The 55,557-nt window shown below is 67.8% G+C and carries 52 protein-coding genes and 3 pseudogenes (1 of these 55 only partly in view); 35 read left to right on the top strand and 20 right to left on the bottom strand.

Features of this window, described 5'->3' with window-relative positions; genetic code table 11:
• Together kdpE and BV908_RS14055 are read left to right on the top strand one after the other, a co-directional pair.
• On the top strand, positions 1-325 hold the final stretch of the coding sequence (gene kdpE / locus BV908_RS14060) for a two-component system response regulator KdpE (protein WP_103738485.1). Its footprint begins 395 nt before the window's first position; only the last 325 of its 720 coding nucleotides appear in the window; its start codon lies off the left edge, out of view; its stop codon occupies positions 323-325.
• A 33-nt stretch (positions 326-358) separates the two neighbouring features.
• Positions 359-1,114, top strand: coding sequence for a nucleotidyltransferase family protein (locus tag BV908_RS14055; RefSeq protein ID WP_103738484.1), 756 nt, complete (start codon positions 359-361; stop codon positions 1,112-1,114).
• A gap of 23 nt (positions 1,115-1,137) precedes the next feature.
• Here BV908_RS14055 and BV908_RS14050 read toward each other — a convergent pair whose 3' ends face one another.
• On the bottom strand, positions 1,138-1,977 hold the full coding sequence (locus tag BV908_RS14050; protein ID WP_103738483.1) for a hypothetical protein: 840 nt from the start codon (positions 1,975-1,977) through the stop codon (positions 1,138-1,140).
• A gap of 66 nt (positions 1,978-2,043) precedes the next feature.
• Here BV908_RS14050 and BV908_RS14045 point away from each other — a divergent pair, with 66 nt between their 5' ends.
• The 9 genes from BV908_RS14045 (at position 2,044) to BV908_RS14005 (ending at position 12,805) form a co-directional block, all read left to right on the top strand.
• Positions 2,044-3,435: an aminopeptidase P N-terminal domain-containing protein gene (locus BV908_RS14045; protein ID WP_103738482.1), complete on the top strand. Its 1,392-nt coding sequence runs from the start codon at positions 2,044-2,046 to the stop codon at positions 3,433-3,435.
• A gap of 83 nt (positions 3,436-3,518) precedes the next feature.
• On the top strand, positions 3,519-4,955 hold the full coding sequence (pyk, locus tag BV908_RS14040; RefSeq protein WP_103738481.1) for a pyruvate kinase: 1,437 nt from the start codon (positions 3,519-3,521) through the stop codon (positions 4,953-4,955).
• 153 nt (positions 4,956-5,108) lie between these two features.
• Positions 5,109-6,173 (top strand): class II fructose-bisphosphate aldolase, encoded by a 1,065-nt coding sequence (fba, locus tag BV908_RS14035; RefSeq protein WP_103738480.1) that lies wholly within the window; start codon positions 5,109-5,111, stop codon positions 6,171-6,173.
• A 211-nt stretch (positions 6,174-6,384) separates the two neighbouring features.
• Positions 6,385-7,500, top strand: a complete 1,116-nt coding sequence (locus BV908_RS14030; protein ID WP_011807039.1) for a Re/Si-specific NAD(P)(+) transhydrogenase subunit alpha — start codon at positions 6,385-6,387, stop codon at positions 7,498-7,500.
• Positions 7,501-7,524: 24 nt separating this feature from the next.
• Positions 7,525-8,244: a hypothetical protein gene (locus tag BV908_RS14025; protein ID WP_246867517.1), complete on the top strand. Its 720-nt coding sequence runs from the start codon at positions 7,525-7,527 to the stop codon at positions 8,242-8,244.
• A 48-nt stretch (positions 8,245-8,292) separates the two neighbouring features.
• Complete coding sequence (locus BV908_RS14020) at positions 8,293-8,622, top strand: NAD(P) transhydrogenase subunit alpha (RefSeq protein ID WP_015914535.1); 330 nt, start codon at positions 8,293-8,295, stop codon at positions 8,620-8,622.
• Between the two features lie 11 nt (positions 8,623-8,633).
• Positions 8,634-10,058, top strand: a complete 1,425-nt coding sequence (locus tag BV908_RS14015) for an NAD(P)(+) transhydrogenase (Re/Si-specific) subunit beta (protein WP_103738478.1) — start codon at positions 8,634-8,636, stop codon at positions 10,056-10,058.
• Positions 10,059-10,283: 225 nt separating this feature from the next.
• Positions 10,284-11,960, top strand: a complete 1,677-nt coding sequence (locus BV908_RS14010; RefSeq protein ID WP_103738477.1) for a long-chain-fatty-acid--CoA ligase — start codon at positions 10,284-10,286, stop codon at positions 11,958-11,960.
• Between the two features lie 83 nt (positions 11,961-12,043).
• A complete protein-coding gene (locus tag BV908_RS14005; protein WP_103738476.1) occupies positions 12,044-12,805 on the top strand; it encodes a 5'-methylthioadenosine/adenosylhomocysteine nucleosidase in 762 nt (253 codons plus the stop codon).
• Between the two features lie 206 nt (positions 12,806-13,011).
• Here the strand turns inward: BV908_RS14005 and corA are convergent, their stop codons facing one another.
• The 9 genes from corA to tsaB all read right to left on the bottom strand — a co-directional run bounded on the left by corA (position 13,012) and on the right by tsaB (position 20,831).
• Positions 13,012-13,998 carry a magnesium/cobalt transporter CorA gene (gene corA / locus BV908_RS14000; RefSeq protein WP_103738475.1) on the bottom strand — a complete coding sequence of 329 codons (987 nt, stop codon included), beginning with the start codon at positions 13,996-13,998 and terminating at the stop codon, positions 13,012-13,014.
• 231 nt (positions 13,999-14,229) lie between these two features.
• Entirely contained in the window at positions 14,230-14,529 is a 300-nt protein-coding gene (locus tag BV908_RS13995; RefSeq protein WP_246867516.1) for a hypothetical protein, read from the bottom strand.
• 29 nt (positions 14,530-14,558) lie between these two features.
• Positions 14,559-14,813 (bottom strand): MoaD/ThiS family protein, encoded by a 255-nt coding sequence (locus BV908_RS13990; RefSeq protein WP_088888175.1) that lies wholly within the window; start codon positions 14,811-14,813, stop codon positions 14,559-14,561.
• 89 nt (positions 14,814-14,902) lie between these two features.
• Entirely contained in the window at positions 14,903-16,195 is a 1,293-nt protein-coding gene (locus BV908_RS13985; protein ID WP_103738473.1) for an FAD-dependent oxidoreductase, read from the bottom strand.
• Positions 16,196-16,318: 123 nt separating this feature from the next.
• A complete protein-coding gene (locus BV908_RS13980) occupies positions 16,319-18,166 on the bottom strand; it encodes an aldehyde ferredoxin oxidoreductase family protein (RefSeq protein WP_103738472.1) in 1,848 nt (615 codons plus the stop codon).
• 40 nt (positions 18,167-18,206) lie between these two features.
• Positions 18,207-18,701, bottom strand: a complete 495-nt coding sequence (locus BV908_RS13975; RefSeq protein WP_047351546.1) for a 4Fe-4S dicluster domain-containing protein — start codon at positions 18,699-18,701, stop codon at positions 18,207-18,209.
• A gap of 179 nt (positions 18,702-18,880) precedes the next feature.
• On the bottom strand, positions 18,881-19,651 hold the full coding sequence (locus BV908_RS13970; RefSeq protein WP_103738471.1) for a uracil-DNA glycosylase family protein: 771 nt from the start codon (positions 19,649-19,651) through the stop codon (positions 18,881-18,883).
• Positions 19,648-20,124 (bottom strand): ribosomal protein S18-alanine N-acetyltransferase, encoded by a 477-nt coding sequence (rimI, locus tag BV908_RS13965; RefSeq protein ID WP_011807026.1) that lies wholly within the window; start codon positions 20,122-20,124, stop codon positions 19,648-19,650. The genes BV908_RS13970 and rimI overlap by 4 nt, the downstream gene beginning before the upstream one ends.
• Positions 20,121-20,831: a tRNA (adenosine(37)-N6)-threonylcarbamoyltransferase complex dimerization subunit type 1 TsaB gene (tsaB, locus tag BV908_RS13960; RefSeq protein WP_103738470.1), complete on the bottom strand. Its 711-nt coding sequence runs from the start codon at positions 20,829-20,831 to the stop codon at positions 20,121-20,123. The genes rimI and tsaB overlap by 4 nt, the downstream gene beginning before the upstream one ends.
• A 74-nt stretch (positions 20,832-20,905) precedes the next feature.
• Between tsaB and dacB the strand changes: the two genes are divergently transcribed.
• The 3 genes and pseudogenes from dacB to BV908_RS22790 all read left to right on the top strand — a co-directional run.
• Positions 20,906-22,363, top strand: a complete 1,458-nt coding sequence (dacB, locus tag BV908_RS13955) for a D-alanyl-D-alanine carboxypeptidase/D-alanyl-D-alanine-endopeptidase (protein WP_246867515.1) — start codon at positions 20,906-20,908, stop codon at positions 22,361-22,363.
• Between the two features lie 185 nt (positions 22,364-22,548).
• A pseudogene (locus BV908_RS22795) lies at positions 22,549-22,920 on the top strand (phospholipase); the annotation flags it as partial.
• Positions 22,910-23,014: pseudogene (locus BV908_RS22790) on the top strand (OmpW family protein); the annotation flags it as partial. The pseudogenes BV908_RS22795 and BV908_RS22790, both read left to right, overlap by 11 nt.
• A 222-nt stretch (positions 23,015-23,236) precedes the next feature.
• On the opposite strand, the gene BV908_RS13945 reads toward BV908_RS22790, so the two are convergent.
• From BV908_RS13945 to BV908_RS13920, 6 genes are all read right to left on the bottom strand, one after another.
• A complete protein-coding gene (locus BV908_RS13945; protein ID WP_047351541.1) occupies positions 23,237-24,190 on the bottom strand; it encodes an SGNH/GDSL hydrolase family protein in 954 nt (317 codons plus the stop codon).
• Between the two features lie 72 nt (positions 24,191-24,262).
• Positions 24,263-25,261: an L-threonylcarbamoyladenylate synthase gene (locus BV908_RS13940; protein ID WP_103738468.1), complete on the bottom strand. Its 999-nt coding sequence runs from the start codon at positions 25,259-25,261 to the stop codon at positions 24,263-24,265.
• A gap of 11 nt (positions 25,262-25,272) precedes the next feature.
• A complete protein-coding gene (locus BV908_RS13935; RefSeq protein WP_103738467.1) occupies positions 25,273-26,448 on the bottom strand; it encodes a 5-(carboxyamino)imidazole ribonucleotide synthase in 1,176 nt (391 codons plus the stop codon).
• Positions 26,445-26,942 (bottom strand): 5-(carboxyamino)imidazole ribonucleotide mutase, encoded by a 498-nt coding sequence (gene purE, locus BV908_RS13930; RefSeq protein ID WP_047351539.1) that lies wholly within the window; start codon positions 26,940-26,942, stop codon positions 26,445-26,447. Before purE ends, BV908_RS13935 begins: the two co-directional genes overlap by 4 nt.
• A gap of 71 nt (positions 26,943-27,013) precedes the next feature.
• A complete protein-coding gene (locus tag BV908_RS13925; RefSeq protein WP_103738466.1) occupies positions 27,014-27,355 on the bottom strand; it encodes a ribbon-helix-helix domain-containing protein in 342 nt (113 codons plus the stop codon).
• A gap of 134 nt (positions 27,356-27,489) precedes the next feature.
• On the bottom strand, positions 27,490-28,071 hold the full coding sequence (locus tag BV908_RS13920; protein WP_047351538.1) for a DJ-1/PfpI family protein: 582 nt from the start codon (positions 28,069-28,071) through the stop codon (positions 27,490-27,492).
• Positions 28,072-28,254: 183 nt separating this feature from the next.
• Here BV908_RS13920 and trxA point away from each other — a divergent pair, with 183 nt between their 5' ends.
• The 4 genes and pseudogenes from trxA (at position 28,255) to BV908_RS13905 (ending at position 32,620) form a co-directional block, all read left to right on the top strand.
• Entirely contained in the window at positions 28,255-29,163 is a 909-nt protein-coding gene (trxA, locus tag BV908_RS13915; protein ID WP_103738465.1) for a thioredoxin, read from the top strand.
• Between the two features lie 23 nt (positions 29,164-29,186).
• Positions 29,187-30,029 carry an META domain-containing protein gene (locus BV908_RS13910; protein ID WP_103738464.1) on the top strand — a complete coding sequence of 281 codons (843 nt, stop codon included), beginning with the start codon at positions 29,187-29,189 and terminating at the stop codon, positions 30,027-30,029.
• A gap of 481 nt (positions 30,030-30,510) precedes the next feature.
• Positions 30,511-30,939 (top strand): annotated as a pseudogene (locus BV908_RS22970) (TonB-dependent receptor plug domain-containing protein); the annotation flags it as partial.
• A 73-nt stretch (positions 30,940-31,012) separates the two neighbouring features.
• On the top strand, positions 31,013-32,620 hold the full coding sequence (locus BV908_RS13905) for a TonB-dependent receptor (protein ID WP_246867514.1): 1,608 nt from the start codon (positions 31,013-31,015) through the stop codon (positions 32,618-32,620).
• A 53-nt stretch (positions 32,621-32,673) separates the two neighbouring features.
• Here BV908_RS13905 and BV908_RS13900 read toward each other — a convergent pair whose 3' ends face one another.
• Complete coding sequence (locus tag BV908_RS13900) at positions 32,674-33,594, bottom strand: phosphoribosylaminoimidazolesuccinocarboxamide synthase (RefSeq protein ID WP_103738463.1); 921 nt, start codon at positions 33,592-33,594, stop codon at positions 32,674-32,676.
• 376 nt (positions 33,595-33,970) lie between these two features.
• Here BV908_RS13900 and raiA point away from each other — a divergent pair, with 376 nt between their 5' ends.
• The 3 genes from raiA to hprK all read left to right on the top strand — a co-directional run bounded on the left by raiA (position 33,971) and on the right by hprK (position 35,903).
• Positions 33,971-34,324 (top strand): ribosome-associated translation inhibitor RaiA, encoded by a 354-nt coding sequence (gene raiA / locus BV908_RS13895; RefSeq protein ID WP_011807012.1) that lies wholly within the window; start codon positions 33,971-33,973, stop codon positions 34,322-34,324.
• A gap of 133 nt (positions 34,325-34,457) precedes the next feature.
• Positions 34,458-34,925: a PTS sugar transporter subunit IIA gene (locus BV908_RS13890; RefSeq protein ID WP_015914511.1), complete on the top strand. Its 468-nt coding sequence runs from the start codon at positions 34,458-34,460 to the stop codon at positions 34,923-34,925.
• 21 nt (positions 34,926-34,946) lie between these two features.
• Positions 34,947-35,903 (top strand): HPr(Ser) kinase/phosphatase, encoded by a 957-nt coding sequence (gene hprK, locus BV908_RS13885; RefSeq protein WP_103738462.1) that lies wholly within the window; start codon positions 34,947-34,949, stop codon positions 35,901-35,903.
• Between the two features lie 13 nt (positions 35,904-35,916).
• On the opposite strand, the gene fur is transcribed toward hprK, so the two are convergent.
• The gene (fur, locus tag BV908_RS13880) at positions 35,917-36,333 is read right to left on the bottom strand and encodes a ferric iron uptake transcriptional regulator (RefSeq protein WP_103738461.1); all 417 of its coding nucleotides are present in this window, start codon (positions 36,331-36,333) and stop codon (positions 35,917-35,919) included.
• Between the two features lie 106 nt (positions 36,334-36,439).
• Between fur and BV908_RS13875 the strand changes: the two genes are divergently transcribed.
• The 4 genes from BV908_RS13875 to BV908_RS13860 all read left to right on the top strand — a co-directional run bounded on the left by BV908_RS13875 (position 36,440) and on the right by BV908_RS13860 (position 39,011).
• Positions 36,440-36,991 carry an outer membrane protein assembly factor BamE gene (locus tag BV908_RS13875; protein ID WP_103738460.1) on the top strand — a complete coding sequence of 184 codons (552 nt, stop codon included), beginning with the start codon at positions 36,440-36,442 and terminating at the stop codon, positions 36,989-36,991.
• 76 nt (positions 36,992-37,067) lie between these two features.
• Positions 37,068-37,889, top strand: coding sequence for a 4-hydroxy-tetrahydrodipicolinate reductase (dapB, locus tag BV908_RS13870; protein WP_047351532.1), 822 nt, complete (start codon positions 37,068-37,070; stop codon positions 37,887-37,889).
• A gap of 7 nt (positions 37,890-37,896) precedes the next feature.
• On the top strand, positions 37,897-38,556 hold the full coding sequence (locus tag BV908_RS13865; RefSeq protein ID WP_103738459.1) for a MotA/TolQ/ExbB proton channel family protein: 660 nt from the start codon (positions 37,897-37,899) through the stop codon (positions 38,554-38,556).
• A 14-nt stretch (positions 38,557-38,570) separates the two neighbouring features.
• Positions 38,571-39,011, top strand: coding sequence for a biopolymer transporter ExbD (locus BV908_RS13860; protein ID WP_011807005.1), 441 nt, complete (start codon positions 38,571-38,573; stop codon positions 39,009-39,011).
• Between the two features lie 84 nt (positions 39,012-39,095).
• On the opposite strand, the gene BV908_RS13855 is transcribed toward BV908_RS13860, so the two are convergent.
• Complete coding sequence (locus tag BV908_RS13855) at positions 39,096-40,376, bottom strand: mechanosensitive ion channel domain-containing protein (RefSeq protein WP_103738458.1); 1,281 nt, start codon at positions 40,374-40,376, stop codon at positions 39,096-39,098.
• Between the two features lie 143 nt (positions 40,377-40,519).
• Here BV908_RS13855 and leuS point away from each other — a divergent pair, with 143 nt between their 5' ends.
• From leuS to holA, 3 genes are all read left to right on the top strand, one after another.
• The gene (gene leuS, locus BV908_RS13850; protein WP_103738457.1) at positions 40,520-43,252 is read left to right on the top strand and encodes a leucine--tRNA ligase; all 2,733 of its coding nucleotides are present in this window, start codon (positions 40,520-40,522) and stop codon (positions 43,250-43,252) included.
• Positions 43,253-43,265: 13 nt separating this feature from the next.
• Positions 43,266-43,775, top strand: a complete 510-nt coding sequence (gene lptE / locus BV908_RS13845; RefSeq protein WP_011807002.1) for an LPS assembly lipoprotein LptE — start codon at positions 43,266-43,268, stop codon at positions 43,773-43,775.
• Between the two features lie 73 nt (positions 43,776-43,848).
• On the top strand, positions 43,849-44,895 hold the full coding sequence (gene holA / locus BV908_RS13840) for a DNA polymerase III subunit delta (RefSeq protein WP_011807001.1): 1,047 nt from the start codon (positions 43,849-43,851) through the stop codon (positions 44,893-44,895).
• Positions 44,896-44,952: 57 nt separating this feature from the next.
• On the opposite strand, the gene BV908_RS13835 is transcribed toward holA, so the two are convergent.
• Entirely contained in the window at positions 44,953-45,246 is a 294-nt protein-coding gene (locus tag BV908_RS13835; RefSeq protein WP_015914502.1) for a hypothetical protein, read from the bottom strand.
• A 90-nt stretch (positions 45,247-45,336) separates the two neighbouring features.
• On the opposite strand from BV908_RS13835, the gene BV908_RS13830 reads away from it, so the two are divergent.
• The 7 genes from BV908_RS13830 to gshB all read left to right on the top strand — a co-directional run bounded on the left by BV908_RS13830 (position 45,337) and on the right by gshB (position 55,286).
• The gene (locus BV908_RS13830; RefSeq protein ID WP_103738456.1) at positions 45,337-46,617 is read left to right on the top strand and encodes a glutamate-5-semialdehyde dehydrogenase; all 1,281 of its coding nucleotides are present in this window, start codon (positions 45,337-45,339) and stop codon (positions 46,615-46,617) included.
• Between the two features lie 64 nt (positions 46,618-46,681).
• Positions 46,682-48,136 (top strand): Trk system potassium transporter TrkA, encoded by a 1,455-nt coding sequence (gene trkA, locus BV908_RS13825; RefSeq protein ID WP_088888197.1) that lies wholly within the window; start codon positions 46,682-46,684, stop codon positions 48,134-48,136.
• A 15-nt stretch (positions 48,137-48,151) separates the two neighbouring features.
• Positions 48,152-49,618 carry a potassium transporter TrkG gene (locus BV908_RS13820; RefSeq protein ID WP_103738455.1) on the top strand — a complete coding sequence of 489 codons (1,467 nt, stop codon included), beginning with the start codon at positions 48,152-48,154 and terminating at the stop codon, positions 49,616-49,618.
• A 64-nt stretch (positions 49,619-49,682) separates the two neighbouring features.
• Complete coding sequence (gshA, locus tag BV908_RS13815; RefSeq protein ID WP_011806996.1) at positions 49,683-50,978, top strand: glutamate--cysteine ligase; 1,296 nt, start codon at positions 49,683-49,685, stop codon at positions 50,976-50,978.
• 140 nt (positions 50,979-51,118) lie between these two features.
• Positions 51,119-52,987, top strand: coding sequence for a potassium transporter Kup (locus tag BV908_RS13810; RefSeq protein ID WP_103738454.1), 1,869 nt, complete (start codon positions 51,119-51,121; stop codon positions 52,985-52,987).
• 119 nt (positions 52,988-53,106) lie between these two features.
• Positions 53,107-54,300, top strand: a complete 1,194-nt coding sequence (locus BV908_RS13805) for a benzoate/H(+) symporter BenE family transporter (RefSeq protein WP_103738490.1) — start codon at positions 53,107-53,109, stop codon at positions 54,298-54,300.
• A 35-nt stretch (positions 54,301-54,335) separates the two neighbouring features.
• On the top strand, positions 54,336-55,286 hold the full coding sequence (gene gshB, locus BV908_RS13800) for a glutathione synthase (protein ID WP_103738453.1): 951 nt from the start codon (positions 54,336-54,338) through the stop codon (positions 55,284-55,286).
• The last annotated feature ends 271 nt before the right edge of the window (positions 55,287-55,557 follow it).

Genomic DNA, 55,557 nt, shown 5'->3' with positions numbered 1-55,557 from the left:
CGCGCCGGCCGATGCGGTGTTCCGCTTTGGCGAGGAGGCCGGGGCGGTGGAGGTGGACCGCGCCCGGCGCGTGGTGCGCCGCGCCGGCGACGAGGTGCACCTGACCCCCACCGAGTACCGTTTGCTCTCCGTGCTGGTGGCCAACGCCGGGCGCGTGCTCACCCAGCGCCAGTTGCTGCGCGAGGTCTGGGGGCCGGCGCACAGCGACCAGAGCCACTACCTGCGCGTCTACATGGGCCACCTGCGCGGCAAGCTTGAGGTCGACCCGGCGCAGCCACGCCACCTGCTCACCGAGACGGCGGTGGGCTACCGCCTGCTGCCCTGACCGGGGGCGCTGCGGCCCCTACACTGCGGGCCCATGACGATGCCCCAGTTCCCCGCCATGCTGCTGGCCGCCGGCCGCGGCGAGCGCATGCGCCCGCTGACCGATGCCTGTCCCAAACCATTGCTCGAAGTGCGCGGGCGGCCGCTGCTGGAGTGGCACCTGCGTGCGTTGGTCGAAGCGGGTGTCGAGCGCGCCGTGATCAACACCGCGTGGCTGGGCGAGCAGATTGGCCACCGGTTTTCAGATGTTTTTGCCGTCGAAGGCAAGCGGGACAAGCGCGAGCAGCTATCAATTTCATACTCCCATGAAGGCCGGGATTTCGGTCGCGCGCTGGAGACGGCCGGCGGTATCGCACGCGCGCTGCCGCAGCTGGGGCCGGTGTTCTGGCTGGCGGCGGGCGATGTGTTCGCGCCCGACTTCACCTTCGAGGCGCAGGCCGTGCAGCGGTTCGTGGCCGGCGATGCCCTGGCCCATCTGTGGCTCGTGCCCAACCCGCCGCACCACCCGCGCGGCGACTTCGGCCTGTCGCCCGAGGGGTTGGCGCTGAATCTGCCGGCGCAGGACCCGCGGCCGCGCTACACCTACAGCACCATCGCCCTGCTGCGCGCCGAGCTGTTCACCGCGCCCTGGTGCGACATCGCACCCGGCAACCCCGAGGGTGTGGCCGCGCCCCTGGCGCCGCTGCTGCGCCGCGCCATGGATGCGGGGCGGGTGACGGCGACGCTCCATACCGGGCGCTGGACCGATGTGGGTACGCCCGAGCGGCTCGCTGAGCTGAACGCCGGCTGAGGCAGCGTCCGTCGCCCAGCGGTTCAGGCGCCTGGCGCGGATGCGGGGGCCGAGGCGGCGCCCGACGCGGGATCGGAGGGGTCTGATGCCGGCTCGGCGGGCGGCGGCGGAGGCAGCAACTCGGGCGCGGGCGCCAGCGCGGCGGCCGATGCGGGATGGGCGGGCTGCACATCGATGGCCGGGCCGTTCTCGCAGTTGCGGAACTGCCACTGGCTGGGCAGGAAGCGGGCCTGCGGCCCGTCGGGTGCGGGCTTGCCCACCTCGGCCTGCACGTCGTAGGGGATGTGCGGCACCTGGAACAGGGCGATCTGGCCCTGGCGGCACAGCAGCGCGGGTACCACCTTGTTCAGCTCCCAGTCCTTGGTGTCGGTGTTGTAGCGGTACAGCGGGCCAATACGCTGGTCCTGGGCCAGTTCTACGCGCATCGGCAGCACCTGCATCGCCTGGGCCCATACGCCGGCCACGAGCACGGGCTGCGAAAAGCGCACCGCCTCCAGGCCGCGCAGGGACACCGGCTGCACCGGCGCGCCGTTGTCGAAGGGGTCCAGCCGGTTGATCAGGCTGCCCGCGGGAATCACCAGTTCGCCGTACTGCACGTCGTGCGGCAGCACGAAGCGTTCGCGGTGGGTGCGATGCACGGCGCTGTCCTGGCGCGTCTGCTGCGCGCGACCCGACAGGTACAGGCGCAGGCCCAGCCAGGCATCGCACACCACGGCCACGGCGCACAGGGCGACCAGCACGCGCCGGTCCAGCCGCGGCTTGTTGGGAACATCGATATACCGCGCATAGAACGCGTAGGAAAGCAGGGCCACGGTCAGCACCAGGCCCAGCAGGGGGATGAGGGTGGTCAGCAGGAAGGACATGCGGCGAGTCTGCCACGGCGCCTGGGCGCCGCCGCGCGCGCCCGCCGTTGGGCCCACAATGGCAGCATGACCACGCCCAGCTCCCTCTACGCGCAGCGTCGCGCCCGCCTTGCCGCCCAGTTGGGCGCGGGCGGCATCGCCATCGTGCCCACCGCCCCGCTGCAGCAGCGCAACCGCGACAGCGAGTTTCTCTACCGCCACGACAGCTACTTCTACTACCTCACGGGCTTTGCCGAGCCGGGCGCGTGGCTGGTGCTGACCGCGGAAGGCCACAGCACGCTGTTTTGCCAGCCCAAGGACCTGGAACGCGAGATCTGGGATGGCTACCGCCTGGGGCCCGAGGCGGCCCTGGCCACCCTGGGCGTGGACGCCGCGCACTCGGTGGCCGATATCGACGCGCGCTTGCCGCGCCTGCTGGAAAACCGCGACAGCGTCTGGTTCCCCTTCGCCACCCACCCAGGGCTGGCTGCGCGTGTGGAAGGCTGGCTGAACCAGGTGCGCGCACGCGTGCGGTACGGCGCGCTGTGCCCCGCGCAGCAAGGCGACCTGTGCACGCTGCTCGACGAGATGCGCCTGATCAAGGACGCGCATGAGCAGGACCTGATGCGCCGCGCCGCCGCCATCAGCGCCCGCGCCCATGTGCGCGCCATGCAAAGAAGCGCCCGCATGCTGGGCGCCGGCCAGGACGTGCGCGAATACCACCTGGATGCGGAGCTGCTGCACGCGTTCCGCGAAGAGGGCTCGCAGTGCCCGGCGTATGGCTCCATCGTGGCTGCGGGGGCCAACGCCTGCGTGCTGCACTACCGCGCCGATGCCGCGCCGGTGCGCGCGGGCGAGCTGGTGCTGATCGACGCGGGCTGCGAGCTGGACGGCTACGCCTCGGACATCACGCGCACCTTTCCGGCCGATGGCCGCTTCACCGGCCCGCAGCGCGCGCTGTACGACCTGGTGCTGGAGAGCCAGAAGGCGGCCATCGCCGCCACGCGTGCGGGCAACCGCTTCAACGACCCGCACGACGCCACGGTGGCCGTGCTGGCGCAGGGCTTGCTGGACTTGGGCCTGCTGGACGCCAACAAGGTCGGCAGCGTGCAGGACGTGATCGCGAGCCGTGCGTACTTCCAGTTCTACATGCACCGCACCGGCCACTGGCTGGGCATGGATGTGCACGATTGCGGCAGCTACGTCGAGCCCTCAGAAGTGGGCCAGGTGAGCGAGCGGCGCGACCCGCTGTCGGGCGAGCTGATCCAGAACCGCCCCAGCCGCATCCTGCGCCCAGGCATGGTGCTGACCATCGAGCCTGGCTTGTACGTGCGCCCGGCGCCGGGCGTGCCCGAGGCCTTCCACCACATCGGCATCCGCATCGAGGACGACGCCATCGTCACCGAGACCGGCTGCGAACTGATCACCCGCGGGGTGCCCGTGGAGGGTGACGAGATCGAGGCGCTGATGCGCGGCTGAGCGGGTGTTTTCAGGAACCGCGATGTAACTGATTTTGTGCAAAAATCGAAACTCGATTACATCCACGGAAAAGAGACACCCCCATGCAGATCCGCCGCGCCACCAAGATCGTTGCCACCCTGGGCCCCGCCTCCAGCGACCCGCAACTGCTGGAGCAGATGATCGCGGCGGGCGTGAACGTGGTGCGCCTGAACTTCAGCCACGGCAAGGCGCAGGACCATGTGGAGCGCGCTGCCATGGTGCGCGAGGCCGCCCAGCGCGCCGGGCGCGAGGTCGCCATCATGGCCGACCTGCAGGGGCCGAAGATTCGCGTGGGCAAGTTTGCCGAAGGACGGGTGATGCTGGAGCCGGGCCAGCCTTTCGTGCTGGACGCGTCGCGCAGCGAGCCCGGCGACCTGCAGGGCGTGGGCCTGGACTACAAGGAACTTCCCCGCGACGTGAAGCCCGGCGACGTGCTGCTGCTGAACGACGGCCTCATCGTGCTGCAGGTGGATGCCGTGCGCGGCGAGGCGGTGTACACCACCGTGAAGATCGGCGGCGAGCTGTCCAACAACAAGGGCATCAACAAGCAGGGGGGAGGCCTCACGGCGCCCGCCCTCACGGCCAAGGACATGGAGGACATCAAGACCGCCATGAGCTTCCAGGCCGACTATGTGGCCGTGAGCTTCCCCAAGAACGCCACCGACATGGAGATGGCGCGCCAGCTGTGCAACGTGGCCGCGGCCGAGTTCCGCCACAAACCCGGCCTGATCGCGAAGATCGAGCGTGCAGAGGCCGTGCCGCTGCTGGAGGAGATCCTGCGCGTGTCCGACGGCATCATGGTGGCGCGCGGCGACCTGGCCGTGGAGGTGGGCAACGCCGCGGTGCCCGCGCTGCAGAAAAAGATGATCCGCATGGCGCGCGACATGGACAAGGTGGTGATCACCGCGACCCAGATGATGGAGAGCATGATCGCCAACCCCGTGCCCACGCGCGCCGAAGTGAGCGACGTGGCCAACGCCGTGCTGGACGGCACCGACGCCGTGATGCTCAGCGCCGAGACGGCTGCCGGCAAGTACCCGCTGGACACGGTGCGGGAGATGGCCACCATCTGCGCCGCCGCGGAAGCGGCCGAAGACCTGGAGCGCGACTCCGACTTCATCGGCCAGACCCTGGGCCGCATCGACCAGTCCATCGCCATGGGCGCGCTGTTCACGGCGCACCACCTGGGTGCCAAGGCCATCGTGGCGATGACCGACAGCGGTTCCACGGCACTGTGGATGAGCCGCCACCGCATCCACATTCCCATCTATGCATTGACGCCGAAGGTGGCCACGCAGCGGCGCATGGCGATGTTCCGCAACGTGCGCCCGTTGCTCATGGACACCAGCGCCGACCGCGACACTGCACTGGACCAGGCCGAGAGCCACCTGAAGATGCGCAACATCGTGCAACAGGGCGACCTGTACGTGATCACATGCGGCGAGCCCATGGGTGCGCCCGGCGGCACGAACATGCTCAAGATCTGCCGCGCACGATGAACTCGCGGTAGCGCATCCTTTCACCCCGTGAACGCAGGCGGGGCGATGGGGGGTATTGGGGGCATGGGTCCAGGAAGCGGTAGGGCGGCTAAAATTACGGGTTACCAAGCGGTTACCGCCGCTCATCCATCAACCCTCGAACGGATCCACCCCATGCCTCTCGTCTCGATGCGCGAACTGCTCGACCATGCCGCCGACCACGGCTATGGCATTCCCGCCTTCAACGTCAACAACCTGGAGCAGGTGCAGGCCGTGATGGCCGCTGCCGACGAGGTGGGCGCGCCGGTGATCCTGCAAGCCAGCGCCGGCGCCCGCAAGTACGCCGGCGAGAGCTTTATCAAGCACCTGATCGCCGCCGCTGCCGAGGCGTATCCGCACATTCCTCTGGTCATGCACCAGGACCACGGCACCAGCCCCGCCATCTGCAAGGCCGCGCTGGAGCTGGGCTTCGGCTCGGTGATGATGGACGGCTCGCTGCGCGAAGACGGCAAGACCCCCGCAGACTTCGACTACAACGTGCGCGTCACCCAGGAAGTGGTGGCTATGGCGCACAAGATCGGCGCTACCGTCGAAGGCGAACTGGGCTGCCTGGGCAGCCTGGAGACCGGCGAGGCGGGTGAGGAAGACGGCGTCGGCGCGGCTGGCAAGCTCAGCCACGCCCAGCTGCTCACGGACCCCGAGGAGGCTGCGCAGTTCGTCAAGGCCACGCAACTGGACGCCCTGGCGATCGCCATCGGTACCAGCCATGGGGCCTACAAGTTCTCCCGCCCGCCCACGGGCGATGTGCTGTCGATCCAGCGCGTCAAGGAAATCCACGCGCGCATTCCCAACACCCACCTGGTGATGCATGGCTCGTCCAGCGTGCCGCAGGATCTGCTGGCCCTCATCAACCAGTTTGGCGGCAAGATGAAGGAAACCTACGGCGTGCCCGTGGCCGAGATCCAGGAAGCCATCAAGCACGGCGTGCGCAAGATCAACATCGACACCGATATCCGCTTGGCCATGACCGGGGCGGTGCGCAAGTTCCAGGCCGAGAACCCGGAAAAATTCGACATGCGCGAGTGGATGAAGCCCGCGCGCGAAGCCGCCAAGGCCATCTGCAAGCAACGCTACCTGGAGTTTGGCTGCGAGGGCCAGGGCGCGAAGGTGAAGGGCTATACCCTCAGCGAAATGGCTGCCAAATACGCCAGCGGCGCGCTGCAGCAGGTCGTGAACTGACGCAATGAGGCGCGCGGCGGAGCCGTCTGCCGCCCACGCTTTCCCAAGCCCGGCGCCCCATGGCCGCCGGGCTTTTTCTTTGGCCTCGCTCCGTGCCATGTCGCGCGTGCGTCGAAGGTGTTAAATTCTTCATGTAAGCTCACGGTAAGTAGAAATACGCAATGCTGCGTGGACCAACGCCGTAGGGCGCTCGCGTGCAGGAGGAGATGACATGCTGATAGGTGTGCCCGCCGAAACCCTGGCAGGCGAGACGCGGGTGGCCGCCACGCCAGAAACCGTCAAGAAACTCGTGGCCCAAGGCCACACGGTGCGGGTGCAGTCAGGCGCCGGCGTCTGCGCCAGCGTCACCGATGCCGGCTTTGCCGCCGTGGGAGCCGAGATCACCGACGCGGCCGGCGCCTGGGGCTGCGACCTGGTGCTCAAGGTGCGCGCGCCGCAAGAGGCCGAAGCCGGCCTGCTGCGCCCGGGCAGTACCTTGGTCGGCATGCTGAATCCGTTCGACGCCGCAGGTCTGCACCGCCTGGCCGCTGCCGGCGTCACCGCCTATGCACTGGAAGCCGCGCCGCGCACCACGCGCGCGCAGAGCATGGACGTACTCTCCTCGCAGGCCAACATCGCCGGCTACAAGGCCGTGGTGATGGCCGCTGATCGCTACCAGCGCTTCTTTCCCATGCTCATGACCGCGGCGGGCACCGTGAAGGCGGCCCGCGTGGTCATCCTCGGCGTGGGTGTGGCGGGCCTGCAGGCGATTGCCACGGCCAAGCGCCTGGGCGCGGTGATCGAGGCCAGCGATGTGCGCCCCAGCGTCAAGGAGCAGGTGGAGTCGCTGGGCGCGAAGTTCATCGACGTGCCCTACGAAACCGCCGAGGAGAAAGAAGCTGCCGAGGGCGTGGGCGGTTACGCCCGCCCCATGCCGCAAAGCTGGCTGGACCGCCAGAAGGCCGAGGTTGCCAAGCGTGTCGCGCAGGCCGACGTGGTCATCACCACGGCGCTGATCCCCGGCCGCGCCGCGCCGGTGCTGGTCACGCAGGAGATGGTGGAGTCCATGAAACCCGGCTCCGTCATCGTGGACCTGGCGGCCGCGCAGGGCGGCAACTGCCCGCTGACCCAGCCGGGTCAGACCGTCGTGCACCACGGCGTGACCCTGGTCGGCGAGACCAACCTGCCCGCGCTCGTGGCGGCTGATGCCTCCGCGCTGTACGCGCGCAACGTGCTCGACTTTCTCAAACTCATCATCAACCCCGAAGGCGCCCTGCACCTCAACCGCGATGACGACATCGTGGTGGCCTGCTTGGTGGCGCATGAGGGGGCCGTCACGCGTGCGTGACCCTGTTCTGCCCGCAACCTTGGAGTGACTTTCTTGCGTCTTCGTTGGAACCCCTTTGTCCCCGCCATCGCGGCCCTGCTGTCGCTCGTTGCATGCGCGCCAGCGCAGCCGGACCTCGTACGGGTGGGCCGTGCCGAACTGCAGTTGCCCGCGGGCACCTGGCAGCCTTTGGGCGGTGACGCCGAGCAGTTTGACGTCCGCCCCGATGACACCGCGCACGATCTGCCCATGCAGACCCGCGCAGTGGCCCTGCGCGGCCAGGCCAAGGAACCGCTGGCGGTTCTGGTAGTGCAGACCAATGCCAGCAACCACCCGCGCGACACCACGCTGTGGACCGCGGCCTGCCTGCCGCAAAAGGGCGTGCAGGTGGAAGACGCGGCGCGCGGCAGTCCGGTGCGCATCGACTGCCTGCGCTACAAGCGCAGCGCGGGCACCGACGGCTACCTGGCCAGCGCGCGTCCGGCGCTTGCCCAGTGGCTGACGCAGCAGCAGGCCGTGCCAGCCAACCCGTATTCCCACGTCTCGTACCGCTACTCCACCCCCGAAGGTGGCTATGTGTCCGTGGATGTGCTGGCCGATCGGCGGTTGCTGCGGCCTACCGTGCGCAACAACGAGGAGTTCCTGCGTGCAGGCCGTCCCGCGCAGGCGTGGATGGAGCAGCTCGCCCAAGCGGCCCGCCAGAGCATCACCATGCTGGATGGCCGTTTCGTGGTGCCCCCGTTCCCCCAGGCCTTGCCCGAATAGCTGTCAATTGGGGCCGTGTAGAGGTCCCCTTTCCGAAGGAGCGTCGAGATGGAGTCGGTTTCGCCCACGCTGATCAACCTGATCATCTTCGTGCTGGCCATCTACGTGGGCTACCACGTGGTCTGGAACGTCACGCCCGCGTTGCACACGCCCTTGATGGCGGTGACCAATGCCATCTCGGCCATTGTCATCGTCGGGGCCATGCTGGCCGCTGCGCTCACCGAAACGCCACTGGGCAAGACCATGGGCGTGCTGGCCGTGGCGCTGGCGGCGGTGAACGTGTTCGGCGGCTTCCTGGTCACCCGGCGCATGCTGGAGATGTTCAAGAAGAAAGAGCGCAAGGCGCCCGCCGAACAAGCGAAAGCAGCTACGAAATAAGGAGCGTTGGCATGAGCATGAACCTTGTCACGCTGCTGTACCTGGTCGCCAGCGTCTGTTTCATCCAGGCGCTCAAAGGCCTGTCGCACCCCACCACGTCGATCCGCGGCAACCTGTTCGGCATGGCGGGCATGGCGATCGCCGTGCTGACCACGGCGGCGCTCATCGTGGAGCTGGCCAGTGACAAGGGCGTGGGCATGACCTACGTGCTGGCCGGCCTGGTGGTGGGCGGCGGCGCGGGCGCGGTGATGGCCCAGCGCGTGGAGATGACCAAGATGCCCGAGCTGGTGGCCTTCATGCACAGCATGATCGGCCTGGCGGCGGTGTTCATCGCCGTGGCGGCCGTGGCCGAGCCCTGGGCCTTCCAGATCGTGGCGCATGGCCAGCCGATCCCCCTGGGCAACCGTCTGGAGCTGTTCCTGGGCGCGGCCATCGGCGCCATCACCTTCAGTGGCTCGGTGATCGCCTTCGGCAAGCTCTCGGGCAAGTACAAGTTCCGCCTGTTCCAGGGCGCGCCGGTGGTCTTCAAGGGGCAGCACCTGCTGAACCTGGTGCTGGGCCTGGCCACCGTCGGCCTGGGGCTGGTGTTCATGCTCACCGAGCGCTGGGATGCCTTCTTCGCCATGCTGGCGCTCGCCTTCGTGATGGGCGTGCTCATCATCATTCCCATCGGCGGCGCCGACATGCCCGTGGTGGTGTCCATGCTCAACAGCTACTCGGGCTGGGCAGCGGCGGGCATCGGCTTCTCGCTGAACAACAGCATGCTCATCATTGCGGGCTCGCTGGTAGGCAGCTCGGGCGCGATCCTGAGCTACATCATGTGCAAGGCCATGAACCGCTCGTTCTTCAACGTGATCCTGGGCGGCTTCGGCGGCGACGCGGCAGCTGCGGCCACGGGCGGCGGCGTGCAGCGCACGGCCAAGAGCGGCAGCGCCGACGATGCGGCCTTCATCCTGAGCCAGGCGGAGACCGTGGTCATCGTCCCCGGCTACGGCCTGGCCGTGGCGCGCGCGCAGCATGCGGTGAAGGAGCTGGCGCAAAAGCTCACCGACAAGGGCATCACCGTCAAGTACGCCATCCATCCGGTGGCGGGCCGCATGCCCGGCCATATGAACGTGCTGCTGGCCGAGGCCGAGGTGCCCTACGACCAGGTGTTCGAGATGGAGGACATCAACGGCGAGTTCGGCCAGGCCGACGTGGCCATCGTGCTGGGCGCCAACGATGTGGTGAACCCCGCCGCGCTGCACAAGGGCAGCCCCATCTACGGCATGCCGATCCTGGAGGCTTACAAGGCCAAGACCGTGATCGTCAACAAGCGCTCCATGGCCGCGGGCTACGCCGGCCTGGACAACGAACTGTTCTACATGGACAAGACCATGATGGTCTTCGGCGACGCCAAGAAGGTGGTCGAGGACATCGGCAAGGCGATTGAATAAGCCGCCACGTTGCGCGCACGGCGCACCGTGCGGGACGATTTACGCACGGTCGTGCGATAAGTATCGTCTGAAGATACTTTGAAGGGCGTTTGATCGCCCTCAAGGAAAACGCCAGTACCACGCGGCGTGTTGGCGTCACACAATGTGATGAACCGGCCCACCCGCGCCGGCCCCTGTCCCACCCGGCCGCGCGCGGCGCCGCCACCTTGCAAGGAGCACGCACCCATGACCGAGCGCATCTGGCTCAAGCACTACCCCGAAGGCGTTCCCGCCGACATCGACGCCTCGCAGTACCCGTCGCTGGTGGCGCTGATGGACGAGAGCTTCAAGAAGTTTGCCGATCGCACCGCCTACAGCTTCATGGGCAAGGACGTCAGCTACGCCGAGACCGACGCCCAGAGCCGCGCCATGGCCGGCTACCTGCAAAGCCTGGGCCTGGCGCGCGGCGACCGCGTGGCCATCATGATGCCCAACGTGCCGCAGTACCCGGCCACGGTGGCCGGCATCCTGCGCGCCGGCTACGTGGTGGTCAACGTCAACCCGCTGTACACCGCGCGCGAACTGGAGCATCAGCTGAAAGACAGCGGCGCCAAGGCCATCGTCATCATCGAGAACTTTGGCGCCACGCTGCAAAAGTGCATCGCCAACACGGCGGTCAAGCACGTGGTGCTGGCCAGCATGGGCGACCGCCTGGGCCTGATCAAGGGCGCCATCGTCAATTACGTGGTGCGCAAGGTCAAGAAGCTGGTGCCCGACTTCAGCCTGCCCGGCGCCGTGCGCTACAACGACGCCATCGCCAAGGGCCAGCGCGCGCCGTTCACCGCGCCGCCCATCGGCCCCGACGACGTCGCCGTGCTGCAGTACACCGGCGGCACCACCGGCGTCGCCAAGGGCGCCGTGCTGCTGCACCGCAACCTGATCGCCAACGTGCTGCAGTCCGAAGCCTGGAACGACCCGGTGATGAAGCAGATTCCGGCCGGCGAGCAATCCACCGGCGTGTGCGCGCTGCCGCTCTATCACATCTTCGCCTTCACGGTGAACATGATGCTGAGCCTGCGCAATGGCGGCAAGACCATCCTGATTCCCAACCCGCGCGACCTGCCGGCGGTGCTGAAGGAACTGTCCAAGCACAAATTCCACAGCTTTCCGGCCGTCAACACGCTGTTCAACGGCCTGGCCAACCACCCCGACTTCAACACCGTCGACTGGAGCCATCTGAAAGTCTCGGTCGGCGGCGGCATGGCGGTGCAGCGCGCCGTCGCCAAGCTGTGGCTGGAGAAGACCGGCTGCCCGATCTGCGAGGGCTACGGCCTGTCGGAGACCAGCCCCTCGGCCACCTGCAATCCGGTGACGTCGAAAGAGTTCACCGGCACCATCGGCCTGCCGATCCCCAGCACGTACATTGCCATCCTGGACGACGACGGCCGCGAAGTGCCGCTTGGCCAGCCGGGCGAGATCGCCATCAAGGGCCCGCAGGTCATGGCCGGCTACTGGCAGCGCCCCGACGAGACCGCCAAGGTCATGACGGAAGGCGGCTACTTCAAGTCGGGCGACATCGGCATCATGGACGAGCGCGGCTACACGAAGATCGTCGACCGCAAGAAGGACATGATTCTGGTCAGCGGCTTCAACGTCTACCCCAACGAGATCGAGGACGTGGTGGCGCTGATGCCCGGCGTGCTGGAATGCGCGGTGGTGGGCGTGCCCGACGAGAAGACGGGCGAGGCCGTGAAGCTGGTCATCGTCAAGAAGGACCCGGCGCTCACCGAGGCGCAGGTCAAGGACTTCTGCCGCGCCAACCTCACGGGCTACAAGCAGCCCAAGGTGATCGAGTTCCGTACCGAACTGCCCAAGACCCCCGTCGGCAAGATCCTGCGCCGCGAGCTGCGCGACAAGAAATAAGCCGAGAACCCGAGGGCCCCGCGCGGGCTCTCGCCGCTACAGCCGGGATAATCCCGGCTTTTTTACGCCCGGCCCTCGCCCTCATGACCACTGCCATCCTCAGCGCCCTGCCCGAAGAGCAGGGCGGCCTCATGCACGCCCTGCAGCAACCTGAGCAACTGCAGCATGCGGGCCGCGTCTTCTGGCGCGGCCACCTGCATGGGCAGCCCGTGGTGCTGGCACTGTCGGGCATTGGCAAGGTGGCGGCGGCCACCACGGCTGCAGCGCTGGCCGAGCGCTTCGGCGTGGCGCGCATGGTGTTCACCGGCGTGGCCGGCGGCGTGGGTGAGGGCGTGCAAGTGGGCGATGTGGTGGTCGCGCAGGACTACCTGCAGCATGACTTTGATGCCTCGCCCATCTTCCCGCGCTGGGAAGTGCCGGGCTACGGCCGTGCGCGCATGGACTGCGATGCGGCGCTGAATGCTCTGCTTTTGGAAGCTGCTCGCGCTTACCTGGCGGACGCTGGAGCCCATTTTGTTGCTGATCTTCCCAACGCTGCGCGCGCCCCGCAGGTGCACCACGGCCTGATGGCCAGCGGCGACCGCTTCGTCTCCACGGCGCAGGAATCCAGCGCGTTGCGCGCGGCGCTGCTGGCGTCGGACCACGACGTGCTGGCCGTGGAGATGGAAGGCGCCGCCGTGGCCCAGGTCTGCCGCGACTACGGCCTGCCGTTTGCGGCGGTGCGCACCATCTCCGACCGCGCGGACGACAGTGCGCATGTCGACTTCGCCCACTTCGTGCAGAACGTGGCCAGCCGCTATGCGGACCACATCGTGCAGCGCTTCGTGCAAATGCTCCCAAAATAAGAGCTGCTAGCGCTTGATGCGTAGGCGCCAGAGGCCGATTATGTTTGAAATTGGCGCGCCCTTATCCATCCGATGGCCGCGGAGCAGGCCACCCCAGCGGACGCCGTGGAACTGGCTTTGCCAGGCCACCGGCGTCGTCCCCCTTCCCGCAGCGCGCAGCGATGCGAGAGAAGGGGGAAGCGGCGCAGCCGCTCAGGGGGATGTACTTATTTCAACCAGCCCCGCTTGCGGAAGTACAGCATCGGCCCCAGCGCGCTGGCCACCATCAGCGCCAGCACGTAGGGGTAGCCGTACTGCCAGTCCAGCTCGGGCATGAACTTGAAGTTCATGCCGTAGACGCTGGCGATCAGCGTCGGCGGCAGCAGCGCCACGCTGGCCACGGAGAAGATCTTGATGATCTTGTTCTGGTTGATGTTGATGAAACCGACCGTGGCGTCCATCAGGAAGTTGATCTTGTCGAACAGGAAGGCCGTGTGGCTGTCCAGCGACTCGATGTCGCGCAGGATCTGGCGCGCGTCCTCGAACTGCTCGGAGCTGAGCATGCGGCTGCGCATCATGAAGCTCACCGCGCGGCGCGTGTCCATCACGTTGCGGCGGATGCGGCCGTTCAGGTCCTCCTGACGCGCAATGGCCGCCAGCACCTCGCTGGCGCGTGCGTCGGTCACGTTGCCCGCCAGCACCTGGGTGCTGACCTGCTCCAGGTCGTCGTAGATGCCTTCCAGCGTGTCGGCGGAGTATTCGGCGTCGGTGTCAAACAGGCTCAGCAGCACCTCTTTGGCATCGTCGATCAGGCCCGGCGCGCGCCGCGCGCGCATGCGCAGCAGGCGAAAGACCGGAATGCTCTCATCGTGGATGGAAAACAGCACGCCCTTGCTTTTGAGCTCGTCGTTGACCAGGTTCAGGATGAAGGCCACGCGCGCCGAGCGCGGCTTGTCGTACACATCCACCAGAAAGTCGCTGCGGATGTGCAGCTCGCCGTTGTCTTCCTCGTAAAAGCGCGCGGACTCTTCGATGTCCTCGTCCATCGCATCTTCGGGGATGGACAGGCCGTAGTGCTGCTTGATCCAGCGCTTTTCTTCCAGCGTGGGGGACTCCAGGTCCACCCAGATCGGCTGAAAGCGCGCCAACTCTTCCAGGGACTCGATTTCTTCCTGGACGAGCCGGCCGTTGGCGAGCGTAAAGATGTTGAGCATGGCTCACTCTCCCGGTTGTCTTGTGGCGTCTGCAAAAGGGGCGGGGGGCGCTTTCAGTCCCTTCGGCATGTCAATGGGCCGGGAGGCTGAAAGCTACCAACTAGGGTAGGTTTCCACGGAGCTGTCTCCATACGTTGTGCAAGACGGGAATTATCGCATCCGCTCCCCAATGGAAGCACCGCCGCATGACACGTTCTTGGCGCCTTTTCGGGGGAAAGGCGCCGCACCGCATCACCCCCCGCCGCGGTGCGTGTGCAGGTCCAGGTGCCGCATGAAAGCCTGGCGCTCGGCGGGCGGGACGCCGTCGAACGCGAAGTGCAGGTGCAGCGTGGGCAGGCGCAGCAGCGCGATCTGGCGCGCAGGTCCCGGCGCCCAGTGCAGCGTGAGCGCGCCCCCCGCGAGCGCGATGCGTACCTGGGCGTCGCCCTGTGCGGCCCAGTCATGGCCCACCAGCGCCCGCTGCAGCAGCCGCTGCCATTCGGCGGGCGCGCAGCTCATGTCGCGCGTGAAGTGGTCAGGCCAATCGCTCAAAAGGTGCGGGGAGGGTAGGAGGCTGCGATTCAGCCGCCGGCGATCGGCGGCCAGATGGCGAGCGCGTCGCCCTCGTGCAGCGTGGTGGTGGCGCGCGCCGCGGGGGCGATGTAGCGGCCGTTGACCAGCACCAGGTGCACCATGTCCGGCGGCAGCCGGAAAGGCGCGATGATCTGGCTGATGCTCTGCGTGGGGGCGACTTCCAGCGCCATCTGGTTGCCTGGGCGCACCTCGGGCGGCAGGTAGTCGGTGAGCGAGGCAAAGAGCTTGAAAGTGATGCGCATGTGCCTATCCGGTTTTCATGCCAAATCAGCCGTTGGCGCTTATGGGGGGAGCGCTGGCAGCTATTCTTAACATAGCAAACCCCCTGGCCTCAGCGCCGGCGCGCGTCCTGCGCGCCACTCCAGCGCCCCTGCGCCTGGGCGCAGGCCAGGTAGGCCTCCATCAGCCGCGTGGGGTCGCGGCGCAGGTGTTCCTTCCAGGGGCCCAGGCGCACCTGGCCTTCCACCAGGCCGCGCATGGCGCCCACGTGCTGCGTCATGCCCACGGAGTTGCAGCCGATGAGCCGGTCGCCCTCGAACTGCAGGCTCAGGTGTTTGCCGGCCGCCGCGTCGGTCAGCGCCACCTGTTCGCCGCCGGGCACGCCCTGCCAGTTGCCGAAGCTGGTGGAGATGAGCCCCAGCGTGTCCAGCACGTTGATCTGGGTGACCGCCGCCAGCGCCGCGGGAAGCCCCAGCATGTTGAGCGCCGCCACGCGCGCCTGCTCGGCCGCGTTGGGCTGGATGGCGCTGACCACGGTCTTGCGCGTGAAGGGGTCGAACGCCTCGGCGCAGTCGCCCGCGGCATAGATGCCGGGCACGTTGGTCTGCATGCGCTCGTCGGTCAACACGCCCTGCAGGCAGGTGACGCCACTGCCCGCCAGAAAGCCGATGGCCGGGCGCACGCCCGTGGCGCTGATGACGAGGTCGGCATCCAGCACCCTGCCGCCCGACAGGTGCACGCGCAGCGCGTCGCCGCTGCCTTCACCTTGTGCGCGGTCGATGCGCTCGACCTTGTGGCCCGTGAACACCTGCACGCCCTGGCGCTCGCACCAGTCGCGGATCATGCCGCCGGCCACCGCGCCCATCATGCGCGGGACCATGCGGTCGCCCATCTCGACCACGCTGAGCTGCACGCCGCGCTTTTGCAACGCCTCCATGATGATGCAGCCGATGAAGCCCGCGCCCATTTGCAGCACGCGCGCGCCGGGCCGGGCGCGCGCGGCGATGGCACGGGCATCGGCCAGCGTCCAGCAGGTCTGCACGCCCGGCAGGTCCAGCCCGGGGATGGGCGGGCGCACGGGGTGGGAGCCGGTGGCGATGAGCAGCCGGTCGAAAGCCAGCGTGACGCCACCCTCCAGCGCGACGGTGCGGGCCTGCACATCCACGCCCGCGGCGCGCGCGCTCAGGCGGTCGATGCGCTGCTGTGCGAAGTGGTCGGCGCGCTTGCGCAGGTAGGTGCCGCGCTCGTCGATGTCGCCCACCAGCAGGTAGGGGATGGCCATGCGCGAGTAGGGCGGCTCGGCCTCGTCGCCCACGAGGGTGATGCGGTCGCCCGGCGCATGCTTGCGCAGGGTTTCCGCGGCGATGACGCCGGCCGGGCCGGCCCCGAGGATCAGGTGGTGCATAGGGATGCTCGGTTGCTACAGTATTGATAGCTGCTAACGCAGGATAGGTAAGCGCTGCATGCCGATTTGCCTTTTATCCTTGCGCCGCGGGCGGGCCCCTGCCGTGGCCCGCGGCAGATGGCCTCACAGTCCCAGGCGCGCGCGCGTCTCGGGTGTGGGCCGGCCTTCGGGGTCCCAGCCGCGCACGGCGTAGTACTTGGGCAGCATCTCCGGCAGGTGGCTCACCGTGCCCTTGGAGCCGCCGGTCTTGGCCGCCTCGGTCAGCAGGCGCCGGGGCAGGCTGTCGTCGGCCTTGGTGAAGCCGGCGGCGTTGTTGAACTCGCGCTCCATGTTCCAGATGCGCTCGCCGATCTTCTCCAGCTCCGGCACCGTGAAGCCTTCGTCGCACGCCGCCTGCAGTTGGGGGGCGAGGTCGGGCAGGCTCCAGGCGAAGGTGGTGAAGACGCATACGCCCGCCGAGTCAAACGCCGCCGTCGCATCCTGGAAGGCCTTGACCAGTTCGGGCTTGCCCTCGGTGGCCGTGGGCTCGGTCTTGACGGGGATGCCCAGGATCTCGGACGCGATGGTGTAGCCGCGCAGGTGGCAGCCGCCGCGGTTGCTGGTGGCGTAGGCCAGGCCGATGCCCTGGATGGCGCGGCCGTCGTAGGCGGGGAACTCCTGGCCCTTGGAGGACATGGACAAATCAGGATGGCCGTACTTGGTGCACAGGCGCTTGGAGCCCTGCCCCACCTCCTTGCCAAAGCCGCGGCCGTGGATGGTTTCTTCGGCCAGAAAGGCCAGCGCCTTGGCCGAGCCGAAGGGCGCCTCGATGCCGATCTGCTCGCGGGTGAGCACGCCCATTTCGTACAGCTCCATCACCGCGCCCACGGTGGCGCCGAAGCTGATGGGGTCGATCCCCTGCTCGTTGCACAGCAGGTTCACGTACTGCAGGCATTCCAGGTCGTTCACGCCGTTGGCCGCACCCAGGGCCCAGGCGGCCTCGTATTCCAGGCCGCCGCTGGCGCCCCAGTACTGCGGCTTGTTGACCACCGTGAAGTGCGTCTCGTCGATCTTGCTGATGCGCCCGCAGGCGATGGTGCAGCCAAAGCACGCCTGGTTGGTCACCAGGTGCTTCTTGCCGTCGCTGGCGCGCGGCGTGGCCATGGCCTCGGCGGAGATGTCCTTGGCGCCTTCGAACTGCACGTCGCGGTGGTTGCGCGTGGGCAGGGCGCCCACCTCGTTGATCACGTTCATCAGCACCTGCGTGCCGTAGGTGGGCAGGCCCTGGCCGGTGACGGCGTTGTCGTGCAGGATCTTCTTGCGCGCGAAGGTCTCGGCCATGAAGGCCTTGGGATCGCGGATGTTGCCCACGCCCTTGGTGCCGCGCACGGCGATGGCCTTGAGGTTCTTGCTGCCCATGACCGCGCCCACGCCCGAGCGGCCCGCGGCGCGGTGCAGGTCATTGACCACTGCGGCGAACAGTACCTGGTTCTCGCCCGCGCGGCCGATGCCGGAGATGCGCGTGAGCGGGTCCTGCAGCGTGGTCTTGAGGTGCTCCTCGGTCTCCCACACGCTCTTGCCCCAGATGTCGGCGGCGTCGCGCAGCTCGGCCACGTCGTCGTTGATGTACAGGTACACGGGCTTGGGGGACTTGCCCTCGAAGATGACCATGTCCCAGCCGGCCATCTTCAGCTCGGCACCCCAGTAGCCGCCCGAGTTGGAGCAGGCGATGGCGCCGGTGAGCGGCCCCTTGGTGATGACGGTGTAGCGCCCGCCCGTGGAGGCCATGGTGCCCGTGAGCGGACCCGTGGCCCAGATGATCTTGTTGTCCGGCGACAGCGGGTCGACCTGGGGGTCGATCTCGCTGACCAGGTACTTGGTGCCCAGGCCGCGCGAACCCAGGTACTGGCGTGCCCAGTCCATGTTCAGCGGCTCGGGGGTAACGGTGCCCGCGCTCAGGTTGACGCGCAGAATCTTGCCAGCCCAGGACATGATGTGTGCTCCTTGATTGATAGCTGCTAGCGCTTGGTGGTCAAGCGCCAGCGGGCTGATTGGCTTGATTGCCCAGCTTGTCGGCCCACTGCTTCATGCGCTCCAGGCCGGTCCAGTTGGCGTCGATGTAGGTGATGGCCGTGGTCGGGCAGGCCTCCACGCAGGCCGGGCCCTCGGCGCGGTCGTGGCACAGGTCGCACTTTTGCACCTTGCCCGTGTCGGCCACGTAGTTGATGGTGCCGAAGGGGCAGGCGATGGTGCAGACCTTGCAGCCCACGCAGGTGGACTCGGACACGATCTTGGCGCCGCTCAGCTTGTCCACCGTGATCGCCTCCACCGGGCAGGCGTGCAGGCACCAGGCCTCGTCGCACTGGGTGCAGGTGTAGGGCACCTTCTTGCCCGTGGTGTGGAAGTCGAACACCTTGATGCGCGATTTGGCGGTGGCGTAGACGCCGTAGTTCTCGAAAGAGCAGGCCATCTCGCACTGCAGGCAGCCGGTGCACTTGTCGGCGTTGATGTGCAACACCTTTTGCATGAATGTCTCCTTGGGTACCGGCGCCCAGGGCAGGGGACGCCTTGCCTATGAAAAGATTTGCATAGGTATTGTAGGCAGCCCAGGGGAGGGGACTTGCAGAGGGGAAACCCGCGTCGGGTATGGGGTGCGCGCCGTACCCCGCCAGGCGCGTGCCGGGCGGGCCGTTCGGTCGCGGCGGGTCAGGGTGCGGTGCTGCGCCGCACCAGGGCCAGCGCCCGGCACAGGTCGGCCCAGGCGGCGGCCTTGGCATCGGGTGCGCGCAGCAGGTAGGCCGGGTCGTAGCTCACCACGGCGGGCGTGCCGTCTGGCAGGTGGTGCGCGGTGGCGCGCAGGCGCCCCAGGGGCTCGCGGCTGCCCAGCACCACGCGCGCCGCGCCCAGGCCCAGCACCAGCACCAGGGAGGGGCGCAGCGTCTGCAGCGCCTGTTGCAGGCCGGCGGCGGGCTCCAACCCCTCGGCGGTCAGGCCCGGCGCGTGCCGGTTCAGCGTGGCGACGAAGGTGCGCGGGTGCCGGTGCAGGCGCATGGCGCGCAGCATGTTGTCCAGCAGGCGGCCGCTGTCGCCCGCCAGCGGCTCGGCCGGCGTGGGGCTTTCCAGCACCACCAGCCAGCCGGCGCCCAGCTCGGGCGCAACGGCCTGGGGGTCGGCCTGCGGGTACAGCGCCACGGGCGCGCGCAGCAGCAGGCCGGTGGGCGCGGCGCCGGCCGTGCGCGGCTCGGACGCGGGTGCGGCAGGGGCAGCGGCATGCGCGGGCTGGCGCGGGGCGGCTGGCGTAGGTTGCGCGTGCAGCACTGGCGTGGGCGCGGCGGCGGATGCGATGGCCGCTTCCGCTTCCGCTTGCGCAGGCGCGGCCACTGGGGGCGGCAGCGGGCGTGCCGGCGGCGGCGCCCAGACGGTGACGCCCATCTCTTGCAGCATGGCGCGTTGGCGCGCGTCCAGGGACAGGCTCATAGCAGCAGGCTCATCACCACGGCGTCCTCGCGCTCGCCGTCCGCGGCGGGGTAGTAGCGCTTGCGCTCGCCCACACGGCGGTAGCCGTGGACTTCATAGATGCGCCGCGCGCGCTCGTTGCTCGCGCGCACCTCCAGCCACAGCCATTGCGCGCCCTGGCCGCGCGCCCACACGGCCAGCGCGTCCAGCATCACATGGGCCCAGCCCTGGCGCTGGAAGGCGGGCGCCACGGTGATGTTGAGCAGGTGCACCTCGTCCACGCCGCGCATGGCGACGAAGTAGCCCAGGATCTGTCCATCGGCCACGAGCAACTGGGCCTGGTAGCCGGCGGCCATGGCGTCGATGAAGTTGCCGCGTGTCCAGGGATGGCTATAGGCGCTGTTCTCGATGGCCAGGAGCGCATCCAGCCGCGCGGGCGTCAGCGGCTCGAAGGCGGCCTCGAAGGCGTGGGGGGGCTGGACGATGGCGCTCATGTCTGGGGGGCCGGCGCGGCCTGGCGGGCGGCTTCTCGCTCGGCGGTGGTTTGCGCCACTTTATCGCGGATGTAGCGCGGCAGCGCTGCGTCGGCCGCCACGCCCGCGCCCGCCGCCAGCAGCGCCGGTGCCAGCCGCAGCAGGGCCGCCGCCGTAGGCAGGGCGTGCATGTGCGGGGCCTGCGGCGCGAGGCGCTCGCCGTAGGCGGCGCGGGCATTGCCGGCGACCGTCCAGCCATCCGGCACGGCCAGGGCCTCGGGCGCCAGCAGCTGGAAGTCCTGCGGCACCTGCCAGCGGCCGTCGGCCTGCCACTCAAAGGGTGCCGCGTAGACCTCGTTCATGCGGGCGTCCAGCGTCGCCACCACCCGCGTGCAGCCGTGCTGCGCGCGGGCATCTTCGGCCACGGCGAGCAGCGTGTCCACCGGCAGCACGGGCACGCCCTGCCCGCCGCGCGCGCCAAAGGCCAGGCCCTGGGCCACCGCGCACGCGGTGCGCAGCCCCGTGAACGAGCCCGGGCCGCGCCCGAACACCACGGCATCCAGCTGATCGAACGACAGTCCGGCCTGCGCCAGCAAGTCGCGGATGGCCGGGATCAGCGTGGCCGAGGCCTGGGCGCCGCCGGCGCCGCTGTGCTGCCACACGCGCGCGCCGTGTTGCACGGCGATGGACAGCGCGTCGGTACTGGTGTCGAAGGCAAGCAGGTTCATGGAGGGCGTGATTATCGGCTGCGCGCCAAGCCATGGCGGGGCGGGCGGCCATGGCGCCCCCTAAACTCGCCGCCATGTCGTTTTCTTTCCTTGGGCAGGCCCGCCGCCTGCGCTGTGCGGCCGGGTGGGCGCTGGCCCTGGCCTTCCTGACGCCCTGGGCGGGCGCCCAGCCTGTGCCCGCCGATGCATCGACCTTGCCCCCTTCGGTCGAGGCCGCGCTGCAGCGCGCCAAGGTGCCCCGCGAAGCACTCTCCGCCTTGGTGGTGGAGGTCGAGGGGCGCCAGCCGCGCCTGGCCCACCGCGCCGATGCGCCCGCCAACCCGGCCTCGGTCATGAAGCTGGTCACGACGTATGCGGCGCTGGACCTGCTGGGGCCGGCATTCACCTGGGAGACGCCCGTGTACCTGGACGCCGCGCCCCAGGGCGGCAGCCTGCGCGGCAACGTGTACATCAAGGGGCAGGGCGACCCCAAGCTGGTGGTGGAGCGCCTGTGGTTGCTCATGCGCCGCCTGCGTGCGACGGGGGTCGAGGTGATCCTGGGCGACATCGTGTTGGACCGCAGCGCCTTCGCGCTGCCGGCGCACGATCCGGCGCTGTTCGACGGCGAGCCCTGGCGCCCCTACAACGCGGCGCCCGACGCGCTGCTGCTCAACTACAAGGCGGTGTCCATCGGCTTCGTGCCGGATCTGGCGGCCGGCGTGGCGCGGCTGCGCTATGAGCCGCCGCTGGCCCAGGTGGAACTGCCCGCCACCGTGCCGCTGGCGGCGCAGGGCGCGTCCTGCGGCGATTGGCGTGCAGGGCTGCGGGCGGATTTCGCGGACCCTGCGCGCATCGCCTTCCAGGGCGTGTACCCGGCGGCCTGCGGCGAACGCGAGTGGTCCATCGCACCGGCCGACCCGGGCGGCTATGCGGCGCGCGCGGTGGAAGGCATGTGGCGCGAACTGGGCGGCAAGCTCACCGGCCGCGTGCGCGACGGCAAGGTGCCCGCGGGGCTGGCGCCGGCATTCGGCAGTACCTCGCCGCCGTTGTCGGAGGTGGTGCGCGACATCAACAAGTACAGCAACAACGTCATGACGCAGCAGGTGTTTTTGACGCTGGGGCTGCAAAAAGCCGGCGCAGGCAGCTTCGACCAGGCGCGCAGCGTGCTCGCACAGTGGTGGCGCCAGCGCCTGGGCGCCGCCGAGATGCCGGTGGTGGACAACGGCGCCGGCTTGAGCCGTGAGGCGCGCGTGAACGCGCGGGCGCTTGCGCGCATGCTGCAGCACGCCTGGGCGTCGCCGGTGATGCCGGAATTCATGGCATCGCTGCCCATTGCCGGGGTGGACGGGACGCTGCGCCGCCGCCAGGGCCAGGCTGCGGGCTTCGCGCACCTCAAGACGGGTGCGCTGCGCGACGTGGTGGCGCTGGCCGGCTATGTGCATGCCGCGGGCGGCCGGCGCTATGTGCTGGTGGGCTTCGTCAACCACCCGAATGCCTCCGCGGCACGCCCGGCCCTGGACGCGCTGGTGGACTGGGCCGCGAGCGACCGCTGAGGCGGCGCAGCCGCCGTCCGCCATCGAACGCCCGGGCCGGCCCACCGGCAGACGTGTCGTGCCGCCCGCGCGGCGCGACGGGATGCCTCCGATGTTGGTATTTACCCGCAGACGGCCTCTCGCGCTTCATCGGTAATACTCCTGAAAAAAACGAACGTTCGTTCTATTCATAACAGGAGTTCCTGATGAAACCACGCATGCAGTGGGTCGCCGTTGCCGTTTCCGCCGCCGTTCTGGCGGCCTGCGGGGGCGGCGGCGCCGACACACGCCCGCCACGGCGGTCACCGCAGTCAAGGTGATGGGTGACAGCCTGGCGGACAGCGGCACCTTCGGGCTGAAGTTCACGGTCCAGGGCACGGCCCCCACGGGCGCGGGCTCCACGGCCATCTGGCCCGAGCGCGTGGCCGCCAGTTATGGCCGCACGCTGTGCCCGCACTATGTGTCCGCGGGGGGGCAGCTTCAGCGCCAAGACCGATTGCACCAACTACGCGGTAGGCGGCGGGCGCATCAACAACTTCACGGCGCCTACCTCGCCCGTGTCCATCCTACAAGAGCTTCCTCAAGACCACGGCCCACTTGTCCAGCGGCCAGAGCATCGGCATGCGGCTGAACCCCAACGTGGTGGCGGTGGGGGTGGGCTACCGGTTCTGAGAGCGCCCCAGGCGCCGAGGGAGGGGGCGCGCCGCGGGGTGCGCGAAGTGCCCCAGGTTTTCGTCTCCGAGGCTTGAGAAAGGCCGGCTCCTTGCGGAGCTGGCCTCTTTTTTTGGGGGCTCTGACGATCAGGGGAGCGAACGGGGGCGGATGCGCCCCCGTGGCTGGCCGGCGCAGCACCGGTGTGGCCGCCGGCGGGTGCCCCGCGGGCGGCGTGCTTGCTTACCAGCGGTTGCGCAGGCGGTCGTAGGCGTAGTTGCCGAATTCGCGGTGCGCGGCCGGAGTGATGTACACCTTGTCGGCGAACAGGAAGCGGTCCGGGTTGGCGTTGGGCAGCAGCGTGGCGGTGGTGCACAGCGCGGAGTTCACCTCGCCCGCGCCGATGCCGATGCCCGGGCCTGCGTCCACCGACGTGCACACGGGTGTGCTGCTGTCGGTGAAGCCGTACCCGCCGGGCGATCCCTCGAACAGGTTCACGTAGTAGGCCACGTCCACGTAGAGCACGGTCTTGCCCATGTCCACGATGTTGACCAGCAGGTCGTCATTGAAGCGGCGGCTGGCGCTGCTGATGAGGCTTTCCTTCTTGATGGCCTTGGCCCAGGGTGTGCGGCTCAGGTCGTAGGTGCCGGTCATCAGGATGTGCTTGGCGCCCGCGTCCGACAGGCGGCGCACTTGCGCGGCCAGCTCTTGGCCCGCCTTGCCAGCGGCGGCCACGTACTGCTCTTCGGTGAGCGTTCCGGCCTGCACCGCGGCCATGCCGGCGATGATGTCGCTCACGCCGGCGCTCAGCATCACCAGATCGGTGTCGGCAAACTTGTTGGCAGCCAGGAACTGGTCGATCTGCTGCGTGACCGTGGGGGTGGCGGCGTTGCCGGCGGCGTCGGGGGTGGCCGTCACGCGGGCATTGCCCTGCGCGTAGCTCAAGCCGCCTGCCGACACGGGCTTCAAGGTGCCGCCGTAGTTGGAGGAGATGCGCAGCATCCAGTTGTTGATGCTGCCGTCGTTGATCGTGTAGCTGGAGCCCTTCTGGCCCACGTCGGCCAGGCCGTCGCCGAAGGCGATGAAGCGCTGGGGCGAGATTGCCGATTCAGTGCTGCTGGAACCGCAGGCCGCGAGCAGCGCGGCCGATGCACAGGCGGCGGCCACGAAAGTGCGGCGCATCCAATTTGCTGCCATGTATTTCTCCGATTGAAGTGGGCGAGAGTGTAACGAGGGTGCGGACAAGGCTTGTAGCTTGATGTAGGCGCGTCAGCCCGCGGCCGCGGCGCGCTGCAGGCGGTCGCGCACGCCTTCCCATGCGGGCGCATCGGGCGGCGTTTCGATCCAGATCAGCTTCACCCCGGCCTCGTCGAAGCCGCGCAGCGCGGCGAACAGCTGCTGCGCGGTGGCGGCGGCGTCATCGGGCATGCGCCGCACAAGGATCTTCGACGACGCCGCGCGCAGCGGCGCGCGTGCATACACGGCGATGTGGGCCGCGTCCGCCCCCAGCACATCCAGTCCGGCCTGCAGCTGTTTGGCGTCCATCAGGCGCACGCGCGCCGTTGGGGCGTAATGGGCTAAAAGTGTGCCTGAAGCCCGTGGGGTCAGTGCTGGCAGCTCTTCTTTCGATAGCGGCCGTTGGCCGCAGGCGCGCTGCACGTCCTCGCGCGAGATGGCGCCGGGGCGCAGCAGCACGGGCACGCCGCGCGTGCAGTCGATGATGGTGGACTCGATGCCGACGGTGCAGGCGCCGCCGTCCAGCACCAGCAGGTCGTCGCCGAATTCCTCGGCCACATGCTGCGCGGTGGTCGGGCTCACGCGGCCGAAATGGTTGGCGCTGGGCGCGGCCACGCCCCACACGGGGGGCTCCAGCCGCTGGCAGGCTTGCAGCACCGCATGGGCCACGGGGTGCGCGGGGCAGCGCAGGCCCACGCTGTCCTGCCCGCCCGTGGAGGCCACGGCGGCGTGGGGCAGGCGCGGCAGGATGAGCGTGAGCGGGCCGGGCCAGAAGGCGTCGATGAGTTGCTGCGCGAACAGCGGCACTTCCTTGGCGTAGCGGGTGATGGCCGCGGCGTCGGCCACGTGCACGATCAGCGGGTGGTTGGCGGGGCGCCCCTTGGCGGCAAAGATCTGCGCCACGGCCGCGTCGTTGTCGGCGTCGGCCGCCAGGCCGTATACCGTCTCGGTGGGCAGGCCCAGCAGTTCGCCGCGCGCCAGGGCCTGCGCGGCGGCCTGCACCGAGGCGTCCAGGCGTCCATCCAGAATCATGCGGGCCTCGTTCAGAACGGCGCGATGCCGAGGAGGGCCGCCGCCTGCAGCGCCGTGGCGCGCACCGCCTCGGGCGTGGTGCCGGTGATGTTCAAGTGGCCCATCTTGCGGCCGCGCTTGGCCTCCACCTTGCCGTACAGGTGCAGGTGGCAGCCCGGCAGGGCCAGCACCGCATCCCACGCGGGGGCAGTCGGCGCCACGGGCTGGTCCCCCGTGAACCACAGGTCGCCCAGCAGATTGAGCATGATGGCGGGGCTGTGCAGGCGCGGCTGGACCAGCGGCAGGCCGGTCATGCAGCGCACCTGCAGCTCGAACTGCGAGACGTCGCACGCGTTCTGGCTGTAGTGGCCGCTGTTGTGCGGGCGCGGGGCGATCTCGTTGACCACCAACGTGCCGTCCTGCAGCACGAAGAACTCCACGCACAGCACGCCCACGTAGTTCAGACCGTCTGCTACTGATTTCGCAGCTATCAGCGCTTGACTGGTCTGCGCTGGAGGCAGATTTCCTTCGTAGACCTCGGTCACGGCCAGGATGCCGTCCCGGTGCAGGTTGCGCTGCACGGGCAGGTGCACCACGGTGCCGTCACGCCCGCGCGCGACGATGACGGAGCACTCGTGCGCCAGCGGCAGCATCTTTTCCAGCACGCAGGGGACGCGGCCCAGTTGCTCCCAGGCGCCGGCCAACTCGGCGGGCGTGGCCACGCGCACCTGGCCCTTGCCGTCGTAGCCCATGCGGGCGGTTTTCAGAATGCCCGGCAGCAGATCAGCGGGAACGGCGGCGAGCTGCGCGGCGGTTTCGATCACTGCATGCGGCGCCACGGGCACGCCGCACTGCACGAAGTGCGCCTTTTCGCGCGCGCGGTCCTGGGCGATGGCCACGGCGCTGCCGGCGGGCGACACCGGCAGGCTGCGCGCCAGGGTGTCCAGCGCGGCGGCGGGCACGTTTTCAAACTCGGTGGTCACGGCGTCGCAGGCGCGGGCCAGCGTGGCCAGGCCCTGCGGGTCTTCGTAGCCGGTGCGGATGTGGTGGTGGCTCACCAGGCCGGCGGGGCTGGCCGCGTCCTCGTCCAGCACCGCGGTGAAGTAGCCCATGGCCTGGGCGGCGTGCACGAACATGCGCCCCAGTTGCCCGCCGCCCAGCACGCCCAGCGTGGCGCCGGGCAGGATCACGGTCTGGCGCTCGTTCATGCGGACACCGGCGGCAGCGTCATGGCGCGCGCGGCGGCGGTCTGCTCGGCGCGGAAGGCGTCCAGCTGCTCGCGCAGCGCCGGGTTCTCGTTGGCCAGCAGCGCCACGGCGAACAGCGCCGCGTTGGCCGCGCCGGCCGCGCCGATGGCGAACGTGGCCACGGGCACGCCCTTGGGCATCTGCACGATGGAGTGCAGCGAGTCCACTCCCTGCAGGTGGCGGCTGGCGACCGGCACGCCCAGCACCGGCACGGTGGTCTTGGCGGCGATCATGCCGGGCAGGTGCGCGGCGCCGCCCGCGCCCGCGATGATGGCCTTCAGGCCCCGGCCGGCCGCGGCCTCGGCGTAGCGGAACATGTCGTCGGGCATGCGGTGGGCGGAGACCACCTGCGCCTCGTGCGCGATGCCGAATTGCTGGAGGATGGCAACTGCGTGCTGCATGGTCTCCCAGTCGCTGCTGGAGCCCATGACCACGCCGATCTGGATGGGGTTCATGTGGGGGTGCGCGCGGTGCGCTCGCCGGGGGTGAAGCCCGCGATTTTACTTTTTGTGCGCGCGCCCGGGGGTCAATGCGCCAGCAGGGCGGCGCTGGCGCCCAGCGTGATCGAGCGGACGGGCACGCGCGCGTCGCGCGGAATCTCGCCGGACAGCTGCAGCGCCAGGTAGCGCGTGCAGCACACGCGCAGGAACGAGGTGAAGTTGTCCACCGCGCCGTGCTCGGCCACCAGCTCGTCGTAGAGCTTGGTGCACAGCTGGGCCAGGCTGTAGCCGTCGCGCGCGGCGATCTCCTGCAGCACCTGCCAGAACAGGTTCTCCAGCCGGATGCTCGTGGCCACCCCGTGCAGCCGCACGGAGCGGGCGCGGTAGGCGTAGAGCTGCGGATCGGCGCTGATGAAGACCTGGCACACGGCGGAACTCCTTCGGGCGTGGGGACGGCGGGCCATGGTGCGGCCCGCCGCCGGCGCCGTCAAGTCAGGAGGTAGGTGCTTTCAAAGTGATAGCTGCTTGCGCTTGATGGGTGAGCGCTGCGGCCCTTTTGCCTTCAGAGCGTGATGCGCGTGCCCAGCAGCGCCAGGAACTGCGCGATCCACGCGGGGTGCGCGGGCCACGCGGGCGCGCTGACCAGGTTGCCCTCGGTGTGCGCCTGGTCCACGGGAATGTCGGCGTAACGGCCGCCGGCCAGTTCCACTTCGGCGCGGCAGGCGGGGTAGGCCGAGCAGGTGCGGCCCTTGAGCACGCCAGCCCCGGCCAGCAGTTGCGCGCCGTGGCACACGGCGGCCACGGGCTTGCCCGCCTCGAAGAAATGGCGCACGGCGGCGCACACGGCGGCGTCGTTGCGCAGGTACTCGGGGCCGCGCCCGCCGGGGATCACCAGCGCGTCGTAGCTTTGCGCCTGGACGTCTGCGAACGTGGCGTTCAGGGTGAAGTTGTGGCCGGGCTTCTCGCTGTAGGTCTGTGCGCCCTCGAAGTCGTGGATGGCCGTCTTGATGTGGTCGCCCGCTTTCTTGCCCGGGCAGACCGCATGCACCGTGTGGCCCACGGCCTGCAGCGCCTGGAACGGCACCATGGTCTCGTAGTCCTCGCAGTAGTCGCCGCAGATCATCAGAATCTTCTTGCCTGCCATGGGGGTCTCCTTTGCTGTGGGTGGCTGGGGTACAGACCATTGTGGGCAGCCTGCAGGCGCGGCAGGTATTAACCCGCTACTACAAGGGGCCCTGCGGGCTTGTACCTGTGGCGCGCGAAATTGCCGCAGAATCCCCGTCACCATTGACCGGCGCCGTGCGCCGCACTACCGGGACCGCTACACATGATCGACGTCACCCTAGAGAATTTTGAAACCGAGGTGGTTGCCGCCTCGATGCAAGTGCCCGTGCTGGTGGACTTCTGGGCACCCTGGTGCGGCCCCTGCAAGACGCTGGGACCGGTGCTGGAGAAGCTGGAGGTGGAATACGCCGGCCGCTTCACCCTGGCCAAGATCGACTCCGACCAGGAGCAGCAACTGGCTGCCATGTTCGGCATCCGCAGCATTCCCACCTGCGTGCTGATGATGAATGGCCAGCCCGTGGATGGCTTCATGGGCGCCCAACCCGAGAGCCAACTGCGCGCCTTCCTGGACAAGCATGTGCCCAGCGCCGAGGAGCTGCAGGCCGAGGAGCAGGAAGAGGAAGCCCTGGATGCGCTCGCCGAGGGCGATACCGAGGGTGCACTGGAAAAGCTGCAGCACGCCGTCGCCACCGACCCGGCCAACGACGACGCGCGCTTTGACTACGTCAAGCTGCTGCTGCAGCTGGGCCGCGAAGACGACGCCAAGGTGGCCTTCGCGCCGGTCATCGCCAAGGCCGAGGTCTCGCGCCGCCTGGGGGCGCTCAAGGCGTGGATGGATGCTCTTGATTTCGTAGCTTCTAGCGCTTATGGGGCGGGCGCTGGAGCCGAATTTGATGCAAAGATTGCGGCCAACAAGCGCGACTTCGAGACGCGCTTTGCACGCGCACGCTGGCTCATGGCCCAGCAGCGCTGGCAGGAGGCCATGGACGAGCTGCTGGAAATTCTCATGCGCGACAAGGCCTGGAACGACGATGCCGCGCGCAAGGCCTACGTGGCCGTGCTGGAGATCATCGAGCCCCCGAAGGTCAAGGTGGCCGACGGGCAGATCCCGCCCGAGGACCCGGTGGTGGCCAGCTACCGGCGGCGCTTGTCCAGCGTGGTGCTGAGCTGACCCACGCCGGGGGCGGGCGCGCGGTGGCGGGACTGCAGCCGTTGCACGCGGCCGGGCGGGCGGCGCTGCTGCTGGCCGCCGCGTGGCTGGCCGGCTGCGCCACGGCCCCGGGGCCCGATGCGCAGATATCCGGCACCGTGATCTCGCGCGAGCGGCTCTACGTGCCGCCCGACGCGCTGTTCGAGGCAGCGCTCGTGGACGTGACGCGCGAGGGCTATCCGCCGCGGGTGCTGGGCCGCCAGCGCATCGACCCGGCCGGCCCGCTGCCCTACATGCTGCGCATTCCGTACCGCCAGGCAGACGTCCACGCCCAAGGCCGCTACGAGGTGCGCGCAGCGGTCACGCAGCAGGGGCGCCTGCTGCTGGACACACCCCGCGTGCACCCGGTGCTGATCGATCCGGCCTTCCGCCATGTGGACGTCATCCTGGCGCGCGTGCCAGCGCTGCAAGCCACGGCGGCCGCATCCGTGCCGTTGCGCCAGACCTATTGGAAACTCGTGGAGGTGGTGGACGATGCGCCGGTGGACGCGCCGGCCGAGGGGCAGGCCGCGGCCCATCTGGTGCTGCAGCGCGATGCGGGGCGCGTGAGCGGTTCGGGAGGGTGCAACCGTTTCGTGGGGCAGTACGTGCAAGAGGGCGGGCAACTGCGGCTGTCCCGCATGAGCGCATCCCTGCGCCTGTGCCTTGCGGGCGGCGGATCGGAGCCGGCCTTCTTCGAGCGCCTGGGCGCGGTGGCGTATTACCGGCAGCAAGGCCGGACGCTGGAGCTGCGCGGCGAGGACGGCACGCCCCTGCTGCGCTTCGTGGCCGAGGAATGGGGTGCGCCGCGGCCCGAGGACGACGAGCCCCCCATGCAACCCCAGTGAGTGCGCTGCGACCCATGCCGCGGCGTTCGCCGTGGTTGATGCGGGTGCATGAAGGAAATTGGCCTCTAGGGCCTGTTCACACTATTTTTGCCAGTGCGAATGGCGTGAAAACCGCGCCAATCTAGGCGCGTGACGACGCCAAGGCCGGGGCCTTGGCTAGGAGGGCAACGACGCGTGGCGCGGTTTTCACTCCGTTCCCTCCGGGTTGCGATCAAAAAGGGCCATTCGCGGCGTTGCCAAGCCTCGCTGGGGTAGCACCCCAGCTTCGTTTGGCGCCTTGCGCCTGGCCCTTTTTGATCGCAACGCATCTGGCAAAAATAGTGTGAACAGGCCCTAGCGCTTGGTGGGTGAGCGCTAGCCGCTACAAAAACAGAAGTTCTGATGCGTGCATCGCGGCAGGCGCGGCATTTGCGCGACAGTGTTTTTTACAAATCGAGATGATAATGATTCCCATTTGTTTAAACCAAGGGAACTGTCGTCTATGAACCCCCATCCCCTCCGCCCCGTCGTGCGCTCCATCGCACTCATGACGTTGATCGTGCAGCCGCCCTTGATGGGCGCCGCATGGGCCCAGGCGAGTGCGCCCGTCGAGCCTACGCTGAAGGAGGTGACGATTGTCCAGCAGCGCGAGGACCGGGTGAGCAGCGGGGCGACCGGGCTGGATCTGGACATCAAGGAAACGCCGCAATCCATCAGCATCGTGACCACCGAGCAAATGCGCGATTTCGGCACCAGCAATCTCAACGAAGCGCTGCGATTGAGCACCGGCATCATCGTCGACGAGTGGGAGACCAACCGCACCACGTTCACCGCGCGCGGCTTTGACATCGCCAACACGCAGATCGACGGCGTCGGCCTGCCCAATGACTGGGGCATCGTCACCGGCGCCATGGATTCCTTCGGCTACGAAAAGATTGAAGTCATCCGCGGCGCCAACGGGCTGCTGACCGGCGTGGGGCAATGCGGCGGGCACGATCAACTTCGTGCGCAAGCGTCCCACCAACAAGGAGCAGGGCGCATTGGGTCTGAGCTATGGGTCCTGGGGGACCACGCGCGTCGAGGCGGACTACTCGCGGCCGCTCACCGCCGATCGCCGCTGGGCGGGCCGGGTCGTGGCGGCACGCGAGGAGGGCGGCTCGCACCTGCGCAGTTTCGACCGCGAGCGCACGTTCCTCTATGGCGTTGTGGATGGGCAGGTGGGCGACAACGGCCTGTTGACGTTGGGCCTGTCCCATCAGCAGTCCGACTCCACGGGCAACATGTGGGGCGCCCTGACCTTCATGAATGCCGATGGCACCCAGAACGCATGGGGCCGCAACGCATCCACGACGCAGGACTGGACCCGCTGGGACACCACGACCAAGACGGCCTTCGTGGAATACGCCCACCAGATCGGCATGGACTGGCAGCTCAAGCTGGCCTACAACTACCGCGCCATCGACAACGACAGCAAGCTCTTTTACGCGTTTCCCTCGGGCTCCAGTCTGGTCGGCTATGCGTGGGGCGGCAAAGACACGATGGACGCGCACCTGGCCACCGCCACCGTCAATGGCCGCTTCGAGATGCTGGGACGGCAGCACGAGGCGCTGTTCGGTGTGAGCTGGGCCAAGAGCGAATACACGGGTAATGGATACGCCGGGTCGGACTGCGGCGCCAGTGCCTGCAGCGCCATCGCGCTGCCGGGCTTCCCGTACCCCGGCAACCTTGTTCCCGAGCCGCAGTGGGGCCCATTGGCCCTCGAAAGCACGCTGAACCAGAAACTGCAGCGCGCATTTGGCACCATGCGGTTCACGCTGACGGATCGGCTCAAGGCCGTGGTGGGAGTCAATCACGCGCAATACAGCCGCGACGGAACGAGCTATGGCGTGGCCTCCGACCTTTCACGCAGCAAGACCAGCCCTTATACCGGGCTGACGTTCGAGTTCACGCCCAGCGTGCTGGGCTACGTGAGCTACTCTGACCTGTATTTCCCGCAGAGCCAGGCCGATGCGAACGACCGCTATCTCGACCCTAGCAAGGGCACCAACTACGAGGCGGGCCTGAAAGCCGACTGGCTGGACAAGCGCCTGCTGACCTCGGTCGCGGTGTTCCAGGCCAAACAGTCGGGCCTGGCCACGCCCACGGGCACCTATAACCAGAATGGCCAGGCGGTCTACGCGCCCGAAGACGTGAAGTCCACCGGCGTGGAGCTGGAAGCCGTGGGCCGGCTCAACAACCATATCGACCTGACAGCCGGCTATACCACCCTGAAGCTGACCGGCCCGGATGGCGGCGACACCTACGCCTGGGTGCCGCGCCATACGGCCAATCTCGCGCTCAAGGCGCGTCTACCGAGCCTTCCCGCGCTGTCCTTTGGCACCAGCGCACGGTGGCAGAGCAAGATCTCCAACATGGAGGCCAGCGGCTTCACCGTGCGCCAGGGCAGCTATGCCGTGCTCAACGCCTTCGTCGCATGGCAGCTGCAGCCCAAGACGACGCTGCGCTTCAATGTGAACAACATCACCGACCAGAAGTACATCAACACCCTGCGCTACGCGGGCTACTACGGCGCGCCGCGCAGCTACCAGCTCTCGCTGAACCACCAGTTCTGAGCAAGCGTTGGCGCTCCCCGGCCGATCCCCGGCCAGGGGCGTCGCGCAAGCAATCAGGCGGTCAGGCGCTCCAGCGCTTCGCGGTATTTGGCGGCGGTCTTTTCCACCACCTCGCGCGGCAGGCGCGGCGCGGGGGCGGTCTTGTTCCAGGGCTTGCCGCCCACCTGGGCCTGCTCCAGCCAGTCGCGCACGAACTGTTTGTCGTAGCTGAGGGGGTTCTCGCCCTTGGCCAGGGCCTCGGCATAGCCCTCCACGGGCCAGTAGCGCGAGCTGTCGGGCGTGAGCACCTCGTCCATCAGCACCAGCGTGCCGTCGGGCGCCAGGCCGAACTCGAACTTGGTGTCGGCAATGATCATGCCCTTTTCCAGCGCGATGGCGGCGGCGGCCTCGTACAGCTGGATGGAGATGTCCCGGATCCTGGTGGCCAGATCCAGGCCCACGATCTCCACGGTGCGCTCAAAGCTGATGTTCTCGTCGTGCTCGCCCATGGCGGCCTTGGCGGCGGGCGTGTAGATGGTCTGCGGCAGCTTGGCGGCATTGGTCAGGCCGTCCGGCAGCGGCACGCCGCAGACGGAGCGCGATTCCTGGTACTCCTTCCAGCCACTGCCGGCCAGGTAGCCGCGCACCACGGCTTCGATGGGGATGGGCTTGAGGCGCTGCACCAGCATGGAGCGGCCCCGCACCTGGGGGGCCTCCGCGGGCGTGACCACGCTCTCGGGCGCCTCGCCCGTGAGGTGGTTGGGCACGATGTGTCCCAGTTTGCCGAACCAGAACAGCGCCATCTGGGTGAGCAACTCGCCCTTGCCGGGAATGGGCTCGCCCATGATCACGTCAAAGGCCGAGAGGCGGTCGCTGGCCACCATCAGGATGCGGTCGTCACCCACGGCGTAGTTGTCGCGCACCTTGCCGCGTGCCAGGAGCGGCAGCGAGGTCAGGGCGGAGGTGTGCAGTGCAGAGGTGCTGGGCTGGGTCATGGCGGTCGTACGGAAGGCGCTCGCGCAATGCAGGCGCGCGGTGGACGTTGGGGCAAGACGCCCCGCCGGTGGCGAGGTCGAAGGAAGGGATTTTAGCGACGCGGCCTCCGTGCGGGCGCCGTGCACCCGCCACAAGGCACGCGGGTTGGAGAGGCTGGAGCCCCAGGTCGGCGCTGGAGGCAACCCAACGATTGTGATGCGTTTCGGTCGGTTTGACACCTTCCTGTCATATCCCTTGCGCCATGCGCGGGAACGATTGATTTGCGCTGGCGGCGGGCGCATAGTGAACCCAGGCCTGAATGCATTCACGTTCGCAGACCGCCCCGCACCGGCAAGGGGCGGTGTTTTTCAACTGTGAGTCACAGGAGACTTGTCTATGAACTTGACGATCAGCGGCCATCACCTTGAAGTGACCCCCGCCTTGCGCAGTTATGTGACGTCCAAGTTGGACCGCATTACCCGCCACTTCGATCAGGTGGTGGATGTCAAGGTGCTACTGACCGTGGAGAAGCAGAAGGAAAAGGAAAAGCGCCAGCGCGCTGAATGCACCGTGCATGTGAAAGGAAATGACCTGTTCGTGGAAAGCACCCATTTCGACCTGTATGCCGCCGTGGACGAATTGATGGACAAGCTCGACCGCATGGTCGTGCGCCACAAGGACCGTCTGCAGGACCACCAGGCCGGCCTACGCCGCGCCACCATTCAGGCAGCAGCTGCCGCCACGGCTTGAACCGTCCCTTGACGGCCTGTGTACCGCCGGAACGCGCCGGCGGTGCCGCAACCGCCCAGCCAGGGCGGTTTTTTGTTGCCAGTGGATACACTCTCAGGGTTTCCGCTAGGCGTGCATAATCGTCGCTCAGACCATGAATCGACTTGCTTCCATACTGCCTCCCGCACAAGTGCTCGTGAGTGTCGATGTCACCAGCAAAAAACGTGCCTTTGAGGAGGCGGGCCTGTTGTTCGAAAGCCAGCACGGTTTGTCGCGGGCCTTGATCACCGACAGCCTGTTTGCGCGCGAACGCCTGGGTTCGACCGGGTTGGGCCATGGCGTGGCCATTCCCCATGGCCGCATCAAGGGGCTGAAGTCGCCCATGGCGGCGGTGTTCCAACTGGCGCAGCCGATCGGCTTCGACGCGCCCGACGAGCAACCCGTATCGCTGCTGATTTTTCTGCTGGTGCCCGAGGCGGCCACGCAAAAGCACTTGGAAATCCTCTCGGAAATCGCCGAACTGCTGAGCGACGGCGCCTTGCGCGAACGCCTCAAAACCCATACCGACGCGGCCAGCCTGCATGCGCTGATCGCGGGCTGGCAGTCCGCCCAGGGCGCCTGACGCCACCGCCATCGCGCCGCCGTGAAACCCAACGTCGTCAGCGCGGATGTGCTCTTCGAGGAGTTCCGCAACCTCCTGAAATGGGAGTGGGTGGCGGGCCTGGGCGCGTCCGAGCGGCGCTTTGCCGAGGTGGCGGTGCGTGCCGCCCGCTCGGGTGCGGACCTGGTGGGTTACCTGAACTACATCCATCCCTACCGTGCGCAGGTCCTGGGCGAGCGCGAGATTGCCTATCTGACCAACGCCACGCCGGAGGACTGCAAGCGCCGCATCGCGCGCATCGTCACGCTGGAGCCCCCCGTGCTTGTGCTGGCCGACGGCCAGGCCGCGCCGGACGAGGTGGTGTCCATGTGCGAACGCGCGCAGATCCCCATGTTTTCCACCCAGGAGTCCGCGGCCTTCGTGATCGATGTGCTGCGCGCCTACCTGTCCAAGCACTTTGCCGATCGCACCACCATGCACGGCGTGTTCATGGACATCCTGGGCCTGGGCGTGCTCATCACGGGCGAGTCGGGCCTGGGCAAGAGCGAGCTGGGGCTGGAGCTGATCACGCGCGGCAATGGCCTGGTGGCCGACGACGCGGTGGACCTGTACCGCATCAACCAGACCACCATCGAGGGCAAGTGCCCCGAGTTGCTGCAGAACCTGCTGGAGGTGCGCGGCATCGGTCTGCTGGACATTCGCGCCATCTTCGGCGAAACGGCCGTGCGCCGGCGCATGCGGCTGAAGCTCATCGTGCACCTGGTGCGCAAGGAGACGCTGGAACGCGACTACGAGCGCCTTCCCTACGAGCCGCTCACGCAGGACGTACTGGGCGTGCCGGTGCTCAAGGTGGTGATCCAGGTGGTGGCGGGCCGCAACATCGCGGTGCTGGTGGAAGCGGCTGTGCGCAACACCATCTTGCAACTGCGCGGCATCGATACCTATCAGGAGTTCGTGGAGCGCCACCGGCGCGCCATGGAGCGGGGCGGCGTCTCCTGAGGGCGCCGGGCTCTTATTTTTTTGCGCAATTAGCGCATTGGCCGTAGAGCGCCATGGCGTGGTCGTGCACCACCCAGCCCTTGGCCTGGGCGATCAGGTTCTGGCGCTTTTCGATCTCGGGGTCGTAGAACTCCTCGACCTTGCCGCAGGCGGTGCAGACGAAGTGGTCGTGGTGCTGGCCCTCGTTCAGTTCGTAAACGGCCTTGCCGCTCTCGAAATTGCTGCGGATCAGGATGCCGGCCTGCTCGAACTGCGTCAGAACGCGATAGACGGTGGCCAGACCGATGTCGGTGCGATCGTCGAGCAGCACGCGGAACACGTCTTCGGCCGTCATGTGGCGCTGGGCGCCTCTTTGGAATATCTCCAGAATCTTGAGACGGGGCAGCGTTGCCTTCAGGCCGGTGCTTTTGAGTTCGTCGATGTTCGTCATGACAAGGTCTTTCGTGTGCCAGGGCGAAATCGTGTGTAAGGCGCCCTGCAGGCTGCGCGCAAGGCCCGGAGAATCCAGCCGCTACAATGGCCCGGATCATATCCCTATGCATAAACCCATGTTTGCTCCCGTCCGTTGGGGCGCCCTCGGGGGCGCCATTGTGTTGATTGGTGCCGGACTGGCCGGTTGTGCCGACACGGGCAAACGCCTGTCCAGCGTGGTCACGCCCTACCGCACGGACGTGGTGCAAGGTAACTTCATCTCCAGCGAGCAGGTTCGTGCGCTGCAGCCCGGCATGGGGCGCCAGCAGGTGCGCGAGATTCTGGGCACGCCGCTGATGGTGAGCGTGTTCCACAGCGACCGCTGGGAATATGTCTTCACCCTCAAGCGCCCCGATGTCGAGGTGCAGACGCGCAAGCTCACCGTGTTCTTCAAGGACAACGTGATGGAGCGTGTCGAAGGCGACGAGATGCCCACCGAGGCCGAGTTCGTGGCCTCGCTCTCCACCAAGGTGTCCAAGCCCAAGGTGCCGCAGCTTGAGGCCACCGAGGCGCAGCTCGCGCGCTTTCCCAAGGCGGAGCCGGCCGCCGAGCCGGACGCCGCGCCCGCTCTGCCACCCACCACGAGCTATCCGCCGCTGGAATCTCCGCGCCGTTGAACGCGGCCGGTGCGCCCGCTGCAGCGCGTCGCTCTGGACGCAGCAGAACCGCCCCCTGTTTGGATTGCGAACTGACATGACCTCTTTCTCCTCCGCTCCCCGCCGCGTGGCCGTGGCCGGCGCTTCTGGCCGCATGGGCCGCATGCTCATCGAGGCGATTCAGGCGAGCGACGGCTGCGTGCTGGCCGGTGCGCTGGACCAGCCCGGCAACCCCGCCGTGGGCACGGACGCCGCCGCGTTTTTGGGGCGCGCGAGCGGTGTGGTCATCACCGCTGACCTGCGCGAGGGGCTCAAGGACGCCGACGTGCTGATCGACTTCACGCGCCCCGAGGGCACGCTGGCCCACCTGGCCGTGTGCGCGGAACTCGGCGTGCAGATGGTCATCGGCACCACGGGCTTTTCCGATGCGCAGAAGGCGCAGATCGAGGCCGCCGCGCAGAAGGTGGGCGTCGTGTTCGCGCCCAACATGAGCGTGGGCGTGAACGTCACGCTCAAGCTGCTGCAGATGGCCGCGCAGGCGCTGCGCACGGGCTATGACATCGAGATCATCGAGGCGCACCACAAGCACAAGGTGGACGCCCCCTCGGGCACGGCGCTGAAGATGGGCGAAGTGATTGCCGAGGCGCAGGGCACGCGGCTCGCCGACCGTGCCGTGTACGAGCGCTACGGCCACACGGGCGAGCGCAAGGCAGACACCATTGGCTTTGCCACCGTGCGCGGCGGCGACATCGTGGGCGACCACACGGTGCTGTTCGCCGGGACGGGTGAGCGGGTGGAGATCTCGCACAAGTCCAGCAGCCGCGCCGGCTACGCCCAAGGCAGCCTGCGCGCGGTGGGCTTCCTGGCCACGCAGCGCGCGGGCCTGTTCGACATGTTCGACGTGCTGAACCTCAAGTAAGCTGCCCATGGACAGCCTGCACTGGTTGCGTCAGGGTGATGCGGTCACGCAGGCGTCGGCACTGCTGCTGCTGGCCATGTCGGTTGCCAGCTGGGTGGTGATTTTCTGGAAGCTGCGCCTGATGCGGCGCGCCCATGTGGACGTGCCGCGCAGCACGGCCGCGTTCTGGCAGGCGCCGTCGCTGGCCGTGGCGGCCGAGCGTCTGCCCGCCTTTGACCGTGAAGGGCTGGTGCTGCCGCTGGTGCGTGCCGCGCAGCAGGTGGAGCAGGCCGGCGCGGCCACGCTGGCCGGGCAGGGCGGCCTGTCGCAGCGGCTCACGCGCGTGTTGCGCGATGCGCTGCATGGCGTGCTGGGCAAGCTGCAGTTCGGCCAGGTGCTGCTGGCCACCGTGGGCTCCACGGCGCCGTTCGTGGGGCTGCTGGGCACGGTGTGGGGCATCTACCATGCGCTCACGGCCATGGCCGGCGCGGGGCAGATCAGCATCGAGCGCGTCGCCGGCCCGGTGGGCGAAGCGCTCATCATGACGGCCGCGGGCCTCACGGTGGCGATCCCCGCCGTGCTGGCCTACAACTGGTTCGGGCGTGTCATCGGCCGCATCGAGGCCGACCTCGAAGGCTTTGCCCGCGACCTGCGCGAGCTGGTCATCGACACCAACGCCGCCGACTAGGGCCGGTAAACGCCATGGCATTCGGCCGACTGGAGCGCACCCCGGGCCCGCAGCCCATGAGCGAGATCAACGTCACACCGCTGGTGGACGTGATGCTGGTGCTGGTGGTGATCTTCATCCTGACTGCGCCGCTGCTGGCCAGCAGCATCCGGCTGGAGCTGCCGCGCGCCGAAGGCGCACAGCCGGGCACGCCCGCGCATGCCGTGATGCTGGTGGTGGACACCGCCGGCCAGGCCTACCTGGACGATGAGCCCGTGGGCGCCGATGCGCTGGCGCAGCGCCTGCGCCAGATTGCCGCCGAGGCGCCGGACACCGAGGTGCAACTGCGCGCCGATACCGCCGTGCCCTACGGCCGCGTGGTGGAGGTGATGGGGGCTGCCCATGCGGCGGGCCTGCAGCGCATTGGTTTCGTCACGCAGCCCACCGATGGGGCCGAGCAAGGCACTCAAAAATAGGAGCTGCTCGCGCTTGATGTGCGGGTGTTTGCGGTAGAAAAGGAGCTGAGAACGCCAGCTGGCAAGCGCTGGCAGCTCTTGTTTTTATGGCAATGCGGCCATGGCTGTTGGGGCGCCGGGGCGCAGTCCCGCGCGGATGTCGTTGCCCGTGGGGCTCTGGAACAGGTGCAGGCCGAACTCCGGCAGCACGGCGATCAGGTGGTCGAAGATGTCGCCCTGGATGGCTTCGTACTCCACCCAGGCGGTGGTGGCTGTGAAGCAGTACAGCTCCAGCGGCACCCCCTCGGCCGTGGGCTCCAGCGTGCGCACGATGAGCAGCATCTGCTGGTGGATGCGCGGGTGCGCGCGCACATAGGCCTCGCAGTAGGCGCGGAAGGTACCGATGTTGGTCAGGCGGCGCTGGTTGGCGGGCTCCAGCGCCTGTGCACCCAGCTGCGCCTGCAGGGCGGCGTTGGTCTGCTGCACGTCGCGCAGCTTGCCTTCCAGGTAGGGGCGCAGCAGCGCGATGCGCGACAGGCGCTCGATCTCCGCCTCGGTGAGAAAGCGGATCGAGTTCGTGTCCAGCCGCAACGCGCGGCGGATGCGCCGCCCGCCCGAGCTGAACATGCCGCGCCAGTTCTTGAAGCTCTCGCTCATCAGCCGCCAGGTGGGGATGGTGGTGATGGTCTTGTCCCAGTTCTGCACCTTCACGGTGTGCAGTGCGATGTCCACCACGAAGCCGTCCGCGCCCACCTGGGGCATCTCGATCCAGTCGCCCACGCGCAGCATGTCGTTGGACGACAGTTGCACGCCCGCGGTGAACGAGAGAATGGTGTCCTTGAACACCAGCATCAGCACCGCCGACATGGCGCCCAGGCCGGACAGCAGGATCAGCGGCGATCGGTCCACCAGCGCCGCCACGATGACGATGGTGCCCACCAGCGCCAGCAGCAGCTTGCCCAGCTGCACATAGCTCTTGATCGAGCGCGTGGCCGTGGGCACGCCGTCCGGGGCCTGCTCATGCTCGTGCAGCACGGCGTCCAGCAGCGCGATCAGCGTCCGCACCAGCTGCAGCACGGTGAGCGCCACGGCCACGTTGCCGATCACTGCGGCCGCCACGGGGTGCACATGGGGCACGGCGCCGATGCCTGCCTGGATGACGAGCGACGGTGCCACATGCGCCAGACGCCGCAACACCTGGTCGTGCCAGAACACCCGCGCCCAGCGCGCGCCCACGCGTTCGCGCAGGCGCGGCACGGTGTTCAGCAGCACGTACTGGGCGACGGACTGGAGGGCGAAGGCCAGCAGCACCAGGCCGCACAGGCCCAGGGCGGCCTGCAGCCAAGGATCCAGATCGGCAATCAGCGGGGGCGCGGACACAGGCAAGACGACTTTCCAGAAATGCAGGAAACAGCCGACCCAGGCGGGGCGGCCATGCAGGGGATGGGGGGATGAACGCCTAGAATTGGGCGCAGTACAGCCCATTGTGACCACTGCGCAGGTGCGCGGTTCCCCTTTTCCCAGCTTCCATGCAAGACAAATACAACCACACCGAGGTGGAGCGCGCCGCGCATGCCCACTGGAATGCCAACGACGCCTACCGCGTGACCGAGGACCAGGCCAAGCCCAAGTTCTACGCCTGCTCCATGCTGCCCTATCCCAGCGGCAAGCTGCACATGGGCCATGTGCGCAACTACACCATCAATGACATGCTCACGCGCAGCCTGCGCATGAAGGGCCACAACGTCCTCATGCCCATGGGCTGGGATGCCTTCGGCCTGCCGGCCGAGAACGCCGCCCTCAAGAACGGCGTGCCGCCCGCGCAGTGGACCTACGACAACATCGCCTACATGAAGAAGCAGATGCAGGCGATGGGGCTGGCCATCGACTGGAGCCGCGAGATCGCCACCTGCGACCCCGACTACTACAAGTGGAACCAGTGGCTGTTTTTGAAGATGCTGGACAAGGGCATCGCCTACCGCAAGACCCAGGTCGTGAATTGGGACCCGGTGGACCAGACCGTGCTGGCCAACGAGCAGGTGATCGACGGGCGCGGCTGGCGCACCGGCGCGCTGGTGGAAAAGCGCGAGATCCCCGGCTACTACCTGAAGATCACCGACTACGCGCAGGAGCTGCTGGACCATGTGCAGATCGGCAACGAGAAGGCCACGCTGACCGGCTGGCCCGACAAGGTGCGGCTGATGCAGGAGAACTGGATCGGCAAGTCGGCGGGCGTGCGCTTTGCGTTCCCGCACGACATCCGCAACGCCGCGGGCGAGCGGATCCAGGACGGCAAGCTGTACGTGTTCACCACGCGCGCCGACACCATCATGGGCGTGACGTTCTGCGCCGTCGCGCCCGAGCACCCGCTGGCCCAGCACGCCGCGGCGTCCAACGCCCCGCTGGCGGCCTTCATCGAGGAATGCAAGAAGGGCGGCACGACCGAGGCCGAGCTGGCCCTGAAGGAAAAAGAGGGCATGCCCACGGGCCTGTTCGTCACCCATCCGCTCACCGGCGAGCAGGTCGAGGTGTGGGTGGGCAACTACGTGCTCATGAGCTACGGCGACGGCGCCGTGATGGGTGTGCCCGCGCACGACGAGCGCGACTTTGCCTTCGCGCTCAAGTACCAGCTGCCCATCAAGCAAGTGGTGCTTGTGGACGGCGAGACCTTCGACTTCCACCAGTGGCAGGACTGGTACGGTGACAAGGAGCGCGGCGTCACCATCAATTCCGACAACTTCAGCGGCCTGTCGTACCAGGACGCCGTGGCCGCCGTGGCCCATGCGCTGGCCGCCAAGGGCCTGGGCGAGCTGAAGACCACCTGGCGCCTGCGCGACTGGGGCATCAGCCGCCAGCGCTACTGGGGCACGCCGATCCCCATCATCCACTGCGAGAGCTGCGGCGCCGTGCCCGTGCCCGAGAAGGACCTGCCCGTGGTGCTGCCACAGGACCTGGTGCCCGACGGCAGCGGCAACCCGCTGGCCAAGTGCGAGGCCTTCCTGAAGGTGGACTGCCCCTGCTGCGGCAAGCCCGCGCGCCGCGAGACCGACACCATGGACACCTTCGTGGACTCGTCCTGGTACTTCATGCGCTACTGCGACCCGAAGAACCGCGACGCCATGGTGGCGGGCGGCACCGACTACTGGATGCGCGACCAGAAGGCCGCCACCGGCGGCAGCGGCATGGACCAGTACATCGGCGGCATCGAACACGCCATCCTGCACCTGCTGTATGCGCGCTTCTGGACCAAGGTGATGCGTGACCTGGGGCTGGTGAAGGTGGACGAGCCCTTCACCAAGCTGCTCACGCAAGGCATGGTGCTGAACCACATCTACAGCCGCCGCACGGCCAAGGGCGCCAAGGACTACTTCTGGCCGCACGACGTCGAGCACGTCTACGACGAGGCCGGCAAGATCGTTGGCGCCAAGCTCAAGAACCCCGCCGAGAGCGGCGACGGCCTGCTGCCCGTGGGCACGCCCATCGACTACGAGGGCGTGGGCACGATGTCCAAGTCCAAGAACAACGGCGTGGACCCGCAGCAGCTCATCGAGAAGTACGGCGCCGACACCGCGCGCCTGTACACCATGTTCACCGCGCCGCCCGAGCTGACGCTGGAGTGGAACGACGCCGCCGTGGAAGGCAGCTACCGCTTCCTGCGCCGCGTGTGGAACTTCGGCGTGAAGCTCTCCGCCATTGACAAGGACGCGGCCCTGGCCAGCGTGGCGGGCGCCGCCAGCCTGAAGGACGTGCAGTTCGGCAAGGAAGCCAAGGCGCTGCGCCTGGAGATCCACACCGTGCTCAAGCAGGTGGACTACGACTACCAGCGCATGCAGTACAACACCGTGGTCTCCGGCGCCATGAAGATGATCAACGCGCTGGAGGACTTCAAGGCCACGGACAGCGCCGGCGCCCAGGTGGCGCTGATCGAGGGCTTCGGCATCCTGCTGCGCGTGCTGTACCCGGCCACGCCGCACATCGCCCATGTGCTGTGGGACGAGCTGGGCTACGCGGGCACCCTGGGCGACCTGCTGGACGCCGCCTGGCCCCAGGTGGCCCCCGACGCCCTGGTGCAGGACGAGCTGGAGCTGATGCTGCAGGTCAACGGCAAGCTGCGCGGCGCGATCCGCGTGGCCGCCTCGGCCGACAAGGCTGCCATCGAGCAGGCGGCCCTGGCGAGCGAGGACTTCCAGAAGTTCGCCGAGGGCAAGGCGCCCAAGAAGGTCATCATCGTGCCCGGCCGTCTGGTCAACGTCGTCGTCTGAGAGCCCTTCCGCCATGCACAAGCGCACCCTGCTCACCGCCGCGGCCCTGGCGCCGCTGGCCGCCCTCACCGCCTGCGGCTTTCGCCTGCGCGGCGCGCCGCAGTTCGCCTTCCGGTCCCTGTACGTGCAGGCGCAGCCCGGCTCGCCGCTGGCACGCGAGCTGATCCGCACGCTGCAGGGGGCGGGCGGGGACCTCGTGGTGCTGACGGCGCCCGCGCAGCTGCCCCAGGCCGAGGCGATTCTGGACGTGCTGTCCGAGCAGCAGGAGCGCGTGGTGGTGGGCCTGAACGCCTCGGGCCAGGTGCGCGAGCTGCAGCTGCGCCAGCGCGTGCGCATCCGCCTGCGCGGCCAGCAAGGCCAGGAATGGATCGCCGACACCGAGCTGCTGCAACAGCGCGACATCAGCTACAACGAAACCGTCGCCCTTTCCAAGGAAGGCGAGGAGGCCATGCTGTTTCGCAACATGCGCACCGACCTCGTGCAACAGCTGATGCGCCGCCTGGCGGCAGTGAAATCGCTGTAACGCTCCTTATTTAATAGCTGTTTGCGCTTGCTGCACGGGCGCTAGCGGCATATTTGTTACTAGAACAGGCCGCATGCAAATCGCTTTGAACCAGCTCGGTGCGCAGCTGCACAAAGGCCTGCGCCCGCTCTACACACTGCACGGCGACGAGGCGCTGTTGCAGCAGGAGGCGCTGGACGCCATCCGCGCCGCGGCACGTGCGCAGGGCTATACCGAGCGCAGCAGCTTCACCGTGGCCGGCGCGCATTTCGACTGGAGCGGTGTGCTGGCCGCGGGCGGGTCGTTGAGCCTGTTCGCCGACAAGCAGATCGTGGAGATCCGCATCCCCTCGGGCAAGCCCGGCAAGGACGGCGCCGCCGCGCTGCAGCAGATGGCTGCCGCCGCGCCGGGCAACGACAGCACGCTCACCGTGGTGGTGCTGCCGCGCCTGGACAAGGCCACGCGCACGGGCGCGTGGTTCGCAGCGCTCGAAGCGCACGGCGCCACGGTGCAGATCGACCCCGTGGAGCGCGCCCAGCTGCCCGGCTGGATCGCCCAGCGCCTGGCCGCGCAAGGCCAGCGCGTGGTCGCGGGCGAAGAGGGGCAGCGCACGCTGCAGTTCTTCGCCGACCGGGTGGAGGGCAACCTGCTGGCCGCGCACCAGGAGATCCAGAAGCTCGCATTGCTGCACCCCGAGGGGGAACTCACCTGGGCGCAGGTCGAAGCCGCCGTGCTCAACGTGGCGCGCTACGACGTGTTCAAGCTGTCCGAGGCGGTGCTCTCCGGCCAGGTGGCGCGCGTGCAGCGCATGCTGGACGGCCTGCAGGCCGAGGGCGAGGCCGAGGTGCTGGTGCACTGGGCGCTGGCCGAGGACATCCGCGCCCTCAAGCGCGTGAAAGACGCCATGAATGCCGGCAAGCCCCTGCCCATGGCCCTGCGCGAGAACCGCGTCTGGGGCGCGAAGGAGCGGTTGTTCGAGCGCCTGCTGCCCCAGGCCAGCGACGCCGCCCTGGCGCGGCTGCTGCAGTCCGCCCACACGGTGGACGGCATCGTCAAGGGCCTGAAGGCGCCCGACTGGCCACAGGACGGCTGGCAGGCGCTCTCGCGGCTGGCGCTGCAGATGTGCAAGCTGGCGCGCTGAGATCGCAAGGAAAATATGGCTCTAGCGCTCATGGGATAAGCGCTAGTAGCTATTGATTCAGGAGTTTTGGGCGACCAACGCCGCACGCGCCTTGTCCGCCCACTGCTGCAGTTGGTCCACCAGTGCCTGGTGGCTGAAGGAGCAGCTCTCCTCGGTGAACAGCGCGCCGGCCTCCAGCCGGTCCAACAGGCCCAGCAGCACCTCGCCATAGCGCGGTGGCAGGGCGGCCAGCAGCACGGCGTGGCCGCGCGCGGCGGCGCTGAAGGCGTGGTTGCTGATGCGCTGCTCGCGCAGGGCGTGCAGGTCGGCCTGCAGGTTGTCGAGCTGGTGGGTGGCGAGTTCGGCGGTCATGGCGAGGGCACGGAGGGTGGCAAAGGCCTCAAGCGTAGCCGGAGTCCCCCGGCCAGCGTGGCGGCGGTGAACTGCGTCAGAATCACGCCCATGAACGCGCTGAACATCGCTGAATACACGCACACGCTTGGTTTGCAGGCAAAAACGGCTTCCGCCCAAATGGCGCGCGCGCCGGCAGCTATCAAAAACAAGGCATTGCTGGCCCTGGCGCGGTTGCTGCGCCAGAACGTGGACGTCCTGCAGGGGGACAATGCCCGCGACCTGGAGCGCGCGCGCGCCGCCGGCCTGGCCGAACCCATGGTGGACCGCCTCAAGCTGACCCCCAAGGTGCTGGAGACCTGCGCCCAGGGCTGCGAGCAGCTGGCGGCCATGCCGGACATCATTGGCGAGATCCAGGGCATGAAGCAGCAGCCCAGCGGCATCCGCGTGGGGCAGATGCGCGTGCCGATCGGCGTGTTCGGCATGATCTACGAGAGCCGGCCCAACGTGACCATCGAGGCCGCGAGCCTGTCCATCAAGAGCGGCAACGCCTGCATCCTGCGCGGCGGCTCCGAGGCCATCGACTCCAACAAGGCGCTGGCGCGCCTCGTGGCCCAGGCGCTGGCCGAGGCCGGCCTGCCCGAGCACGGCGTGCAACTGGTGCAGACCACCGACCGCGCCGCCGTGGGCCAGCTCATCGCCATGCCGCAATACGTGGACGTGATCATCCCGCGCGGCGGCAAGGGGCTGATCGAGCGCATCAGCGCCGAGGCCAAGGTGCCCGTGATCAAGCACCTGGACGGCAACTGCCACACCTATGTGGACGACCCGTGCGACATCGCCATGGCCGTGCAGGTGGCCGACAACGCCAAGACGCAGAAGTACAGCCCGTGCAACGCCAGCGAGGGCCTGCTGGTGGCGCGCGGCGTGGCAGCGCAATTCCTCCCGCAGATCGGCGCCGTCTACGCCGCCAAGGGCGTGGAGATGCGCGGCTGCCCCGAGGCGCTGGCCATATTGCGCGCCGTTCCGGGCGTGCAGCTGGTCGAGGCCACCGAGGCCGACTGGAGCGAGGAATACCTGGCCCCCATCATCAGCGTGAAGGTGGTGGCAGGCGTGGAAGAGGCCATCGCGCACATCAACCGCTACGGCAGCCACCACACGGACGCGATCCTCACGCGCGACCACATGCACGCACAGCAGTTCCTGCGCGACGTGGATTCCGCCAGCGTGATGGTCAATGCCAGCACGCGCTTTGCCGACGGCTTCGAGTACGGGCTGGGCGCCGAGATCGGCATCAGCACCGACAAGTTCCACGCGCGCGGCCCGGTGGGCATCGAGGGCCTGACGTCGCTCAAGTGGGTGGTGTTGGGTGAGGGTGAGGTGCGGACTTGATGGGGTTGCTGCTAGTTTGATAGCTGCTGACGCCCGCCAACATTGGGATTGAGGCCAATTTCGCATGAAGATCATCATCCTGGGAGCGGGGCGCGTGGGCTACAGCGTGGCCGACAGCCTGGTGTCGGAGAAGAACGACATCACCGTCATCGACACCGACGCCGAGCGGCTGCGCGACCTGGAGGCGCGGTTTGACCTGCGCGGGGTGGTGGGCAACGGCATCGACCCCCAGGTGCTGGCCGAGGCCGGCGCGCGCGACACCGACCTGCTCATCGCCTGCGCCGCGCAGGACGAGACCAACCTGGTGTGCTGCAAGGTCGCGCAGCTGATGTTCAACATCCCCACGCGCATCGCGCGCGTGCGCTCGTCGGGCCTGGAGCTGGAGCGCAACCAGGCGCTGCTGGGCAAGGAGGGCTTTGGCGTGGACCGCGTCATCTGCCCCGAGGAATCGCTCACGCGCTACATCGGCAAGCTGGTGGAATACCCCGAGGCGCTGCAGGTGCGCGAATTCGCGGGCGGGCGCGCCTGCCTGGTGTCGGTGCGCGCGCGCCCCGGCGCGCCCATGGTGGGCATGCGCATCGCCACCATGCGCGAAACCGCGCCCGACGTTGCCATGCGCATCGTGGCCATCTACCGGCGCTTTCCCGACGAGCCCGACCGCTTCCTGCCCTGCGACGGCGCCACGCGCGTGGAGCCGGGTGACGAGGTGTTCGTGCTGTCCGCGCGCGAGCAGATCCCGCAGGTGCTGGCCGCGCTGCACCGCCACCATGGGCACCCGGCGCGGCCCGTGCGCCGCATCATGATCGCGGGCGGCGGGCGCGTGGGCCTGCGGCTGGCGCGCCAGTTGGCCCAGCGGGGGGGCTTTCACATCAAGGTGGTGGAAGAAAGTGCCGAGCGCTGCGTGGCGCTGGCGGCCGAGTTGCCCTCCGACATCCTCGTGCTGCAGGGCGACGCCACCGACGAGGACCTGCTGGGCGACGAGAGCATCGAGGAGGTGGACCTCTTCCTGGCGCTCACCGACGACGACGAGGACAACATCATGGCCAGCCTGCTGGCCAAGCGCATGGGCGCGAGCCGCGTGCTGGCGCTCATCAACCGCCGCACCTATGCCGACCTGATGCACGGCACGCAGATCGATATTGCGCTGTCGCCCGCGCAGGCCATGCTGGGCGAGCTGCTGGCCTATGTGCGGCGCGGCGACGTGCAGGCCGTGCACAGCCTGCGCCGCGGCGTGGCCGAGGCGCTGGAGATCGTGGCCCGCGGCGACCGCAAGAATTCGCGCGTGGTGGGCCGCAAGGTCAGCGAGATCCACCTGCCCGCCGAGGTGCACATGGGCCTGATCGTGCGCGGCCTGCCCGAGGACGGTGGCGAGCCGCCGGCCGACGCACCACCCCAGGTCATCATTCCGCGCAGCCACACCGTGATCGAGAGCAACGACCACGTGGTGTTCTTCCTGCCCCACAAGCGGCTGGTGCGCGAGGTGGAAAAGCAGTTCCGCGTGAGCGCCACCTTCTTCTGATCGGCAGGAGCCGCGATGTCCGACGTCCTGCCCGTCATGCGCGTACTCGGTGCCCTGCTGGCACTGTTTGCCGTGTCCATGGGGGTGCCGCTGGCGGCGTCGCTCTGGGCGCGGGAGGGCCTGTGGCAGCACTACGCCACGGCCATCGCCGTCACATCCATGGCCAGCGCGCTGCTGTGGGGCGGCCTGCGCGCGCACAAGCGCGAGCTGCTGCCGCGCCACGGCGTGATGCTGGTGTCGGTGGTGTGGGGAATCCTGCCGCTGTTCGCGGCGCTGCCGCTGCTGCTGGTGATGCACGCCATCGGCCGGCCGCTGTCGTTCACGCATGCCTACTTCGAATCGGTGTCGGGCCTCACCACCACCGGCGCCACGGTGCTGGCCGAGCTGGATCGGCTCCCCCTGTCGGTGAACATGTGGCGCACCTTCATGCAGTGGATCGGCGGCATGGGCATCCTGATTCTTGCGGTGGCGGTGCTGCCGCTGCTGGGGGTGGGCGGCAGCCAGCTCTTCAAGGCCGAGGCTGCCGGCCCGGTGAAAGACACCAAGCTCACCCCGCGCATGACCGAGACGGCCAAGGGGCTGTGGGGCGTGTACGTGGTGTTCTCGCTGGTGTGCGCGCTCGCGTTCTGGCTGGGCGGCATGACGCCGCCGGACGCGATCATGCACATGTTCGCCACCGTCAGCCTGGGCGGGTTGTCGCCCCACGATGCGAGCTTTGCCTACTTCGAGTCGCCGCTGCTGGAAACCATCGCCCTGGTTTTCATGCTGTGCGCCAGCTGCAACTTCGCGCTGTACTTCATCGCGCTGCGCAAGGGCAACTGGCGGGGCTTCTGGCGTGACCCCGAGATGCGCGCCACGATCACCGCGCTGCTGGGCGGCGGGCTGTTGGTGGCGTTGCTGCTGTGGGCCAAGGGCGTGTACGACCCGCTGCAGGCGCTGCGCCACGGCATGTTCAACGTGGTGTCGGTGGCCACGACCACGGGCTTTGCCACCACCGACTACCTGGGCTGGCCGGTGTTCGCGCCCGTGTTCATGCTGCTGCTGTCGGGTGTGGCCACCAGCGCCGGGTCCACGGGCGGCGGCATCAAGATGGTGCGCATGCTGATCCTGCTGAAGCAGGCGCGCCGCGAGATGACGCGCATCGTGCACCCGCGTGCGGTGCAGCCCGTGCGCCTGGGCGACCGCGTGGTGGACAACCGCATGATCTTCTCGGTGCTGGCCTTCATGCTGGTCTACGGCGCCACAGTGATCACGCTGAGCATGGTGCTGCTGCTGACCGACCTGGACATGGTGACCGCCTTCTCGGCCGTGCTGGCCAGCGTGCACTGCATGGGGCCGGGGCTGGGAATGCTGGGGCCGGCCTCCAACTTCGCGGTGCTCACCGACTTCCAGCTGTGGGTCTGTACGCTGGCCATGCTGCTGGGACGCCTGGAGATCCTGAGCTTCATGGCCCTGCTCACGCCCGCATTCTGGCGGCGCTAGGGCGCACGGGGCCTTCCCTACAATCGTCGCCAACCTCTTTCCGTCTCCCATTTGAGGGCTCTTCATGGTTCCCCACCTCATCACCGCGCTCACCGGGCCAATCAACGAGTTGGAGCAGCGCATCCTCGACTCCATGCCAGCCATCGAGCGCTGGTTCCGTCTGGAGTGGATGGAACACACGCCGCCGTTCTACTCGTCGGTGGACATCCGCAACGCGGGGTTCAAGCTGGCGCCGGTGGACACCAACCTGTTCCCGGGCGGCTGGAACAACCTCACCAATGAAATGCTGCCGCTGGCGGTGCAGGCGGCCATGGCGGCCATCGAAAAGATCTGCCCCGAAGCGCGCAACCTCTTGATCATTCCCGAGAACCATTCGCGCAACACCTTCTACCTGGCGAACGTGGCGCAGCTGGTGCGCATCTTCAACATGGCCGGGCTGAACGTGCGCGTGGGCTCCATCAGCCCCGAGATCAAGAAGACCACCACCATCACGCTGCCCCATGGCGAGACCGTGACGCTGGAGCCGGTGATCCGCAGCAAGCGCCGCCTGGGGCTGAAGAACTTCGACCCCTGCACCATCTTGCTCAACAACGACCTGTCGGCCGGCCCGCCGGGCATTCTGGAGGAGCTGTACGAGCAGTACCTGCTGCCGCCGCTGCATGCGGGCTGGAGCGTGCGCAGGAAGAGCCGCCACTTCCAGAGCTACGAGGAGGTGGCCAAGCGCTTTGGCAAGATGCTGGGCATCGATCCCTGGCTCATCAATCCGCTGTTCAGCCGCTGCGAGGGCGTGGACTTCAACGAAGGCACGGGCATGGAGGAGCTGCGCAGCGCCGTGGACGCCACGCTGGCCAAGGTGCGCCGCAAGTACAAGGAATACGGCATCAACGAAAAGCCGTTCGTGGTCGTCAAGGCCGACAACGGCACCTACGGCATGGGCATCATGACGGTGCGCGACGCCAAGGAACTGGACGGGCTGAACCGCAAGACCAAGAACAAGATGGCCGTGATCAAGGACGGCCAGGTCGTGCATGACGTGATCGTGCAGGAGGGCGTGCTCACCCAGGAGCGCGTGCACGAAGCGGTGGCCGAGCCGGTGGTCTACATGATGGACCGCTACGTGGTCGGGGGGTTCTACCGCATGCATGCCGAACGCGGCGTGGATGAGAACCTGAACATCCCCGGCGCGAGTTTCGTGCCGCTGGCGTTCGAGCACAGTACCCATCTGCCGCAGCCCGGTGCGCGTCCGGGCGCCAGTGCCCCCAACCGCTTTTACATGTACGGCGTCATCGCCCGCTTGGCGATGCTCGCGGCCAGCTACGAGCTGGAGGCCACGGACCCCGAGGCCGAGGTGTACGACTGATGCGCCGGATGTGCCGCCCTGCAGTTGCTGCATTGCAACATAGGCGGTACCCCGTATGTGCCCGAAGCGGGGGCGGCGCACAATGGCGCTCCTTTGGCATCCCCCGTGGCCGCTGAGGCAGCAGCCCGGACCTGTTCACCGTGCACACTTCCAAATCGTCGTTAGCAGCGCTCACCCTGGGCGCGATCGGCGTCGTCTATGGCGACATCGGCACCAGCGTGCTGTATGCGGTCAAAGAGGTCTTCGGCTCCGGCCATGTGCCTTTCACGCATGCCAACGTGTACGGCGTGCTGTCCGTGCTGTTCTGGACGCTCACCGTGATCGTCTCGCTCAAGTATGTGGTGCTGGTGCTGCGCGCGGACAACCATGGCGAAGGCGGCCTCATCGCCATGCTGGCGCTGGCGTCGCAGGCGGTGAAGGACCGGCCGCGCCTGCGCGGCTGGCTGCTGGGCCTGGGCATCTTCGGCACGTCCCTGTTCTATGGCGACGGCGTGATCACGCCGGCGATCTCCGTGCTTTCGGCCATCGAGGGCCTGGAGGTGGTGTCGCCGCATTTCGGCAAGGCGGTGATTCCGCTCACGCTCGTGGTGCTGTTCGGGCTGTTCGCCGTGCAAAAGCGCGGCACGGCGGGGGTGGGCCGCTACTTCGGCCCGGTGACGCTGGTCTGGTTTTGTACGATCGCAGCCCTGGGCGTGCCGCACATCGTGGGCCATCCAGAGATCCTCGGCGCCCTGAGCCCGCACCATGCACTGGGCTTCATCCTGGGCAACCCGGGCATCAGCTTCATCATCCTGGGCGCGGTGGTGCTGTGCGTCACCGGCGCAGAGGCGCTGTACGCCGACCTGGGACATTTCGGCAAGCGCCCCATCCGCCTGGCGTGGTTCAGCGTGGCCATGCCGGCCCTCACGATCAACTACTTCGGCCAGGGCGCGCTGCTGCTGGCCGAGCCATCCGCCGTCAAGAACCCGTTTTACATGATGGCGCCCGACTGGGCGCTGGTGCCGTTGGTGGTGCTGGCCACCATGGCCACGGTGATTGCGTCGCAGGCGCTGATCACCGGCGCGTTCAGCGTGACCAAGCAGGTCATCCAGCTGGGCTACCTGCCGCGGCTGAACATCCAGCACACCAGCGTGCGCGAGACGGGCCAGATCTATCTACCGTTTGTGAACTGGAGTCTGTTCGTCGCCATCGTGTTGGCGGTGGTCATGTTCCGCAACAGCAGCAACCTGGCGGCCGCCTATGGCATTGCGGTGACGCTGGACATGCTGATCACCACGGTGCTCACCTTCTTCGTGATCCGCTACGGCTGGGGCTATCCGCTGGCGCTGTGCGTGGCCACCACGGGCTTCTTCTTTGTCGTGGACCTGGCGTTCTTCAGCTCCAACCTGCTCAAGCTGCTGCAGGGGGGCTGGTTCCCGCTGATGATCGGGGGGCTGGTGTTCACGCTCATGATGACCTGGAAGCGCGGACGCGAGTTACTCAACGACAAGCTGCGCGAGGACTCCATAGGCCTGCAGGACTTCCTGGCCTCGGTGCAGGCCAACCCGCCCATGCGCGTGGACGGCACGGCGGTGTTCCTGAGCGCCGAGGCGGGCGTGGTGCCCAATGCACTGCTGCACAACCTCAAGCACAACAAGGTGCTGCACCGCCAGAACCTGTTCGTCACCGTGCGTTACCACGAGACCCCCTGGATCGGCCTGGACCAGCGCCTGCAGGTGGCGCCGTTGGGAGGCGACTGCTGGCAGGTCACCGTGAACTACGGTTTCAAGAATGAACTGGACCTGCCCAGCGCGCTGCGCCTGATGCACGGCCGCGGCTGCGAACTGGAAACCATGAGCACCAGCTATTTCCTCTCGCGCGACGTGGTCGTGCCTACCATCGGCAGCGGCATGGCGCCGTGGCGCGAAAAGCTGTTTGCGCAGATGCACCACAACGCTAGCGGGGTGGCGGCTTTCCTGCACCTGCCCAGCAACGCCGTCGTGGAGTTGGGCTCCAAGGTCGAGATCTGATTGGGCTGCGGGTTTGTAAGATTTTGGCCTCCGGCGCTTAGCTGGCAAGCGCGAGCAGCTATATATTTTGATGAAGCAGGACAGTGGTTGCGCAAAGAGCAATGCCACAATCCGCCGCCATGCAGTTTTTCAAAGACCTGAGCCTGTCCGCCTTCACCGCCGGTTTCGTGGCTGTGCTGGTAGGGTTCACCAGTTCGGTCGCCATCGTGTTCCAGGCGGCGCAGGCGTTCGGGGCGACGCCCGAGCAGATCACCTCCTGGATGTGGGCGCTGGGCCTGGGCATGGGACTGTGCTCGCTGATTCCCTCGCTCATCCTGCGCCAGCCGGTCATGGTGGCCTGGTCCACGCCCGGTGCAGCGGTGCTCGCCACCGCCGGCCTGGCCGGGGGCTTCAGTATGGGCGAGGCGGTCGGCGCCTTCATGGTGTGCGCCTTGCTCATCACCCTGGCCGGAGTGACGGGTTGGTTCGAGCGCGTGATGAACCGTATTCCCATGGAACTGGCGTCGGCGCTGCTGGCTGGCGTGCTGGCGCGCTTTGGCATGCAGGCCTTCGCAGCCGTGCAGACCGCGCTGCCGCTGGTGCTGGTCATGCTGGCGTCCTACTTGTTTGCACGGCGGCTGCTGCCCCGCTATGCGGTTGTGCTCACGCTGGTGGCAGGCGTTGCCTGGGCCGCAGGCAATGGCCAGATGCGCTGGTCCGCGGTGCACTGGGCGCTGGCCACACCGGTCTTCACCACGCCGCAGTTCAGCCTACAGGCGCTCATGAGCCTGGCGCTGCCGCTGTTCATCGTGACCATGGCGTCGCAGAACCTTCCGGGTGTGGCCGTCATGCGGGCCACCGGATACCAACTGCCGGTGTCGCGGCTGATCACCCTGACGGGCCTGGCCACCCTGGTGCTGGCACCGTTCGGCGCCTTTGCCCTCAACTTCAGCGCCATCACCGCAGCGATCTGCATGGGGCCCGAGGCGCACCCCGACCGCGCGCGGCGGTACACCGCCGCCGCATCGTGCGGGCTGCTGTACATCGCAGTGGGCATCTTTGGTGCGGTGGTCACGGGGCTGCTGACGGCGTTTCCACAGGAGCTGGTGGTGGCCATCGCTGGGCTGGCGCTGTTGGGCGCCATCGGAGGAGGGCTAGCGTCTGCGCTGCAGGCCGAAGCGCATCGGGAGGCGGCGTTGATCACTTTTCTGGTGACGTTGAGCGGTGTCACCATAGTCGGGATCGGATCGGCGTTTTGGGGGGTGGTCGCCGGCAGCATCGCGCTATTTGTGCAACAGTATGGACGCCCGCGCGCGCCCCAGGCGCCGCGCTAGGGGCATAGCCCTCTGCAATACAGCCCGTGCATTCCATGAATCTCCTCATCGTCGCCGACCCCATCGAGCAATTCAAGATCTACAAGGACACGACCTTCGCGATGATGCGCGAGGCGCAGCGCCGCGGCCACCGGCTCGCGGTCTGCGAGCCCCGGCACATCCACTGGTTGCGCGGTGGTCGGGTCACGGCGCGGGTGCGCGACATCACTCTTACGGGCCACGCGGAGAACTGGTTTACTGCGGGCGAACTCCGCTTGGCGGCACTGGCGGACTTCGGCGCCGTGCTCATGCGCAAGGATCCTCCGTTCGACAGTGAGTATTTCTATGCCACGCACCTATTGGAGCAGGCCGAGCGTGAAGGCGCTCGGGTGTTCAACAAGCCGCGTGCTTTGCGGGACCATCCGGAAAAACTGGCCATTCTGGAGTTTCCGCAGTTCATCGGCCCCACGCTGGTGACGCGCGATGCGCGGGATATCCGCCGGTTCCATGAGGAGCATCACGACATCATCCTCAAACCCTTGGACGGCATGGGCGGCATGGGCATCTTCCGGGTCGGTCCCGACGGTATGAATTTGGGAAGCATCATCGAGACCCTCAACCGCGAGGGCAGCCAGAGCGTAATGGTGCAGAAGTTTCTGCCCGAGATCGCAGAGGGCGACAAGCGCATCCTCGTCATTGGCGGTACCCCGGTCCCGTATTGCCTGGCGCGCATCCCGCAGGGCTCCGAAGTGCGCGGCAACTTGGCGGCCGGCGGGCTGGGCGTGGCGCGCCCTCTCACCGCGCGCGACCAGGAAATCGGCGCTGCACTGGGTTCAGTGCTGCGGGAGCGGGGCCTGCTGCTCGCTGGGGTGGATGTTATTGGGGATTGCGTCACTGAAATCAACGTCACAAGTCCCACGTGCTTCCAAGAGATCTTCGATCAGACGGGCTGTGACGTCGCAGCCTTGTTCATCGACGCGCTTGAATCTGCGCTATCCACGGCATAGTCTGCGGAACAATTTGCGAAGGCGTTTTTCAGGCTATACTGCGAGGCTTGCTGCACTACAGAGGTGTTCTTCGGAAGTGATGTGGGTGTAGCGAAGGGGAGTTGAAAAATTCTCTGCTTTGAGTTGATCTAGGGTTTAAAACCGGTGTATAATTCAAGGCTTCGCTGATTGGGGCGGCTTGTTGCGAAAGCGGCGGGTTGTTGAAGTTAGCGAAAAGGTCGAAAGACCACAAAGTTTGACAGGTCTTTTTAAAACGTGTTAGAATTCAAGG

Source organism: Diaphorobacter sp. LR2014-1 (assembly GCF_002916785.1).
GTDB lineage: Bacteria > Pseudomonadota > Gammaproteobacteria > Burkholderiales > Burkholderiaceae_C > Diaphorobacter > Diaphorobacter nitroreducens.
Note: the sequence above shows the minus strand (reverse complement) of the source record. Positions and strands in the feature narration are given on the sequence as shown.

Excerpts from the sequence above, each read along its gene's own strand:
- BV908_RS14055 (WP_103738484.1), top strand. The coding sequence starts at position 359 with ATGACGATGCCCCAGTTCCCCGCCATGCTGCTGGCCGCCGGCCGCGGC.
- BV908_RS14050 (WP_103738483.1), bottom strand. The coding sequence starts at position 1,977 with ATGTCCTTCCTGCTGACCACCCTCATCCCCCTGCTGGGCCTGGTGCTG.
- BV908_RS14045 (WP_103738482.1), top strand. The coding sequence starts at position 2,044 with ATGACCACGCCCAGCTCCCTCTACGCGCAGCGTCGCGCCCGCCTTGCC.
- pyk (WP_103738481.1), top strand. The coding sequence starts at position 3,519 with ATGCAGATCCGCCGCGCCACCAAGATCGTTGCCACCCTGGGCCCCGCC.
- fba (WP_103738480.1), top strand. The coding sequence starts at position 5,109 with ATGCCTCTCGTCTCGATGCGCGAACTGCTCGACCATGCCGCCGACCAC.
- BV908_RS14030 (WP_011807039.1), top strand. The coding sequence starts at position 6,385 with ATGCTGATAGGTGTGCCCGCCGAAACCCTGGCAGGCGAGACGCGGGTG.
- BV908_RS14020 (WP_015914535.1), top strand. The coding sequence starts at position 8,293 with ATGGAGTCGGTTTCGCCCACGCTGATCAACCTGATCATCTTCGTGCTG.
- BV908_RS14015 (WP_103738478.1), top strand. The coding sequence starts at position 8,634 with ATGAGCATGAACCTTGTCACGCTGCTGTACCTGGTCGCCAGCGTCTGT.
- BV908_RS14010 (WP_103738477.1), top strand. The coding sequence starts at position 10,284 with ATGACCGAGCGCATCTGGCTCAAGCACTACCCCGAAGGCGTTCCCGCC.
- BV908_RS14005 (WP_103738476.1), top strand. The coding sequence starts at position 12,044 with ATGACCACTGCCATCCTCAGCGCCCTGCCCGAAGAGCAGGGCGGCCTC.
- corA (WP_103738475.1), bottom strand. The coding sequence starts at position 13,998 with ATGCTCAACATCTTTACGCTCGCCAACGGCCGGCTCGTCCAGGAAGAA.
- BV908_RS13990 (WP_088888175.1), bottom strand. The coding sequence starts at position 14,813 with ATGCGCATCACTTTCAAGCTCTTTGCCTCGCTCACCGACTACCTGCCG.
- BV908_RS13985 (WP_103738473.1), bottom strand. The coding sequence starts at position 16,195 with ATGCACCACCTGATCCTCGGGGCCGGCCCGGCCGGCGTCATCGCCGCG.
- BV908_RS13980 (WP_103738472.1), bottom strand. The coding sequence starts at position 18,166 with ATGTCCTGGGCTGGCAAGATTCTGCGCGTCAACCTGAGCGCGGGCACC.
- BV908_RS13975 (WP_047351546.1), bottom strand. The coding sequence starts at position 18,701 with ATGCAAAAGGTGTTGCACATCAACGCCGACAAGTGCACCGGCTGCCTG.
- BV908_RS13970 (WP_103738471.1), bottom strand. The coding sequence starts at position 19,651 with ATGAGCCTGTCCCTGGACGCGCGCCAACGCGCCATGCTGCAAGAGATG.
- rimI (WP_011807026.1), bottom strand. The coding sequence starts at position 20,124 with ATGAGCGCCATCGTCCAGCCCCCCCACGCCTTCGAGGCCGCCTTCGAG.
- tsaB (WP_103738470.1), bottom strand. The coding sequence starts at position 20,831 with ATGAACCTGCTTGCCTTCGACACCAGTACCGACGCGCTGTCCATCGCC.
- dacB (WP_246867515.1), top strand. The coding sequence starts at position 20,906 with ATGTCGTTTTCTTTCCTTGGGCAGGCCCGCCGCCTGCGCTGTGCGGCC.
- BV908_RS13945 (WP_047351541.1), bottom strand. The coding sequence starts at position 24,190 with ATGGCAGCAAATTGGATGCGCCGCACTTTCGTGGCCGCCGCCTGTGCA.
- BV908_RS13940 (WP_103738468.1), bottom strand. The coding sequence starts at position 25,261 with ATGATTCTGGATGGACGCCTGGACGCCTCGGTGCAGGCCGCCGCGCAG.
- BV908_RS13935 (WP_103738467.1), bottom strand. The coding sequence starts at position 26,448 with ATGAACGAGCGCCAGACCGTGATCCTGCCCGGCGCCACGCTGGGCGTG.
- purE (WP_047351539.1), bottom strand. The coding sequence starts at position 26,942 with ATGAACCCCATCCAGATCGGCGTGGTCATGGGCTCCAGCAGCGACTGG.
- BV908_RS13920 (WP_047351538.1), bottom strand. The coding sequence starts at position 28,071 with ATGGCAGGCAAGAAGATTCTGATGATCTGCGGCGACTACTGCGAGGAC.
- trxA (WP_103738465.1), top strand. The coding sequence starts at position 28,255 with ATGATCGACGTCACCCTAGAGAATTTTGAAACCGAGGTGGTTGCCGCC.
- BV908_RS13900 (WP_103738463.1), bottom strand. The coding sequence starts at position 33,594 with ATGACCCAGCCCAGCACCTCTGCACTGCACACCTCCGCCCTGACCTCG.
- raiA (WP_011807012.1), top strand. The coding sequence starts at position 33,971 with ATGAACTTGACGATCAGCGGCCATCACCTTGAAGTGACCCCCGCCTTG.
- BV908_RS13890 (WP_015914511.1), top strand. The coding sequence starts at position 34,458 with ATGAATCGACTTGCTTCCATACTGCCTCCCGCACAAGTGCTCGTGAGT.
- fur (WP_103738461.1), bottom strand. The coding sequence starts at position 36,333 with ATGACGAACATCGACGAACTCAAAAGCACCGGCCTGAAGGCAACGCTG.
- BV908_RS13875 (WP_103738460.1), top strand. The coding sequence starts at position 36,440 with ATGCATAAACCCATGTTTGCTCCCGTCCGTTGGGGCGCCCTCGGGGGC.
- dapB (WP_047351532.1), top strand. The coding sequence starts at position 37,068 with ATGACCTCTTTCTCCTCCGCTCCCCGCCGCGTGGCCGTGGCCGGCGCT.
- BV908_RS13865 (WP_103738459.1), top strand. The coding sequence starts at position 37,897 with ATGGACAGCCTGCACTGGTTGCGTCAGGGTGATGCGGTCACGCAGGCG.
- BV908_RS13860 (WP_011807005.1), top strand. The coding sequence starts at position 38,571 with ATGGCATTCGGCCGACTGGAGCGCACCCCGGGCCCGCAGCCCATGAGC.
- leuS (WP_103738457.1), top strand. The coding sequence starts at position 40,520 with ATGCAAGACAAATACAACCACACCGAGGTGGAGCGCGCCGCGCATGCC.
- lptE (WP_011807002.1), top strand. The coding sequence starts at position 43,266 with ATGCACAAGCGCACCCTGCTCACCGCCGCGGCCCTGGCGCCGCTGGCC.
- holA (WP_011807001.1), top strand. The coding sequence starts at position 43,849 with ATGCAAATCGCTTTGAACCAGCTCGGTGCGCAGCTGCACAAAGGCCTG.
- BV908_RS13835 (WP_015914502.1), bottom strand. The coding sequence starts at position 45,246 with ATGACCGCCGAACTCGCCACCCACCAGCTCGACAACCTGCAGGCCGAC.
- BV908_RS13830 (WP_103738456.1), top strand. The coding sequence starts at position 45,337 with ATGAACGCGCTGAACATCGCTGAATACACGCACACGCTTGGTTTGCAG.
- trkA (WP_088888197.1), top strand. The coding sequence starts at position 46,682 with ATGAAGATCATCATCCTGGGAGCGGGGCGCGTGGGCTACAGCGTGGCC.
- BV908_RS13820 (WP_103738455.1), top strand. The coding sequence starts at position 48,152 with ATGTCCGACGTCCTGCCCGTCATGCGCGTACTCGGTGCCCTGCTGGCA.
- gshA (WP_011806996.1), top strand. The coding sequence starts at position 49,683 with ATGGTTCCCCACCTCATCACCGCGCTCACCGGGCCAATCAACGAGTTG.
- BV908_RS13805 (WP_103738490.1), top strand. The coding sequence starts at position 53,107 with ATGCAGTTTTTCAAAGACCTGAGCCTGTCCGCCTTCACCGCCGGTTTC.
- gshB (WP_103738453.1), top strand. The coding sequence starts at position 54,336 with ATGAATCTCCTCATCGTCGCCGACCCCATCGAGCAATTCAAGATCTAC.